This is a genomic window from Kitasatospora sp. NPDC086801 (assembly GCF_044745805.1).
Lineage (GTDB): Bacteria > Actinomycetota > Actinomycetes > Streptomycetales > Streptomycetaceae > Kitasatospora.
This window is the reverse complement of record NZ_JBIVAX010000001.1, coordinates 365,658-421,489: the sequence shown is the minus strand read 5'-3', so window position 1 is coordinate 421,489 and position 55,832 is coordinate 365,658. Positions and strand designations below refer to the sequence as shown.

At 74.5% G+C, this 55,832-nt stretch carries 52 protein-coding genes and 1 pseudogene (1 of these 53 only partly in view); 23 read left to right on the top strand and 30 right to left on the bottom strand.

Annotated features, from left to right (window positions below; genetic code table 11):
* A protein-coding gene (locus tag ACIPLC_RS02025) for an amino acid adenylation domain-containing protein (protein ID WP_400469956.1) crosses the window boundary here: on the top strand, window positions 1-3,358 show its end. 3,809 nt of this gene lie to the left of the window's left edge; 3,358 of the gene's 7,167 nt are visible here — the last part of the coding sequence; its start codon lies beyond the left edge, outside the window; it ends in the stop codon at window positions 3,356-3,358.
* Between the two features lie 74 nt (window positions 3,359-3,432).
* Here the strand turns inward: ACIPLC_RS02025 and ACIPLC_RS02020 are convergent, their stop codons facing one another.
* From ACIPLC_RS02020 to ACIPLC_RS01945, 16 genes are all read right to left on the bottom strand, one after another.
* A complete protein-coding gene (locus ACIPLC_RS02020) occupies window positions 3,433-4,113 on the bottom strand; it encodes a BTAD domain-containing putative transcriptional regulator (protein WP_400469953.1) in 681 nt (226 codons plus the stop codon).
* 214 nt (window positions 4,114-4,327) lie between these two features.
* Window positions 4,328-4,618, bottom strand: coding sequence for a response regulator transcription factor (locus tag ACIPLC_RS02015; protein WP_400469951.1), 291 nt, complete (start codon window positions 4,616-4,618; stop codon window positions 4,328-4,330).
* A 258-nt stretch (window positions 4,619-4,876) separates the two neighbouring features.
* Window positions 4,877-7,102, bottom strand: coding sequence for an MMPL family transporter (locus ACIPLC_RS02010; protein WP_400469948.1), 2,226 nt, complete (start codon window positions 7,100-7,102; stop codon window positions 4,877-4,879).
* 155 nt (window positions 7,103-7,257) lie between these two features.
* Window positions 7,258-7,833: a 4'-phosphopantetheinyl transferase family protein gene (locus tag ACIPLC_RS02005; protein WP_400469945.1), complete on the bottom strand. Its 576-nt coding sequence runs from the start codon at window positions 7,831-7,833 to the stop codon at window positions 7,258-7,260.
* Window positions 7,834-8,036: 203 nt separating this feature from the next.
* A complete protein-coding gene (locus tag ACIPLC_RS02000) occupies window positions 8,037-9,197 on the bottom strand; it encodes an acyl-CoA dehydrogenase family protein (protein ID WP_400469942.1) in 1,161 nt (386 codons plus the stop codon).
* Window positions 9,194-9,913, bottom strand: coding sequence for a hypothetical protein (locus ACIPLC_RS01995; protein ID WP_400469939.1), 720 nt, complete (start codon window positions 9,911-9,913; stop codon window positions 9,194-9,196). Before ACIPLC_RS01995 ends, ACIPLC_RS02000 begins: the two co-directional genes overlap by 4 nt.
* Window positions 9,910-10,809: a hypothetical protein gene (locus ACIPLC_RS01990; protein ID WP_400469936.1), complete on the bottom strand. Its 900-nt coding sequence runs from the start codon at window positions 10,807-10,809 to the stop codon at window positions 9,910-9,912. Before ACIPLC_RS01990 ends, ACIPLC_RS01995 begins: the two co-directional genes overlap by 4 nt.
* Before the next feature lie 2 nt (window positions 10,810-10,811).
* Window positions 10,812-11,096, bottom strand: a complete 285-nt coding sequence (locus tag ACIPLC_RS01985) for an acyl carrier protein (RefSeq protein WP_400469933.1) — start codon at window positions 11,094-11,096, stop codon at window positions 10,812-10,814.
* Window positions 11,097-11,143: 47 nt separating this feature from the next.
* Window positions 11,144-12,430, bottom strand: coding sequence for a diaminopimelate decarboxylase (lysA, locus tag ACIPLC_RS01980; protein ID WP_400469930.1), 1,287 nt, complete (start codon window positions 12,428-12,430; stop codon window positions 11,144-11,146).
* Window positions 12,431-12,432: 2 nt separating this feature from the next.
* Entirely contained in the window at window positions 12,433-13,845 is a 1,413-nt protein-coding gene (locus tag ACIPLC_RS01975) for a hypothetical protein (RefSeq protein ID WP_400469928.1), read from the bottom strand.
* 116 nt (window positions 13,846-13,961) lie between these two features.
* The gene (locus ACIPLC_RS01970; protein ID WP_400469926.1) at window positions 13,962-14,894 is read right to left on the bottom strand and encodes a 3-oxoacyl-[acyl-carrier-protein] synthase III C-terminal domain-containing protein; all 933 of its coding nucleotides are present in this window, start codon (window positions 14,892-14,894) and stop codon (window positions 13,962-13,964) included.
* Between the two features lie 69 nt (window positions 14,895-14,963).
* Window positions 14,964-16,538, bottom strand: a complete 1,575-nt coding sequence (locus tag ACIPLC_RS01965) for an ABC transporter permease (protein WP_400469923.1) — start codon at window positions 16,536-16,538, stop codon at window positions 14,964-14,966.
* Window positions 16,538-17,440, bottom strand: a complete 903-nt coding sequence (locus ACIPLC_RS01960) for an ABC transporter ATP-binding protein (protein ID WP_400469920.1) — start codon at window positions 17,438-17,440, stop codon at window positions 16,538-16,540. Before ACIPLC_RS01960 ends, ACIPLC_RS01965 begins: the two co-directional genes overlap by 1 nt.
* 108 nt (window positions 17,441-17,548) lie before the next feature.
* Entirely contained in the window at window positions 17,549-18,130 is a 582-nt protein-coding gene (locus tag ACIPLC_RS01955; protein ID WP_400469918.1) for a TrmH family RNA methyltransferase, read from the bottom strand.
* Entirely contained in the window at window positions 18,127-18,771 is a 645-nt protein-coding gene (locus ACIPLC_RS01950) for a class I SAM-dependent methyltransferase (protein ID WP_400469915.1), read from the bottom strand. The genes ACIPLC_RS01955 and ACIPLC_RS01950 overlap by 4 nt, the downstream gene beginning before the upstream one ends.
* A 154-nt stretch (window positions 18,772-18,925) precedes the next feature.
* Window positions 18,926-19,411: a carboxymuconolactone decarboxylase family protein gene (locus ACIPLC_RS01945; RefSeq protein WP_400469912.1), complete on the bottom strand. Its 486-nt coding sequence runs from the start codon at window positions 19,409-19,411 to the stop codon at window positions 18,926-18,928.
* Between the two features lie 237 nt (window positions 19,412-19,648).
* On the opposite strand from ACIPLC_RS01945, the gene ACIPLC_RS01940 reads away from it, so the two are divergent.
* Complete coding sequence (locus ACIPLC_RS01940) at window positions 19,649-19,846, top strand: hypothetical protein (protein WP_400469910.1); 198 nt, start codon at window positions 19,649-19,651, stop codon at window positions 19,844-19,846.
* An 85-nt stretch (window positions 19,847-19,931) separates the two neighbouring features.
* On the opposite strand, the gene ACIPLC_RS01935 is transcribed toward ACIPLC_RS01940, so the two are convergent.
* Window positions 19,932-22,481 carry a lysylphosphatidylglycerol synthase domain-containing protein gene (locus ACIPLC_RS01935; protein WP_400469907.1) on the bottom strand — a complete coding sequence of 850 codons (2,550 nt, stop codon included), beginning with the start codon at window positions 22,479-22,481 and terminating at the stop codon, window positions 19,932-19,934.
* Between the two features lie 191 nt (window positions 22,482-22,672).
* Between ACIPLC_RS01935 and ACIPLC_RS01930 the strand changes: the two genes are divergently transcribed.
* The 3 genes from ACIPLC_RS01930 (at window position 22,673) to ACIPLC_RS01920 (ending at window position 24,612) form a co-directional block, all read left to right on the top strand.
* The gene (locus ACIPLC_RS01930) at window positions 22,673-22,939 is read left to right on the top strand and encodes a UBP-type zinc finger domain-containing protein (RefSeq protein WP_400469905.1); all 267 of its coding nucleotides are present in this window, start codon (window positions 22,673-22,675) and stop codon (window positions 22,937-22,939) included.
* Window positions 22,940-23,110: 171 nt separating this feature from the next.
* A complete protein-coding gene (locus ACIPLC_RS01925; protein ID WP_400469902.1) occupies window positions 23,111-23,383 on the top strand; it encodes a hypothetical protein in 273 nt (90 codons plus the stop codon).
* Window positions 23,384-23,634: 251 nt separating this feature from the next.
* Window positions 23,635-24,612 (top strand): sigma-70 family RNA polymerase sigma factor, encoded by a 978-nt coding sequence (locus tag ACIPLC_RS01920; RefSeq protein WP_400469900.1) that lies wholly within the window; start codon window positions 23,635-23,637, stop codon window positions 24,610-24,612.
* On the opposite strand, the gene ACIPLC_RS01915 is transcribed toward ACIPLC_RS01920, so the two are convergent.
* Complete coding sequence (locus ACIPLC_RS01915) at window positions 24,520-24,846, bottom strand: STAS domain-containing protein (RefSeq protein WP_400469897.1); 327 nt, start codon at window positions 24,844-24,846, stop codon at window positions 24,520-24,522. The two genes, ACIPLC_RS01920 and ACIPLC_RS01915, sit on opposite strands and share 93 nt — an antisense overlap.
* A 178-nt stretch (window positions 24,847-25,024) precedes the next feature.
* Here ACIPLC_RS01915 and ACIPLC_RS01910 point away from each other — a divergent pair, with 178 nt between their 5' ends.
* From ACIPLC_RS01910 to ACIPLC_RS01900, 3 genes are all read left to right on the top strand, one after another.
* The gene (locus ACIPLC_RS01910; RefSeq protein ID WP_400469894.1) at window positions 25,025-25,462 is read left to right on the top strand and encodes an SRPBCC domain-containing protein; all 438 of its coding nucleotides are present in this window, start codon (window positions 25,025-25,027) and stop codon (window positions 25,460-25,462) included.
* 110 nt (window positions 25,463-25,572) lie between these two features.
* Complete coding sequence (locus ACIPLC_RS01905; RefSeq protein WP_400469891.1) at window positions 25,573-26,013, top strand: hypothetical protein; 441 nt, start codon at window positions 25,573-25,575, stop codon at window positions 26,011-26,013.
* A gap of 113 nt (window positions 26,014-26,126) precedes the next feature.
* On the top strand, window positions 26,127-26,618 hold the full coding sequence (locus ACIPLC_RS01900) for an NUDIX domain-containing protein (protein WP_400469888.1): 492 nt from the start codon (window positions 26,127-26,129) through the stop codon (window positions 26,616-26,618).
* A gap of 73 nt (window positions 26,619-26,691) precedes the next feature.
* Here the strand turns inward: ACIPLC_RS01900 and ACIPLC_RS01895 are convergent, their stop codons facing one another.
* From ACIPLC_RS01895 to ACIPLC_RS01885, 3 genes are all read right to left on the bottom strand, one after another.
* A complete protein-coding gene (locus ACIPLC_RS01895) occupies window positions 26,692-27,441 on the bottom strand; it encodes a Clp protease N-terminal domain-containing protein (protein WP_400469885.1) in 750 nt (249 codons plus the stop codon).
* Window positions 27,442-27,682: 241 nt separating this feature from the next.
* Window positions 27,683-28,423, bottom strand: coding sequence for a tyrosine-protein phosphatase (locus ACIPLC_RS01890; RefSeq protein WP_400469882.1), 741 nt, complete (start codon window positions 28,421-28,423; stop codon window positions 27,683-27,685).
* Window positions 28,424-28,576: 153 nt separating this feature from the next.
* On the bottom strand, window positions 28,577-29,284 hold the full coding sequence (locus ACIPLC_RS01885) for a VC0807 family protein (RefSeq protein ID WP_400469879.1): 708 nt from the start codon (window positions 29,282-29,284) through the stop codon (window positions 28,577-28,579).
* A 307-nt stretch (window positions 29,285-29,591) separates the two neighbouring features.
* On the opposite strand from ACIPLC_RS01885, the gene ACIPLC_RS01880 reads away from it, so the two are divergent.
* From ACIPLC_RS01880 to ACIPLC_RS01870, 3 genes are all read left to right on the top strand, one after another.
* A complete protein-coding gene (locus ACIPLC_RS01880) occupies window positions 29,592-30,464 on the top strand; it encodes an RNA polymerase sigma factor (RefSeq protein WP_400469876.1) in 873 nt (290 codons plus the stop codon).
* Window positions 30,461-31,558 (top strand): hypothetical protein, encoded by a 1,098-nt coding sequence (locus ACIPLC_RS01875; RefSeq protein ID WP_400469873.1) that lies wholly within the window; start codon window positions 30,461-30,463, stop codon window positions 31,556-31,558. Before ACIPLC_RS01880 ends, ACIPLC_RS01875 begins: the two co-directional genes overlap by 4 nt.
* Window positions 31,559-31,962: 404 nt before the next feature.
* The gene (locus tag ACIPLC_RS01870) at window positions 31,963-33,564 is read left to right on the top strand and encodes a protein kinase (protein ID WP_400469870.1); all 1,602 of its coding nucleotides are present in this window, start codon (window positions 31,963-31,965) and stop codon (window positions 33,562-33,564) included.
* Window positions 33,565-33,603: 39 nt separating this feature from the next.
* Here ACIPLC_RS01870 and ACIPLC_RS01865 read toward each other — a convergent pair whose 3' ends face one another.
* The 6 genes from ACIPLC_RS01865 to ACIPLC_RS01840 form a co-directional block, all read right to left on the bottom strand.
* The gene (locus ACIPLC_RS01865; RefSeq protein WP_400469867.1) at window positions 33,604-34,188 is read right to left on the bottom strand and encodes a helix-turn-helix transcriptional regulator; all 585 of its coding nucleotides are present in this window, start codon (window positions 34,186-34,188) and stop codon (window positions 33,604-33,606) included.
* Between the two features lie 37 nt (window positions 34,189-34,225).
* Window positions 34,226-34,636 (bottom strand): VOC family protein, encoded by a 411-nt coding sequence (locus ACIPLC_RS01860; protein ID WP_400469864.1) that lies wholly within the window; start codon window positions 34,634-34,636, stop codon window positions 34,226-34,228.
* 269 nt (window positions 34,637-34,905) lie between these two features.
* Window positions 34,906-35,439 (bottom strand): potassium channel family protein, encoded by a 534-nt coding sequence (locus ACIPLC_RS01855; RefSeq protein WP_400469861.1) that lies wholly within the window; start codon window positions 35,437-35,439, stop codon window positions 34,906-34,908.
* 117 nt (window positions 35,440-35,556) lie between these two features.
* Entirely contained in the window at window positions 35,557-36,927 is a 1,371-nt protein-coding gene (locus ACIPLC_RS01850; RefSeq protein ID WP_400469858.1) for a hypothetical protein, read from the bottom strand.
* Window positions 36,928-37,078: 151 nt separating this feature from the next.
* Window positions 37,079-37,372, bottom strand: a complete 294-nt coding sequence (gene tatA, locus ACIPLC_RS01845) for a Sec-independent protein translocase subunit TatA (protein ID WP_400469856.1) — start codon at window positions 37,370-37,372, stop codon at window positions 37,079-37,081.
* A gap of 336 nt (window positions 37,373-37,708) precedes the next feature.
* A complete protein-coding gene (locus ACIPLC_RS01840) occupies window positions 37,709-38,278 on the bottom strand; it encodes a methyltransferase family protein (RefSeq protein ID WP_400469853.1) in 570 nt (189 codons plus the stop codon).
* A 233-nt stretch (window positions 38,279-38,511) separates the two neighbouring features.
* Between ACIPLC_RS01840 and ACIPLC_RS01835 the strand changes: the two genes are divergently transcribed.
* On the top strand, window positions 38,512-38,790 hold the full coding sequence (locus ACIPLC_RS01835; RefSeq protein WP_400469850.1) for a type II toxin-antitoxin system RelE/ParE family toxin: 279 nt from the start codon (window positions 38,512-38,514) through the stop codon (window positions 38,788-38,790).
* Between the two features lie 19 nt (window positions 38,791-38,809).
* Here ACIPLC_RS01835 and ACIPLC_RS01830 read toward each other — a convergent pair.
* Window positions 38,810-39,013 (bottom strand): annotated as a pseudogene (locus tag ACIPLC_RS01830) (MFS transporter); the annotation flags it as partial.
* 109 nt (window positions 39,014-39,122) lie between these two features.
* On the opposite strand from ACIPLC_RS01830, the gene ACIPLC_RS01825 reads away from it, so the two are divergent.
* Complete coding sequence (locus ACIPLC_RS01825; RefSeq protein ID WP_400469847.1) at window positions 39,123-39,737, top strand: TetR/AcrR family transcriptional regulator; 615 nt, start codon at window positions 39,123-39,125, stop codon at window positions 39,735-39,737.
* Between the two features lie 52 nt (window positions 39,738-39,789).
* Here the strand turns inward: ACIPLC_RS01825 and ACIPLC_RS01820 are convergent, their stop codons facing one another.
* A complete protein-coding gene (locus tag ACIPLC_RS01820) occupies window positions 39,790-40,107 on the bottom strand; it encodes a cupin (RefSeq protein WP_400469843.1) in 318 nt (105 codons plus the stop codon).
* 143 nt (window positions 40,108-40,250) lie between these two features.
* Between ACIPLC_RS01820 and ACIPLC_RS01815 the strand changes: the two genes are divergently transcribed.
* Complete coding sequence (locus tag ACIPLC_RS01815; protein ID WP_363375057.1) at window positions 40,251-40,517, top strand: hypothetical protein; 267 nt, start codon at window positions 40,251-40,253, stop codon at window positions 40,515-40,517.
* Window positions 40,518-40,692: 175 nt separating this feature from the next.
* On the opposite strand, the gene ACIPLC_RS01810 is transcribed toward ACIPLC_RS01815, so the two are convergent.
* Window positions 40,693-41,850 (bottom strand): acyl-CoA dehydrogenase family protein, encoded by a 1,158-nt coding sequence (locus tag ACIPLC_RS01810; RefSeq protein WP_400469841.1) that lies wholly within the window; start codon window positions 41,848-41,850, stop codon window positions 40,693-40,695.
* 208 nt (window positions 41,851-42,058) lie between these two features.
* On the opposite strand from ACIPLC_RS01810, the gene ACIPLC_RS01805 reads away from it, so the two are divergent.
* The 9 genes from ACIPLC_RS01805 to ACIPLC_RS01765 all read left to right on the top strand — a co-directional run bounded on the left by ACIPLC_RS01805 (window position 42,059) and on the right by ACIPLC_RS01765 (window position 55,686).
* Entirely contained in the window at window positions 42,059-43,792 is a 1,734-nt protein-coding gene (locus ACIPLC_RS01805) for a TetR/AcrR family transcriptional regulator (RefSeq protein ID WP_400469838.1), read from the top strand.
* 190 nt (window positions 43,793-43,982) lie between these two features.
* Window positions 43,983-45,920: an ATP-binding protein gene (locus ACIPLC_RS01800; RefSeq protein WP_400469835.1), complete on the top strand. Its 1,938-nt coding sequence runs from the start codon at window positions 43,983-43,985 to the stop codon at window positions 45,918-45,920.
* Between the two features lie 61 nt (window positions 45,921-45,981).
* Window positions 45,982-48,339 (top strand): hypothetical protein, encoded by a 2,358-nt coding sequence (locus tag ACIPLC_RS01795; RefSeq protein ID WP_400469832.1) that lies wholly within the window; start codon window positions 45,982-45,984, stop codon window positions 48,337-48,339.
* Between the two features lie 132 nt (window positions 48,340-48,471).
* Window positions 48,472-49,125 (top strand): DedA family protein, encoded by a 654-nt coding sequence (locus ACIPLC_RS01790; protein ID WP_400469830.1) that lies wholly within the window; start codon window positions 48,472-48,474, stop codon window positions 49,123-49,125.
* Window positions 49,126-49,334: 209 nt separating this feature from the next.
* Window positions 49,335-51,122, top strand: a complete 1,788-nt coding sequence (locus ACIPLC_RS01785; protein WP_400469827.1) for a threonine/serine exporter family protein — start codon at window positions 49,335-49,337, stop codon at window positions 51,120-51,122.
* A gap of 78 nt (window positions 51,123-51,200) precedes the next feature.
* Window positions 51,201-52,268 (top strand): hypothetical protein, encoded by a 1,068-nt coding sequence (locus ACIPLC_RS01780; protein WP_400469825.1) that lies wholly within the window; start codon window positions 51,201-51,203, stop codon window positions 52,266-52,268.
* 238 nt (window positions 52,269-52,506) lie between these two features.
* Window positions 52,507-53,781, top strand: coding sequence for a C40 family peptidase (locus tag ACIPLC_RS01775; RefSeq protein ID WP_400469822.1), 1,275 nt, complete (start codon window positions 52,507-52,509; stop codon window positions 53,779-53,781).
* A 62-nt stretch (window positions 53,782-53,843) separates the two neighbouring features.
* On the top strand, window positions 53,844-54,365 hold the full coding sequence (locus tag ACIPLC_RS01770) for a GNAT family N-acetyltransferase (protein ID WP_400469819.1): 522 nt from the start codon (window positions 53,844-53,846) through the stop codon (window positions 54,363-54,365).
* Between the two features lie 40 nt (window positions 54,366-54,405).
* Window positions 54,406-55,686 (top strand): GNAT family N-acetyltransferase, encoded by a 1,281-nt coding sequence (locus ACIPLC_RS01765; protein ID WP_400469816.1) that lies wholly within the window; start codon window positions 54,406-54,408, stop codon window positions 55,684-55,686.
* Window positions 55,687-55,832: the final 146 nt, after the last annotated feature.

Genomic DNA, 55,832 nt, shown 5'->3' with positions numbered 1-55,832 from the left:
CAGCGCCGAACTCGCGCACTGGCGCGAGGCGCTGGCGGGCATCCCGGAGGAGCTGGACCTGCCCACCGACTTCCCCCGCCCGGCCAGGGCCGGGCACTGCGGCGCCGAGGTCGAGTGCACGGTGCCCGCCGAGACCCACGCCCGGCTCGCCGAACTCGCCCGGCGCGGCGGCGCCAGCCTGTTCATGGCCGTCCAGGCGGGCCTGGCCGCACTGCTCACCCGGCTGGGCGCGGGCACCGACATCCCGCTCGGCAGCCCGGTGGCCGGGCGCACCGACGACGCGGTCCGCGACCTGGTCGGCTTCTTCGTCAACACCGTGGTGCTGCGCACCGACACCTCGGGCGACCCGGCGTTCACCGCCCTGCTCGGGCGGGTCCGGGAGACCGACCTGACCGCCTACGGGCACGCCGAACTGCCCTTCGAGCACCTGGTGGAGGAGCTCAACCCGGTCCGCTCGATGGGCCGGCAGCCGCTCTTCCAGGTGATCCTGGCCTTCGAGAACAGTTCCGACCCGCTGCCCGCGATGCCAGGCCTGAGCGCCGAGGTGCTGCCGATCGGCAGCACGACGGCCAAGTTCGACCTGTCCTTCCAGGTGCTGGAGCGGACCGGCCCGGACGGCGCCCCGGCCGGGCTGGACATCCGTCTGGAGTACCGCGAGGACCTGTTCACCGGGGCGACGGCGGCCCGCCTCGCCCGGGCCCTGGCCACGCTGCTCGGCTCCGCCACCCGCACCCCCGACGCGCCGCTCAGCGCCCTCGACCTGCTCACCGCCGAGGAGCGCCGCGTCCTGCTGGAGGAGTGGGCCGGCCCGACCGCCCCGTTCACCCCGGTCACCCTGACCGCCCTGTTCGAGGGCCTGGCGGCCGCCGATCCGGACCACCCCGCGCTGATCGGGCCGGACGGCGTGCCGGCCGGCCCGGCGACGATGCGGCTGTCCTACGCGGCGCTCAACGAGCGGGCCAACCGGCTCGCCCACCTGCTGCTGGAACGCCGGGTCGGCCCCGGTGACGTGGTGGCGCTGGCGATGCCGCGCTCCGCGCCGCTGGTGGTCGCGCTGCTGGCGGTGCTCAAGACCGGCGCCGCCTACCTGCCGGTCGACCCGCAGTACCCGGCCGAGCGGATCGCCTACATGCTGGAGGACGCGGCGCCCGCCCAGGTGCTGACCGCCGAGGCGGTCGCCGACCGGATCCCCGGGCTGCCCGACGGCGTCGTCCCGCTGGTCCTGGACTCCCTGCGCACCCGGTCCGACCTGGCCGGCCGGCCCGACCACAACCCCGTCGACGCCGACCGCACCCGGCCGCTCGTCCCGCAGGACGTCGCCTACGTCATCTACACCTCGGGCTCCACCGGCCGCCCCAAGGGCGTCGCGGTGCCGCACCTGGGGGCGGCCAACCTGGCCGCCAACCACCGGGCGCGGATGGGCGCGGGGCCGGACACCCGGGTGCTCCAGTTCGCCTCGTTCAGCTTCGACGCCACCGTCTGGGAGCTCGCCGTCTCGCTGTACTCGGGCGGCACCCTGGTGGTCGCCACCGACGAGAGCCGGGTCTCCGGGGCGGTGCTGGGCGCGCTGCTCGCCGAACACCGGGTCAACCACGTCGTGCTGCCGCCCACCGTGGTGGCCGGCCTGCCCGAGGACGTGGTGCTGCCCGCCGACCTGCACCTGCTGGTCGGCGGCGAGGCCTGCCCGCCCGCGCTGGTCGACCGCTTCGCCCCGCTGGTCGAGTTCCGCAACGCCTACGGCCCGACCGAGACCTCGGTCTGCGCCACCTGGAGCGACCCGCTGAGCCCGGGCGGCGGCCGGCCGCCGATCGGCCGCCCGCTGGACAACCACCGGGTGTACGTCCTGGACGAGGCCCTCGCCCCGGCCCCGGTCGGCGTCACCGGCGAGCTGTACATCGCCGGCACCGGCCTGGCGCACGGCTACCTGGGCCGCCCGGTCACCACCGCCGAGCGCTTCGTCGCCGACCCGTACGGGCCGGCCGGCACCCGGATGTACCGCACCGGCGACCTGGTCCGCTGGCGGGCCGACGGCACGCTCGACTACGTCGGCCGGGTGGACCACCAGGTGAAGCTGCGCGGCTTCCGGATCGAGCTCGGCGAGGTCGAGGCCGCGCTGCTCCGCCACCCGGTGGTCGTGCAGGCCGCGGTGCTGGTCGCCCCCTCGCCCACCGGCGTGCCCCAGCTGACCGGGTACGTGGTGCCGCTGCCCGGCGTCGCCGCGGTCGACGTGCCGGTGTTGCGCGCGTTCGTCGCCGAGTCGCTGCCCGCGCACATGGTGCCCGCGACGCTGGTGACGCTGCCCGCGCTGCCGCTGACCGCGAACGGCAAGCTCGACACCCGCGCGCTGCCGGCGCCCGGTGCCGGGCCCGCAGCCCCGCAGGCCCCGGTGCAGCGCCCGGGCACGCCGGCCGAGGAGATCATCGCCGGGGTCTTCGGCGAGATCCTCGGCCTCGACCAGGTCGGCGCCGACGGGGACTTCTTCGAGCTCGGCGGCGACAGCCTGCGCTCGGTGCAGATCGTCAGCCGGGCCGCGAAGGCCGGGCTCACGCTCTCGCTGGCCGACGTCTTCACCCACAAGACGGTGGCGGCCCTCGCCGCCGCCGCGCGGCCCGCCGCCTCGCACCGGCTCCCCGCGACGGCGCTGGAGCCGCTGCTGCCGATCCGGCCGGGCGGCACCGCCGAGCCGCTGTTCTGCGTGCACGGCGGGGTCGGCTTCGGCCTGCCGTACGCGGAGCTGGCCCCGCACCTCGACCCGGACCGGCCGGTGTACGCGCTGCAGTCCGACGGCGTCGCCGCGCCCGAGGGGGAGTGGGAACGGCCGGAGGGCGTACGGGAGTTGGCGGCCACGTACCTGGCGAGGATCCGCCGGGTGCAGCCGCACGGCCCGTACCACCTGCTGGGCTGGTCCTTCGGCGGGCTGGTCGCGCACGAGATGGCGGTGCAGCTCCAGGCGGCGGGCGAGCGGGTGGCCTTCCTGGCGGCGCTGGACGTCTTCCCGGTGCTGCCGGGCGACCACGACCCCACCGACGAGGAGATCCGCGAGGCCTTCCTCACCCACCACGCCACCGGGGGCGGCATCGACGACGGGGAGCTGCGCCGGCTGATGGCGGTGATGCGCCACCACACGGACATCGTCCGGGAGTTCACCCCCGGCCGGTTCGACGGCTCGCTGCTGCTGTTCACCGCCGCCGACGAGGTGCAGGGCGCCCCCGCCGCCGAACTCGCCGACCGCTGGCGCGCGCACCTGACCGGCGCGCTCACGGTGCACGACGTCGCCTGCGGCCACGAGGAGATGCTCGGCCGGGAGGCGGCGGGCCGGATCGGCGCGGTGGCCGCCGCCGCACTGCGCCGGTCCTGAACGACCGGACGGCCGGGCCCGGGGTTCCGGGCCCGGCCGTCACGGGGCGGGACGAGCTGCCCTCGCCCCGCGGACTACAACGACGGATCCTGCATCAGGATCGCCTGATAGAGGTGGTGGAGACGACGACTCGGCTTGAGCCCCAGCTCGTCGTCGAGCCACTTCCGGGTGCGGTGGAAGATGTCGACGGCCTCCGACTGCCGGCCGCACCGGTACAGGGCGATCATCAACTGCTCGCTGAACCGCTCGCGTTCCGGGTACTGGGCGAGCAACTGCTTCAGCTCGGCCACCACCGCCCCCGCCTCGCCCGCTTGCAGCTGCGCCGAGATCAGGTCCTCCCGCGCGGTCTTGCGCTGCTCGTCCAGACGCAGCGCGACGGCCCGGCACCAGGGCCCGTCGCTCGTGTCGAGCAGGGCCGGTCCGCGCCACATCGCGAGCGACTCGCGGAGCGTGTCCATCGCTTCGTACGGCCGGTCACTGACCAGCCCCGCGCCTTTCTCCGCCGTCCGCAGGAACCGGTACGCGTCGACCGAGTCCTCCGAGACGTTGAGCATGTAGCCGTTGTCAACCGTGCGGATGAGTTCCTGGTCCGGCCCCTCCAGGCCGAGTTCCCCCAAGGATTTGCGCATGCGTTTGACATTGGCCTGCAGGGCGTTGCGCGCGTTCTTGAGCGGCGCTTCCCCCCACAGCTCGTCGATCAGTTCGTCGAACGCGACCACCTGGCCGGCGTTGAGCGCCAGCATGGTGAGCATCACGCGGTTCTTCTTCGCCCGTAGACCTACGGTGCGCTGACCGTCGCCGATCAATAGTGGGCCTAATATGGAGATGTACATCAAATTCCCCCGTCCCTAGCGGTGAACTCCAGCCGCAAGCCTTTCTCCTGTGGCCTCGCCCTGCCACCGTCAACAGCGGTCGACTTGTTTGGGGTGGCCTGACAAAGGGGAAAAGCCTGGGTATCATTCGCGCTGGTCAAGTATCGGACACGCCTGGGTCGTCCGGCCATGTACCTTCGTACATGAGTTGGTGGACCTGAGCCACCAACCCCACCTGAAGCCGCGAATCCACTCCCAGTTTCGCCAGGATGTTGGCGACGTGCGCCTTCACCGTGCGCTCCGTGACGTGCAGTCGGGCGGCGACGCCGCGGTTGGAGTGTCCGGCGCCGATCAGGTCGAAGACCTGCCGCTCCCGTCCGGACAGCGTCCCGACCCGGGTGAGCTCGTTGCGCCAGCGCGTCGAGGCGAGGCCGCCGTCACTGTGCATGGCCACCCCCCTGACCGCCCCCTGCTTCCCCGTGGTGCGTTCACCGGCAGGTGTGCCCCCCCGTCGCCGGGAAGGTCGCTCACGTGCTGACGAACGCGCATGCGATTCTACAACTCCCGTAACAAACCACCACGGGACAGTCGGCGTCAAACCCCTTGTCACGACTGGTTGCGGCCGGGTGCCTGCACGAAACGCACACGAAAAGGGCCGGGGAGGGGCTAAGCCCTTCCCCGGCCGTCGAGTTGGACGGCTCCCGTGTTACGGGAGGGTCGTGCGCGCCGCCGAGGCCGCCGCCGCGGCCGCCACGATGGCCGGCATCCGCGGGGTCCGGGTCGTGGTCTGGCGCGCGAGCCGCGAGGGCCAGAAGGTCTTCCAACCGAGCAGGGTGACCACGGCCGGCAGGACGACGATCCGGATCACCGTCGCGTCGAGCAGCACCGCGCAGGCCATGCCCACCCCCATCTGCTTCATCTCGATGAAGTTCAGCGAGGCCAGCAGGGCGAACACGCAGACCATCACCACCGCGGCGCTGGTCACCACGCCGGCCGTGCGGGTGATGCCCTGCTCGACCGCCTCCCTGACGGAGAGCCCGCCGCGCGCCGCCTCCCGGATCCGGCTGACCACGAAGACGTGGTAGTCCATCGACAGGCCGAGCAGGATCACGAAGAGCATCAGCGGCAGCCAGGCCACCACCCGGCCGGTGGACTCGAAGTGCAGCAGGTCCTCCGCCCAGGTGTGCTGGAAGATCAGCGCGAGCAGGCCGAAGGACGCCGCCGCGGACAGCAGGTTGAGCACCACGGTGATCAGCGCGAGCGTCACCGAGCGGAACGCGGCGGTCATCACCAGGAAGGTCAGCACCAGGGCCACCCCGAGCACCCAGGGCATCTTGTGCATGACGTTCGCCCGGTAGTCGACGTCGAACGCGACGTCGCTGCCGCCGACCGCGAACTCGGCGCCCGCGACCGTGCCGAGGGTCTGCGGGGCGAGGTCCTGGCGCAGCCGGGCCAGCGAGGCGCGGGCCTGCGGGGAGCCGCTGTCGAAGTGGGTGCCGATCGCGATGGTGGCGACCGTGCCGTCGGGGGAGGTGCGGACGACCGGCGCCGGGTTGTGCACGAAGAGGTCGTCCTGCGCGGCGCGTTCGACCAGCGATTCCACCGCGGTGCCCAGCTCCGCCGTCCGGTCGGCCGGGACCTTCACCGCGACGGTGTGGGTGTCGGCCTGGCTCGGGAAGGAGTTGGTCAGCCGCGCGTTGGCCTGCATCGCCGGGATCGACCGGGGCAGGTCGTCGATCCCGGTGGCCTTGAGCTTCAGGCCCAGGGCGGGCAGCGCGAGGACGAGCAGCGCGCCGACCGAGAGCACCAGCGCGATCACCGGGTGGCGCAGCGAGGGCTTGAGCATGGTCGACCACAGCCGCGGCTTGACCCCGCCCTTCTGGGTGAGCCGCCACACCAGCGGGACCCGCGGCGCGTCCAGGTAGCGGCCGAACCGGGACAGCATGGCCGGCAGGACGGTCAGCGAGGAGGTGATCGCGATGGCGACCACCAGCACCGCGCCGGTGGCCATCGACTCGAAGGCGATGTGCCCGGCGAGGTAGAGCGCCCCCATCGAGATCATGACGACCACGCCGGACACCAGCACCGAGTGCCCGGAGGTGGCGGCCGCGATCTCGATGGCGTCGATGTTGTTGGCGCCCAACGCCCGTTCCTCGCGCTGGCGTTTGAGGTAGAACAGCGAGTAGTCGACCCCGATGGCCATGCCCATCAGCACGATGACGTGGGTCACCGGCCCCGGGTCGGGCAGCAGTTGGGACGCCACCGCCCACAGGCCGAGCCCGGCGAGCACCGAGGACAGGCCGAGGACGACCGGGACGCTCGCGGCGACGATCGCGCCGAAGACGAAGACCATCACGAGCAGCGTCACCGGCAGGCTCAGCACGGTCGCCTTGCCGAGGTCCTTGCTCAGCATCTCGTTGAGCCCGGCCTTGATCGAGCCGGCGCCGACCAGTTCCATCCGCAGCTCGGCGTGTGACGCGTGGGTCCTCGCCACGGTGTCGATGAGCGGCTGCACCCGGTCGGCGGAGGTCTCCGGATCGCCGTCGAGGGTCACCGGGACGAGCAGGGCCGAGCCGTCCGGTGCGGGCACCGGCGCGTCGATCGAGCTGATGCCGGGCAGGGCCTTCAGGTCACGGGTGGCGTCCGAGGCCGCGGACTGCGCCTGGACGGGGTCCAGCCGGCCGCCGTCCCACGGGGTGATGAGGACGTTCTCCACCGCGCGCTCTTGGAGGCCGCCGCTGCGGGCGATCGCGGCCGCCCGGCCGGACTGGCCGATGGCGAGGTCGGAGGTGGTGGCCTGCCGGGTGCCCGTGACGCCGCCGACCACGAGGGCCGCCACGACGAACGCCACCCAGAGCGCGATCGCCCACCAGGGGTGGACGGCGCTCCACCGAGCGGCCCTGGTGATCACGTTCCTGCCTTCCACGATCACGTTCCCCTCCTCAAAAGAAATGCCCGGATCAAGACACGGGCCTGACTTATGAGTCCGGCCCGGTGCGGTGCGGCGTTCGCCTGCGTCTCTGAATCTAGTGACGCTTCGACGCATGATCACGGGTACAACTTCGACGTTTGGAGGGGGAGTTTCTTCTACTTGACAGCCGACCCGAGAGGGTTGTCGCCGGATTCCCCGGGCGGAATTTGATACCACATCCGGCGGGACACGTTAAAGGGCCCGTCGCCGATCAGTGCGACGGACCCCGCGTAATCCTCGGGAAGCGGCAGGTCGGTGACTCTCCACGGCCCCGGCAACGGCCCGGAGCGTGCGTGCACGGTGGCTTCCGGTCCGTCGTGGGCGACCGGGATCCCCATGCCCTGGGTGAGTCTGCCGCCCGAGGCCTTCACGCACGCCTCCTTCCTGGTCCACAGCCGGGTGAAGGCGTCGGGCCCGTCACGGGCCACCAGCTCCCGTTCGTCCGGGGGGAAGAAGCGACCGGCCAGTCGGGTGGTGTCCAGGTCGGCGCGGGCCAGCTCGACATCCACGCCGACCGGCCGCGATGCCAGTGCGAGCAGGGCGATCTCGCCCGAGTGGGACAGGCTGAAGTGCAGGCCCGGCGCGCCCTCGACGGCCGGCTTCCCCCACGGGCCGCGGCTGAAGCGCAGCCCGGCCGGGGGGCGGCCGAGGTGCTCGCCGAGGACGATCCGGGTGGCGGCGTGCGCGAGCACGAAGCGGCGCCGCAGCCCGGGCAGCCGTCCGCTCCGGGCGCGGGCCCGCTCCTGCTCGTCGAGCAGTTCCTCCAGGTGCGGCGGGTACCCGTCCGGGGCGCCCCGGACGGCCTCGCCGCCCGGCTGGTCCGGGTGCTCGCCACCGGTCAGCGGAATCTGCCAGATCTCGACCGTGTCCCGACCGACCGGTTGTTCTGTCCCGTTCAGAACCGGCCCACCTTTCCGGTGTGCAGCCCCTGGAACAGATTCAGCTTCTGGATGTTCCGTGTCCCCTCCATGAACTCCACGCCCCGTGCGTCCCGGGCGAGTTTGTCGAGGAGCGGGTGGTCCAGCCGGGCACCGGGCCCGAAGAAACCCAGCGCGTGCATCGTGACGTCCTCGGCGAGTTCGCAGGCGCGCGCCTTCGCCGCCGAGGAGAGGTGCCCGGCGGCCGGCTTGCGGTCCACCGCGAGGGCCGCCCGGTAGGTCAACCGGCGGGCCGCGTCGATCCGCTGGCCGAGCGACTCGAACAGCTCGCGCTCCGCGCCGCGCAGCTCCCTGCGGTTCTCGGCGACGTAGTCGTGGGCGGCCCGGGCGATGCCGAGGGCGATCGCGGCCACGCTCGGGCGGAGCTGGTTGAAGACCGAGACGATGCTCCACATCCCCCGCCTGGTCGGCGGCAGGTGGGCGCCGAGCACCCGTTCGGCCGGCACGTGCACCCCGTCGAGGGTGATCCTGGTCAGCTGGACGCCGCGCAGGCCGAGGGTGGGCAGTGGCTCCGCCCGGAATCCGGGGTCGGCGGTGTCCACCAGGACGGCCAGCACGCCGAGCCGCTCGGTGCCCGCGACCCGCGCGAACACCGTGCCCAGGTCGGCCCGGGCGGCGTTGCCGACATAGCGCTTCTCGCCGTCCAGGACGTACGAGCCGTCGCCCACCGGGGTCAGCGTGGTGGTCATCTCGCCGATGGCCGAGCCGCGGTCGGGCTCGGTGAGGGCGAAGCAGGTCCAGCGGGGGCCTTCGGCGAGCCGGCCGTACACCCAGTCCTTCTGCGCCTGGCTGCCGAGCACGCTCAGCAGCACCCCGCACATCGAGGCGCCGGGCGCGCCCAGCATCATCCCGGCGTCGCCGCGCGCCAGTTCCTCGCTCACCAGGACCCGCTCCAGGGTGGCCAGGCCGTGCGCAGGGCCGGCGCCGGCCTCGGCGGACGCCCGGTCCCACTCCGGCGGCACCTGGTGGCCGGCCAGGAACCGCACGGCGGGCAGGTCCAGGAAGCGGTGGACGGCGTCCGGGTCCCGGTCGATGTCGAGCGCGCCCGCCCGCAGGTCTTCGGCCCACCGCCGCACGTACCGGTGCGTGGTTTCCAGCGGGCCGGGCAGGCTGATCACACGTTCCCCTTCCGGGAGTCGACGTTCTGTGCCGTGTCCTCGGCCGGTCGCGGCCAGCCGCAGTACACGTCGGCGAGGAGCTCGGAGGCGTACGCCGCCCGGCCCGGCCCCTCGGCGGTGAAACCGTACGCCCCGAGCAGTCGCAGCAGCGCCCGGTCGGCCTGGGTGATCTGGGCCTGGAGCCGGGCGAGGGCCGGGCCGTCCAGGGGCCGGCCGGGGGTCAGCGGGGAGTCGTCAGGCCCCTCGGCGAGGTCGTCGAGGACGCCCTCGATCTCCAGGTGGTCGATCAGCACGTCGGCGAGCGCGCCCTTGACCAGCTGTTGCAGCAGCAGCGAGGAACCCTCGACCTGGCGGGTCGCGAGGTAGGCAAGGCAGGCCTCCCGCAGCCGCTCGGACGCGCCGAGCCGCAGCCAGGCGAGGCCGGTGCCCCAGTCGTGGGCGTCGGGGCCGGCGGGGGCCCGGGTGGCGTCGACAGGGCCCAGGACGGCCAGGCCGGGTACCGGATCCGGGCCCCCGTCCCCGTCCTCGTCGTCACCCGACTCGGCGAATTCGCCGAGGAGTTCGCGCGGGACCACGGCGTGCCCGCGCGGGCCGCGCGGCGCCACCCCGGGGGACAGCGCGCGGGAGAGCAGGGTCAGTGCGGGGACGAGGCCGTCGTTGCGCGCGCTCGTCCGCGCCTCCCGCCAGTGCTCGCGCACCTCGGCCGGAACCGTCATCGGACCCCCAACTCCCCCGTGTCGAGCGTGCAGTAGGCCAGGAAGCCGCGTTCCCGGTCGTAGTCGGCCACCATCGCCGGGCGGTTCCGGTCGGCGGCGGTGAGCAGGGCGGTCCAGCTGCCGGTGGCGGGCTGTCCGGCCGCCACCTCGGTCAACGGACCGCCGTGTGTCGGAAGTTCAGCACAGCCGTCGGACAGGCCGGAGCCGGCGACCAGCGCGGCCGAGGTGTCCCAGTCGGCGAACAGCCCCGGCTCCGGGAGGCCCTGGGCCGCGCCGCCCAGCGGCGCGTCGTCGCCGTCCCAGTGGATCAGCAGCGCGACCGCGGCGTCCGCGTGGACGGCGCTCTGCCCGGTCGCGGGGAGCGGGAACGGCTGGGTGCCCTGGTCCACGACCACCAGCAGCAGCCGCGACCAGCCGCACCGCCGGGCGTACTCCACGGCGACCCGCAGCGCGCTGAACGGCGCCAGGACGCCCTGGTCGGACAGCGCGAAGGAGAGCGGCTCGCCCGGCAGCCGCCGCTTCACGCAGGAGGCGACCAGCTCGGCGTGGTCGAAGTCCGGTGCGGCGTAGGCGACCACCACCACCTCGGGGCACTCCTCGGCGGTCAGCGGCCCCAGCGCGTCGAGCGCGCCGTGGGCCAGCTCCACCGAGGTGCGCCGCCCCGAGGCGGCGAACTGCTCGCGGTCGAAGTCCGCCCCGTAGAGCGCCCCGAGCTCGCGGTAGAAGTCCTCCCGCGCGGCCTCCGGCCGGTACGGCGCGCCCGGCCCCGGCGGGGTGTGGGCGCCGGCCCGGACCAGCCGCGGCAGGACCGCCGCCGGGGCCGGGCCGGGCGTGCCGTGCGGGCCGTCCGCGCCGGTCGGGGCCGGACGCCGCACGGGCGCAGTCGCGCGGAACATGCTTAGGCGCTCGCTTCCGCGGCGACGAAGCCGGCCAGCGAGCCCACGGTCTCGAAGTGGGTCATGTCCAGCTCGTCGGCGTCGAACTGCACGTCGAGGATCTCCTCGATGGTGATGAGCAGTTCGAGCGCGCTGCTGGAGTCCAGGCCCAGCTCGTCGAAGAGGCGGACGCCCGGGTCGGCGCCGGAGACGTCCTTGTTGAGGACCTCCGACAGGCCCTTGCGGACGGCGTCGACGTACTTCACGTCGGCCACGGTGCCGGTCTCGGTGGTGGCGGTGTCGCTCATGGTGTTCTCCTCGGGCTGGTCCCGGCCGTCGGTCGGCCGGTCGGTGGTCAGTTCTGGTCGTCGCCGGCGGCGCGGTAGAGCCGCTGGCGGCCGAGCATGGCCTCGACGTCGTCGCGCTCCCGGATCAGGTGCGCCCGCCCGTCCAGGACGAGCACCTCCGCCGGGTAGCCGTGGCTGAGGAAGTGCACCGGCGAGGCCGTCGGCCCGTACGCGCCGGAGCGCTGCACCCCGATCAGCTCGCCGGCCCGCAGCGCCGGCATCGGCACCTTCTTGCCGATGACGTCGTTCGGCGTGCAGAGCGGGCCGGTGATGTGCCAGGGCTCGGTGGCCGGCTCGTCCAGCCGCTCCAGCGCGGCCATCGGGAAGTTGCGCTTCACGTACGAGCCGATGCCGACGGCCGCCATGTGGTGGTTGGTGCCGCCGTCGGTGACCGCGAAGTTCTCGCCCATCGAGGTCTTGGTGTAGCGCACCCGGGTCACGTAGGTGCCGGACGCGGCGACCAGGAAACGGCCCAGCTCCATGATCATGCGGGTGTCCGGGTGCCGGGCGCGGAAGTCCGCGATCAGCGGGTTGAGCCCGGCGGTCAGCTCGGCGACGTCGAGGTCCTTCTCGTTGTCGAAGTAGGCGATGCCGAGGCCGCCGCCGACGTCGACCGTCTCCAGCGGGAAGCCCAGCTCGGTGGAGAGGCGCTCGGCCAGCTCCAGGATCCGCCGGGTGTTCTCGACGACGGACTCCTCGATCAGGATGCGGGTGCCCAGGTACACCTGGACGCCCATCAGCCGGATGTGGGGGTAGCGGGCGGCGAGGTCCTTGCCCTCGGCCAGCAGCAGCTCCTCGTCGGTGCCGAACTGGCGCGGCTTGCCGCCCATGGTCAGGCCGGAGCCCTTCACCGAGAAGCTCGGGTTGACCCGCAGCGCGACCCGGGCGGTGATCCCGCGCTCGCGGGCCACCTCGTCGATCAGGTCCAGCTCGCCGATCGACTCGCAGACGATCGCGTGGATGTCCTCGTCCAGGCAGGCCGCCACCTCGCCGCGGCTCTTGCCCGGGCCGAGGAAGATGATGTCGTGCGGCTCGACCCCGGCCCGGCGGGCGGTGACCAGCTCCGTCAGCGAGGACACCTCGGCGCGGGAGCCCAGGCTGTGCAGCAGCGCGCAGACGGAGATGTTGGGGTTGGCCTTGAGCGAGTAGAAGACCTCCAGCGCCGGGTGCAGCGCCTCGCGCAGCCCCTGGAAGCGGGTGGTGATCTCCTCGCCGTCGTACAGGTACAGCGGGGTGCCGAACTCCTCGGCGAGCTCGGTGATCCCGATGCCCTGCACCTCGAATGCGACGCTCACGGTCAGCTCCGTTCCGGGTAGGCCGCGAGGCGGCGGGTGATGTCGGTGTCGAGCGCCTCGATCTCCTCGTCGGAGGCGCCGACGAGCACGCCGTACAGCCGGCCCTCGAAGCCGTCCGCGTCGGTGCCGGCGGAGGCGCCCGCGGCGGCGTTCACCGTGGCGTAGTTGTTCACGAACAGGCCGCGCGGGCGCGGGCCCCGCTCGGTCAGCAGCAGCCCGTCCAGCACCTCGGCCAGTTCGGCGAAGGGCAGCGGGCGGGTCAGGCGCAGCGGGAAGTGCCGGGCGACGGCGACCTCGTCGGCCCCGGCCAGGCCGCCCTCGTGCACCACGTTCTGGTACGTGGACATGTTGTTGCGGGCGTTGATCTCGATGACCGGGTACAGGCCCTCGTCCGGGTCGACCATCGCGTCGACGCCGACCACGCCGTAGTAGCCGTCGGCGGCGAGCCGCTCGCCGAGCCGCAGTGCCGTCGCGGTGATCTCGGCGACCTGACCGTCGGTCAGCCGGGCCGGGATCCGGTGGCCCTTGTGGACGCCGCCCTCGGTGAGCAACTCCTTGACGAAGTCGAAGTGCGTGGAGCCGTCCCGGCCGACCGTGAACTGGTAGTTGAGGTCGCAGCGCTTGGCGACCCACTCCTCGATCACCAGGGCGGTGCGCGGCGCCCCGCCCGCGGCCTTGGCGGCGCGCTCGGCCTGCTGGACCGCCATCCGGTGCAGCCGGCCCAGCCGGGCCTCGGAGTCCAGCACGACGATGCCCTTGCCGGACACGCCGAACGCGTCCTTCAGCACCACCTTGCGGCCCGCCGCCAGCAGTTCACCGGCCGAGGCCACCGCCTCGGCCAGCTCCTCCAGCGTCTCGCAGGCCCAGCCGCGGGCCTGGCGGATGCCCAGCTCGTCGGAGAGCCGGCGGCTGTACACCTTGCTGTTGACCCGCTTGCAGACCGCGGCGCTCGGGGCGCCCAGCCGCAGCCCGGTGCGCCCGGCCAGCTCCTCCTCGACGGTGGAGATCCCGTGCGCGGTCAGCCGGGCGCCCTCGGCGGCGACGGCGGACAGCGCGCGCAGCAGCTCCGGGTCGGCGAGGGCGTCCTCGCTGACGGTGCGCTGCGGGTCCTGGCCGGCCACCACGTGCACGGTGGGCAGCGCCAGGCCGAGGCCCTCCAGGTAGCCGCGGTAGCCCTCGTCCAGGGCGGTCTTCAGCACGACGTGGTCGTCCTTGCCGCCGAGCAGCAGCGCGAACTCGTCCATGCGGTTCACCACCGCGCTGCCCGCGTGCGAGGCGACCCGGGGCAGCGCGGGCTCGCCGAGCGCCCAGTGGTTCTCCACCTCGAAGTTGCCCAGGAACACCAGCGGGGTGTCCGCGGACCCGGTCACGGCGCGCTTGAGGCGCGCGCTGAAGCCGGAGGACGGTAGATGCATGTCGACCTCGTCATTTCTCGTGTGCGCTCGGGCGCGGTGCGGCGGGTGCGCGGGTGCTGCGGGTGCTGCGGGTGCTGCGGTACGTGGGTGCGGCGGGGTGTCCGGGCGGCCGGCCGTCAGTGCTCCAGGACCATCGCGGCGAAGGTCGCCCCGAGCCCCACGCTGGTCATCAGATAGCGGTCGCCGGGGCGCAGCCGCCCCAGCTCGGTGGCCTTCTGCAGGTTGATGAAGGGGTCGGCGCAGAAGCAGTGCCCGGTCTCGCCGACCAGGTCGAGGAAGACCTTGTCGAGCGGGAGTCCGAGCGCCTTGCAGACGCCGATCCACGACAGCCGGTTGACGTTGTGCGGCAGCACCAGCGCCAGCTCGTCGAGGCCGCAGCCGGTCTCCTCCAGGGCGGCGCCGATCACCTCGCACAGGCCGGGCCCGTACAGGTCCTGGAACTCCTTGGCGGCGGCGTCGCCCATGATGAACTCGTCGCCGAACTGGGTGTGGGTGCGCGTCGCGTAGCCGAGCATCCGGTCGGGCCCGGTGCGGTCCGCGCTCACCAGGAAGGCCACGGTGCCCTCGCCCATCACGGTGACGTCCGGGATGGACTGCGTCTGGGTGGTGCACGCCTTCTCCCCGGCCAGGACCAGGGCGAGCGCGTTCGGGTCGGGGTCGGCGGCCAGCAGGGTGCCCGCCAGGTCCAGCGCCAGCAGCCCGGAGGCGCAGGCGTGGTGCGAGACGACGAAGCCGGCGGCGTGCTCCAGGCCGAGCTCGACCTGGAGCGGCCGGAGCGAGGTCGTCGGGTACGGCAGCGGCGACGGCATGGTGCGGGCCTGCAGGACGTACTTGACGCGCTGTTCCTGTCCGCGCAGCTCCACCAGCTTGGTCGCGGCGCGCAGCAGCAGCTCCGTCTCGGTGGCCGCGGGGTCACGGCACACCTCGGAGAGCCCGTAGAAGCGCTGGTAGCGCCGGAGCTGCACATCCGTCAGCTGGAGCTCCTGTTGGAAGCGCGCGATCGGGATGGTGTCGGGAAGACAGCTGGAGACTGCCGTGATCGACGTCATGCCAACTACAGTCGCCTGGGGCGCTGACGCTTAGCTGACGCTGCGCTGACCACCGCCGTGCGGTGGCGGTCAGCGGGCGGCCTCGCGGATCGCGTCCAGGGCGAGCGCGCCGAGTGCCAGGGCGGCGGCGACGGCGGCCACGGCCGCCGGGGCCGGGGCGCGCTCCCCGGAGACGCCGAGGAAGTCCAGCCCGGAGACGTGGTTGATCATCCCGTACCAGAGCATCGGGTAGAGCGACTGGAACAGCCGCGGCCCGCCCGTGACGGCCCCACAGAGCAGCGCCAGGGCGGGTATCAGCAGCGCCCCCGCCAGGGCGCCCGCGGCGGCCCGGGGCTGCCCGGCGGCGAGCAGCCGGCCGGCGGGCACGGCTGCCACGGCCAGGGCCGGGACGACCCCGGCGAGCAGGGCGGCCAGCCCCCGGCGCAGTGGCGAGGGGCAGGCGCCGAGCAGGTCGCCGATGCTGCCGCCGCCCGCCCGGTGGCCCATCCGGGACCACAGCAGCACCGGCCAGAGCATCGCGAACGGCAGCACCGGGTGGCTCGGGCCGTCCGGTGTGACCCCTGCCGCCATGACGGCGAGGGCCGCCGCCCCGGCCCACCACAGCCGTTGGCCCTGCACCAGGATCCGCAGCTCGCCCGCGAGGGCGGCGAGCACCGCGCCGCCCTGGCGTGCCGGGGCCGCCGATGCCGGGGTCAGCCGGGCCGGGTCGAGGGCGAAGGCGGCCGCCCCGGACTCGGGCGCCGGGCCCTCGGTCCGCCCGGTTGCGGACGCCCCCGCGGCCGGGCGCGGCCCGTCCCCGTCGAAGCGCCGGAACCAGAGCGCCCCGAGCAGCGCCAGCCCCATCGCGACGGCGGTCAGCAGCAGCGCCCCGACGGCCTGCGCGCCCGCCTCGCCGGGGCCGAGGCCGGGCCAGTCGAAGGTGCCCAGCACCCGGTTGTCCGCGGTGAGCCCGACCCCGAACTCCACCCCGTCCGCCGGCTGCCCGCCGGCCGTGATCGCCTCCCGGATCGACGCGGTGATCCGGCGCATGCCCAGCAGGTCGGGCCCGTCGCCCGCCTGCGCGCCGAGCACGGCGATCAGCCAGACCCCGAACCACACCATCGCCCCGAGCCCGCCGCGCAGCCCGGGCAGGGTGTCGAAGAGCACCGCGCACCCGGCGACCGCGGCCAGCAGCGGCAGCGTGATCAGCACGTACGGCAGCAGCAGCCGCAGCACGTCCACGTGCCCGGAGTCGCCCTTGACCAACTGCACGCCGAGGGCCGTCCCGGCCAGGGCCAGCAGCATCGAGCCGAACAGCAGCAGGTTGCTGCCGAACTTGCCCGCCAGGTAGCCGACCCTGGTCAGCGGGGTGGCGGCGAGCAGCGAGCCCACGCCGGTCCGTTCGTCCCGCTCGATCGCCCCCCGGGCGATGCCGAAGCCGGCCAGCGACAGCCAGACCGCGCCGCCGAGCGCCGTCACCGTCCCCACGTAGCCGCTGGTGTAGCGGCCGTGCAGGTCGGTGACCTGGAACACCTCCCAGCGGGAGTCGCCGACCGGCGCGGCCAGCAGTCCGAGTGCGAGCGTGCCGAGCAGCACCGCCAGGTACCCGGGCCGTCGGCGGCGCTCCCGGAAGTCGGCGAGCGCGAGCGCCCGGACGCCGGTCATCACGCCGCCACCCGCTCGGGCCCGGCCTGGGCGGCGGTGAGCAGCAGGTACGCGTCGTCCAGCCGGGGCGGGACGGGCTCGGCCTCCGGAGTGGGAGGGTGCGCGGACAGCACCCGGACCCGGACGCCCTGCGGGGTGCGGGTGGTGCCGCCGAGCAGGAACCGCGAGCGCAGCGGCGCGAGTTGGTCGGCGGCCACGGTCAGCTCCCAGACCGAGCCCGCCGCGCCCCGCAGCAGGTCCTCCGGGGTGCCGTGGTGCAGCAGCCGGCCGTGCCCCATCACGGCGATCCGGTCGGCGGTGGCGGCCACGTCGGAGACGATGTGGGTGGACAGCACGACGATCCGTTCGGCGCCGAGCCCGGTCAGCAGGCCGCCGAAGCGCAGCCGCTCCTCCGGGTCCAGCCCGACGGTCGGCTCGTCGACGATCAGCAGTGCCGGGTCGTTCAGCAGCGCCTGCGCGATGCCGACCCGTTGGCGCATCCCGCCGGACATCGCCCCCAGCCGCTGCCCGGCCGCGCCGGACAGGTTGACCAGTTCGAGCAGTTCGTCGATCCGGGCCTTCGCGTGGCGCCGCCGCAGGCCCTTGGCGGCGGCCAGGTAGGCGAGGAACTCGCGGGCGGTGAGCTGCGGGTAGCCGCCGAAGTCCTGCGGCAGGTAGCCGACCGTGCGGCGCAGCGGGCCGGGCCGGCGGGCGGTGTCCGCGCCGTCCCAGAGCACCCGCCCCGAGGTGGGCCGGGTGACCGTGGCGAGGATGCGCATCAGGCTGGACTTCCCGGCGCCGTTGGCACCGAGCAGGCCGAGCACGCCGGGCCGCAGCGTCAGCGAGAACGAGTCCACGGCGCGCTTGCCGCCGCGGTACCGCTTGGTCAGGTCGAGGATCTGGAGTTCTGTCACGTCCGCCATGCTTCCGGTGCGGGCGGCCGGGCACATCTGCCGTTCGGCAGAGATGGCGGGCGGAAACGACCGGGAGGGGTGGGCCTTTCGGCACACCCCTCCCGATCGGATCAGGTCCTACTCGTCGTCGGCCCCGCCGAGGTCGCCGCCGAGGTCGCTGCCGTCCGGGGCGCCGCTGATCGCGTACCCCTGGCGGCGCGCCTCGTAGCAGGCCACCGTCGCGGCCGCCGACACGTTCAGCGAGCCTACCCGGCCCAGCTGCGGCACGAACACCACCTGGTCGCAGAGCGCCAGCGCCTCGGGGGTGATCCCGCGGTCCTCGTGCCCCAGCACGAAGGCCACCGCCGGGGTCAGTTCGGCGGCGAACATCGGCACCGCCTCGTCCGCCAGCTCCAGGCCGACCACCTTGAAGCCGTCCGCCTTCGCCGCCGCGACCGCCTCCGCGACCGTCGGGAAGTGCTCCACCTTCAGGTACTTGTCGGTGCCCATCGCGGCCTTCTGCGCGCCCGAGGAGCGCACCGACGGGGTGTCCCCGGCCAGGTACAGCTTCTCGGCGCCCATCGCGGCCCCGGTCCGCACCACCGAGCCGACGTTGAACGGCGACTGCAGGTTCTCCAGGATCATCGCGAGCCGGAACTCGTTGCTGCGCCGCCACGAGCGGTGCAGACGCTTCAGTTCGGTCCCGCGCAACTGCTTCACGACGACGTTCCCCGTCCACTCTCCGTGCCCTCGCCCGGCTCCGGGCGGGGTCGTGCTTCCAGAATCCGGAACCCGTTGACCGACGCGACCCGGGTGGTCGGGTAGCCCTGGTCGTTCAGCCACTTCTGCAGCGAGTCCGAGCCCAGGTGCTTCTGCACCACCAGGAACGCCGAGCCGTCCGGGGTCAGCCGGCCGAGCCAGTGCGTGAGCAGCCGGCGCAGCGCGGCCTTGCCGATCCGGATCGGCGGGTTGGAGTAGATGGTGGCGAACCGCACGTCCTGCGGGACGTCCTCGGGCAGCGCGGCCTGGACGTTGCCCAGCCGCAGCGCCTCGGCGTTCAGCCGCACCAGCTCCAGCGCGCGCTCGTTCACGTCCACCGCCCAGACCGGCAGCCGCTTGCGCCGGCTCGCCCAGGTCAGCGCGATCGGGCCGTAGCCGCAGCCGATGTCCAGGATCGGGCCGCGCACCCTCGGCGGCGGGGCGTGCTCCAGCAGGATCCGGGTGCCCGGGTCGAGCCGGCTGCGCGAGAACACCCCGGTGTCGGTGGTCAGTTCGAGGGTGAGGTCCGGCAGGGAGACCGTGATCGGCCGGCGCTCGCTGGCGACCTCGGGTGCACCGGTGAAGTAGTGCGAGCCGGACATGATTTCCCCGTCGTTCGTAAGGGCCTCGGGGCCACCGGGTGGGTGTGGGTAAGCCCTTGGTACGGCACCGATCGTACCCCCGGTGGCCTGCGGTGCGTTCCGTGCCGGCCGGCGGCCCGGGCGCTGCGGACGCCGCCGCGGACGCCCGCCGGCGCTACCGGGTGCCCGGGGCCTTGCGGGTGGCCACGTTGATCCGGTTCCAGGCGTTGATGGTGAAGCACACCGAGATCAGCTGGGCCAGCTCCGCCTCCCCGAAGTGCGCGGCGGCCCGCGCGTACACCGCGTCCGAGACCCCGCCGCCGATCCCGGCGACCTCCTCGGCCAGTGCCAGGGCCGCCCGCTCGCGCTCCGAGTAGACCCCGGCCGGGGCCTCCCGCCACACCGGCAGCAGGTAGATCCGCTCGTCGCTCTCGCCGGCCTTGCGGGCGTCCCTGACGTGCATGTCCAGGCAGTACGCGCAGTTGTTCAGCTGCGAGGTGCGCATCTGCACCAGCTCCACCAGCGCCGGGTCCAGGCCGTCGCGGGCGGCGGCGTTCAGGGCGATCATCGCGCGGAACACCTTGGGGGCGGTGCGGGCGAAGTCGATGCGGGCGGGGGAGGCGGTGGTCTCGGGCGTCTCGTTCGTCTCGTTCGTCGTCATGGCTACGACCCTAGGTACGGAATGCACCCGCACCATGGGTCATTCGATCACTGGTTCCACGGGTCAATCGTCCCCGCCCCGACCGGCCCGACGTCACCCGGGGCCGCCCCGGCGCGATCGCGCCCGGCCGCCCGGCGGCGGATACTGCGAGTACCGCCCCCGCGCCCGCGGGCAGTACCGCCCCCGCGCCCGTGGGAGCCTCCGAAACAGCGCCTCCGAACAGTGAGGACGGACGTCATGCCGCAGAATCACGAGGACTACCTGATCGACGAGGCCGCCGGGGCCGTCGAACCCGACGACGAGGCACCCGAGGGCGACGAGTACGACGAGGTGGCCGAACGCCGGGCCGTCGGCGCCGACCCGGCCACCGACGTCGCCGACGCCGCCGAGCAGAGCCGCGTCGTCCAGCTCGACGAGGACGAGTACCGCGAGTAGGCGCCCCCGGGCCAAGCCCGGCCCAGCCCGGCCCAGCCCGGCCCAGCCCGGCCCAGCCCGGCCCAGCCCGGTCCGGTCCGGGGCGCTACAGCGCCCGGCGGCGCTGCAACCAGGTCATCGCCGCCCAGCCCGGCAGCACCGGCAGGATCAGCGTCAGCAGGCGGTACGTCGCCACCGCCGCCAGCGCGCCGCCCTCCTCCATCGACGCGGTCTGCTGCAACAGCGCGATCAGCGCCCCGTCCACCGCGCCGGCCCCGCCCGGGGTCGGCGCCACGTTGCCCGCCGCGTTGCCCACCAGGAACACCACCGCCACCGAGGCGAAGGACGGCTCCCGGCCGATCGCCCGGGTGCAGCAGTACAGGCAGCCGATCAGGCAGATCGACACCAGCAACTGCCCGGTCAGCCCCACCGCCAGCCGGGCCGGGCTGCGCAGCAGGTCCAGCAGCCGCGGCAGCACCTCGGTGGTCAGCGGCCGCAGCCGCGCCGCCAGCCAGCGCCGGGCCGGCGGCACCGCCGACACCACCGCCAGCAGCGCCGCCGCCCCCGCCAGCCCGCCCACCACGGCGGGCAGCGCGTCCAGCTCCGAACCGCCCGGTTGCAGGTCCAGCAGGTAGACGAAGGCGCCCAACTGGAGCAGGTGCAGTACCAGGCCGATCAACTGCCCCACCCCGACGCTGGACAGCGCCTGCGCGGTCGGGATCCCGGCCCGTTGCAGCAGCCGGGTGTTCAACGCGATCCCGCCCACGCCCCCGGGCGACACCAGCTTCACGAACGCCCCGGCCAGCTGCGCCAGCACCGCGTTGCGGAAGTCCAGCCGCTCCGGCACGAACCCGACGAACCCCATCGCCGCCGTCACGTGGCTCAGCGCCGCCGCCAGCAGCGCCAGCGCCAGCCAGGCCGGATCGGCGTCGGCCACCGCCGCGATCGGATTGTCCTCGGCCGCGAACAGCTGCGGGATCAGCAGCCACCCGGCCACCACCCCGCCCACCACCGCCAGCAGGGTCCGCGGCCGCAACCGCTCCAACCGCACCGGCCGCACCTCCGCCTGCGGCCTGGTCCGCAGCACCTCCGCCCGGATCTCCTCCAGCAGCCCGCCCCCACCGGCGGCGGCGCCGTCGTGCCCGGGGTCCGCCGGGCCGCCCGGCCGGGCCGCGGCGGCCGTACCGGCAGCGTGCTTGAGCGCGTGGCGGGTGGTGCGGGCGAGGGCGATGGGCTGGAGGAGGGGGAGGGCGGCCTCGACGGTGTCGGGGCCGAGGACGGTGACGGCGGTGTGCACGGAGCGGGCGGCGCCGGCCCGCAGGGCGAGGGTGGTGAGCAACTGGGCGATGTCGCAGCGCAGCACGAGTTCGCTGGCCGCGATGTCGCCGTCGGCGAAGTCGACCAGGTGCACCGCGCCCGTCGCGTCCACCAGCAGGGAGGACGGGACGAGCGCCCGGTGGGCGATCTCCCGGCGCTGGAGGCGGGCGAGTTGCCGCCAGGCGTCGGCCAGCAGGTCGTCGGTGATCTCCTCGTCGGCGAGCCGGTCGAGGGTGCGTCCGGGGAGGTGTTCGTAGGCGATGAGGGCGGTGTCCTGGCCGAGGCCGGCGGTGGCGGCGATGCGGCGGGTGCGGACGCCGGTGGCGAGGGCCGCGTAGGTGACGAGCGCCTCGTGTTCGAGGCCGGCGCGGGGGGAGCGCAGGGCGCGCGGGTGCGGGGCGGTGCGGAGCCGGAGGCGGCGCCAGGCGCGTTGGACGGCGGCGGCGGTGACGGCCTGCCGGTCGAGGAGCTGGACGTCGAGGTCGGGCCGGTCGTCGGCTTGCCGGACCAGGTAGCGGTCGGGCCCGGCGGGGTGGGCCTCGGCCGGGCGCAGGCCGCTCTCGCGCAGGGCCCGGAGGATCTCGCCGGGCCTGGGCAGGGGGTCGGGGGTGCCGACGGCGTAGAGGGTGCCGTGGGCACCGGTCCAGCCGATGAGCAGGCCGAGCAGCAGGGCGGTGGGGGTGGCGTACCCGCCGGCGAGTCCGGCGAGGCCGGAGAGGGTGAGGACGGCCCAGGGGGCCCGGTGTTCGCGGTTGCCGGAGGCGGTCATGAAGGCGAGGACGGGCGCGAGGTAGCCGTAGACGGGCTCGGTGTGGCCGAGGGCGCCGCCCGGCAGGGCCTGGGTGAGGGCGGCGAGCAGGGAGACCGGGGCGACGCCGTCGGCCCACAGGTCGAGGAGCAGGGTGGCGCCGTAGGCGAGGACGGCGGCGAGCAGGCCGTCGGAGACCTGTTGGAGGGCGCGTCGCCGGTCGGGGCCGAGGAGGCGGCGGGCGGCGAGGACGACCGGCAGCAGCAGCACGGCGGCGGTGGTGAGGCCGCCGGCGAGGCCGGCGAGCGGCCGGGGCACCAGTTCGGCGGCCTCGGCGACGTCGGCGGCGATGCCGCCGGTGGTGGCCCGGGCGTAGTCGGCGAGCAGCAGGGTGAGGGCGATGGCGATGAGCCCGGTGAGCAGCCGGATCAGGGCGACGGGCTGCCGGATCCGGCCGGTCTCGGACACCGCCCGGGCCGGGCCCCGGTCGGCTCCGGGGCGTGCCGGTACGCCGGTGTCCGCCGGTGCGGGCGTGCCGGCGGTTTCGCCACTGCCGGTGTCGCCGTTCGTTCTCCCCGTCACGATCGCCACGGGTGGCATGCTCCCATGCCTCCTGTGACGGTGGAGCCGGAGCCCGGAAGCCGGACCGGATCGGGGGAGCGGACCCTGGGCCGCGTCGCCGAACTCCCGTCGTCCGCCCGGAGGGCGGCGCCGGGAAGGCCGACCGGGGGCGCGGCGTGTCTTGAGGCCGGGTCCGGCCCGGCCGTCACTACCCTGCGGGCATGAGTGCCTGCGAAGACCTCGCCGCGGCCCCCCAGGACATCCAGCCCCTCCCGCCGGCCGGCGGCTGCGCCGACTGCCTGGCCCAGGGGCGCCGGGACTGGGTGCACCTGCGGATCTGCCTGGACTGCGGCCACATCGGCTGCTGCGACTTCTCGCCGCAGCGGCACGCCACCGCGCACTTCCACAACACCTCGCATCCGGTGATCCGCTCGTACGAGCGGGGCGAGGACTGGCGCTGGTGCTTCGTCCACGAGGTCATGGGCTGAGGCGTGGTGCGGGGCGCGCCCCGCGGATCGGGCCGGGCCCGGGGCGGCTGCGGGCCGTTCCCTGTGGCACCGGGGCGCAACCCGGATAAAATCCGGACATAAAGCCCATGCGGCCCCCGGCCCCTCCGGTCGACATCCGTCCGGCCGGTGACCGCCGAAGGGAGGCCGACGATGACCAAGCGAACACCGAGCAGCACCGCCAAGCTCCGTCGGGGCACCCAGGAACTGCTGGAGCGCCGCGGCATGGCGACCGCGCCCACCCGGTTGGTGCCGACGCTGCGCGCCGACGCCATGGCCTCCGCCATCGCCGGGTACGCCGCGCCCGACGCCTTCCGGCACGGCGGACGCGACCGGGCGGCCTCGGCGGGGCACGCCGCCCCGGCGATGCACGCCGAGCTCAAGGGCCACCGGCACCGGGGTGCGGAGAAGCACTCCGCCCACTGAGCGGATCCGGGGCCGGGGGCGGGCGCCACGTTCCGGCGCCCGCCCCCGACGCGTGCTCCCGACGCCCGCCCCCGATGCGTGCCCTCGACGCGTGCTCCCGACGCGTGCTCAGCGGGGTGTTCGACGGGGCGGCCGCGAGGCGACTCCGGGCCGGTTCGCGGTCGGCGCGGGGGCGCGCCGAGGCGGTTGTCAGTGGGCTGGAGTACCTTCGTGCCGTTCACCAGCACGGGGCGGGACGACGGGGGCGCACCATGGCCGACCTGATCACGGAGGAGCCGGTCGAGCTCCAGTTGGAGCGGTACCGGACGGAGCTGACCGGCTACTGCTACCGGATGCTCGGCTCGGTCTTCGAGGCCGAGGACGCGGTGCAGGAGGCGATGGTCCGCGCCTGGCGCGGCCACCGCGGCTTCGAGGGCCGCGCCGCACTGCGCTCCTGGCTGTACCGGATCGCCACCAACGTCTGCCTGGACGCGCTGAACGGCCGCAACAACCGGGCCCGCCCGATGGACCTGGCCGGCCCGGTGACGGTGGCCACCGCGAGCGACGCCCAGCTGCCCGAGGTGGCGTGGATCGGCCCCGCGCCGGACGGCCGGGTGCTGCCCGAGACGGGTGACCCGGCCGAGGTGGCCGCCCAGCGCGAGTCGGTGAAGCTGGCCTTCGTCGCCGTGCTGCAGCGCCTCGCGCCCCGGCAGCGGGCCGTGCTGATCCTGCGCGAGGTGCTCGGCTGGAAGGCCGCCGAGGTGGCCGAACTGCTCGGCGTCACGGTGGCCTCGGTGAACAGCGCGCTTCAGCGGGCACGCGCGGTGCTCGCCACGGACGGCGCGGCCGCCCGTCCGGCCCCCGCCCTGGACGGCGACCACCGCGCGCTGCTGGACCGCTACGTCCGCGCCTTCGAGGCGTACGACATGGACGGCCTCGCCGCGCTGCTGCACGAGGACGTCACGCTCAACATGCCGCCGTACGCGATGTGGCTGCGGGGGCAGGGCGAGATCCGGGCCTGGATGCTCGGCCCGGGCCACGGCTGCCGCGGCTCCCGGCTGATCCCGGTGACGGCCAACGGCGGTCCGGCCTTCGCCCAGTACCGGCCGAGCCCGGCGGGCGGGCACGAGCCGTGGGCGCTGATCGTGCTGGAGGTGTCAGCGGGCCGGATCACCGGGTTCACCAACTTCCTGGACACCGACGTGCTCTTCCCGCTGTTCGGCCTCCCGCCCCGGCTGGACGCCGAGTAGCCGCCCGAGGTCGAGGGGGTCCGCGGCCCCCGGCAGCAGGGCCGCGAGCCCGCTGAACGCGAGCAGCTCCCGCAGCGGGCCGCTCGCGTTCAGCAGCACCACGCCCACCCCGTGCCGCGCGGCGGCGAGCCGCAGCCGGGCGAGGGCGTCGACGACGGCCAGGTCGGGCGCGGTCAGCGTGCCCAGGTCGCAGGTCAGCACGGGGGCGGCCGGGGGTTTCGGCGTGGTGTCCATACTGCTTGGACCGGCCCGGCGGCCCGGGCTCATCGGCTCCGGCCGAACTCCCCGGAACTCCCCGGCAACTTCTCGAAAGAATCTCCGCGTGGAGCGATGAGTTTCGGTAGCGGCCTCGGTCTACTCCTGTGAAAGCGCCACCTTGGCGCCGCGATCACGAAGCACGAAGGACGACACCATGACCGAGAACCTGGGCGAGCTGACCATCACCCGCGAGCTGCCGGCCACCCCGGACGCCGTCTTCCGCGCCTACGTCGAGCCCGAGCAGTTCGTCCGTTTCTGGGGCCCGGTCGGCACCCACGTCGAGCTGGACACCGTGACCATCGAGCCGCGGGTGGGCGGGCGCTACGACAGCACCATGATCATCGACGCGACCGGCGACGCCTACCCGATGCGCGCCACGGTCACCGAGATCCGCCCGGGCGAGCTGATCGCCCTGGTCGAGGAGAGCGCGGGCATGCACTCCACGCTGACCTTCAAGGACCTCGGCGACGGCCGCACCGAGGTGGTCCTGCACCAGACCGAGGTGCCGGCGATGTACTGCGGTCCGGAGGCCCAGGCGGGCCTCAACTCCAGCTTCGACCGCCTGGTCGAGCACCTCGCCGCCCAGCGCTGAGCCCCTCCCCGCCCATCGGCCTGCTCGCCGACCTGCCTACCGACCAAGCCCGCTGACCTGCCCACCGATGCCGGGGCGGACCCCCGTCCGTCCCGTCGAAGGAGTAAGCCGTGTCCACCCCCGTCCTCAACGGCCGCACCATCGGCCTCGCCCACTACTCCACCCGCGCCGTCCTGGAGAGCACGCTCACCGGGCTCGGGCTGACCTTCCACCAGCAGCTCGCCCTCAACGGCATCGGCGGCGAACCCGGCGGCTCGATCGAACGCGGCGTCCTGATCGGCCGGTTGGCGGACGCGCTGAAGGTGGCCGAGGCGGTGGCCGCCGCCACGGTCGACGAGGTCCTGGCCGTCGGCTGGGCGGACGAGTCCGGCGCACCGGCCGTGCTCGCCCTCACCGAGGAGGGGCGCGTGCTGCACGCCCGGATCTCCGAGAGCGTGCGCGACATCGTCGAGCGCGTCTACGGCGGCCTGCCCGCCGACGAACTGGCCGTCGCCGCACGGGTACTGACGGCCGTCACGGAGCGCGCCAACGCGATCCTGGCCGGCGCCTGACCGTCGCCCGAGCACCGCCTGACCGCTGCCCGACCACCGCCGGGGCTGACGCCCCCGGGTGGGTCGGTGGCAGAGTGGGCGGTGCAGAACCACCGTGCCCCAGGAGGATCCCAGTGACGGCCGAGCCCTTGAAGTCCCGTGAGGAATGGTTGGCGTCCCTGCCCAGGATCTACGCGGCGGCGGGCTGCCTGCTGCGGGACGAGTCCGGCCGGATCCTGATCGTGAAGGCCGGGTACCGCGAGCACTGGCAGTTCCCGGGCGGCACGATCGACCTCGGCGAGGGCCCGGTGGAGTGCGCCTCGCGGGAGTTGCTGGAGGAGACCGGCATCGTCAAGGCGACCGGGAGCCTGCTGGCCATCTCCTGGACCCACCCCTCGGCCGAACTCGACCACCCCGCACAGCACTTGATGTTCGACTTCGGCACCGTCCCGGACGGCACCCCCGTGACCGTCCCGGCCGGCGAACTGGACCGGTACCAGTGGGCCACCGTCGAGGAGGCGCTGGAACTCCTCGGCCCGGCCCGTTCGGCCCGGCTGCGGGCGGCGCTGGAGGCGGCCGCCGACGGCCGGGTGCGGATCGTCACCACGCCCATCTCCGGCTTCTAGGGCGCGACCGGGCCCGGCGCCAGCTCAACCGACCGGCCCCGGGCGGGAGTTCCGCCCGGGGCCGGGCCCCGCCTCACGGCTGCTCGGCGTTCCGGGCGTCGATGATGGCCTTGATGGCCTCGGAGGTGAAGGTCTCCGCCTCGGACTTCTGGACGCCGAGTCCGGCGAGTACGCCCGCGCCGTTCTCCAGCTCCAGCAGGGCGAGCAGGATGTGCTCGGTGCCGACGTAGTTGTGCCCGAGCTTCAGCGCCTCGCGGAAGGTCAGTTCCAGCACCTTCTTGCCCTGCGCGCCGTACGGGATCAGCGCGGGCACCTGCTCGGCGGCGGCCGGCAGGGCGGCGGCGGTCGCCTCCCGGAGGGCCTCCGGGGTGACGCCCTGGGCGGCGAGCGCCTTGACCCCGATGCCCTGCGGTTCGGCGAGCAGGCCGAGCAGGAGGTGTTCGGCGGTGATCTCGGCGTTGCCGGCCTTCCTGGCCTCCTCCTGGGAGGCCATCACCACGTTCCGGGCCCGGTCGGTGAACCGGGCGAAGCCCTGGCTGGGGTCGAGGTCGGTGGGCGTGCCCGGGTCCTTGGGGACGAACCGCTTCTGGGCGGCCTGCTTGCTGACGCCCATGCTGCGGCCGATGTCGGTCCAGGACGCGCCGGAGCGGCGGGCCTGGTCGACGAAGTGGCCGATCAGGTGGTCGGCGAGGTCGCCGAGGTGGTCGGCGGCGATGACCGCGTCGGACAACTGGTCGAGCGCGTCGGGGTGGACCTTCTTGATCGCGGCGATCAGGTCGTCGAGGCGCAGCGGAGTGGTGTTGGGAACGACGGGATTCTCCATGCGTCAACCGTAGGTTGTCGCATCTGCATCGTCAACCATTGGTTGACGCTACGCGCGAGTAGTCTTCGGTGGCCCCTGCGGAACGGAGGCGTCCGATGGGCGGGCTGTGGATCCTGACCCCGCCTGAGACCGGGGCGCCTCGCGAACTCAAGCTCCAGGTAGCCGAGTTGTAGGAACCGGCCTGGCCCGGTGAGCCCGGCGAGCCCGGCGGTTCGGGAAGTCCGCGAAAGCCCGGTGGCCGCTACGCGGCGGGCAGCAGCCGGGCCCGGACGGCGGCGACCTCGGCGGGGGTGGCCCCGGCGGCGAGCAGGTAGCCGACCGGGTCGAGGCCCTCCAGTGCGTCCTCCAGGGCGGCCTCGGCGGTGGTGCCGGCCTCGGCGAGCACCGCGTCGATCCGGTGGTACTGGTCCGGCAGGCCCAGCATCCCGTACAGCGGGCGGACGTTGGGGCCGCTGAGCAGGTAGTCCTCGACGATCGCGGCCCGCTCGACGCCGGCCAGGGCGAGCAGCAGCAGGGCCGCCAGGCCGGTGCGGTCACGGCCGGCGCCGCAGTGCACGACCAGGCCGCCGGGGCGGGCGCCGGCGATGGCGGCGATCAGCGCGGCGGCGGCGTGCGGGCAGTGGTCCAGGTAGGGGCGGAGCGCGAGCGGGGTGCCGTCCAGCCGGCCGTGGGCCTCCCACCAGGCGGGGCCGGCGAGTTCGTCCAGCGGGACGCGGATCAGTTCGACGCCCTCGGGGAGCGGGAGGAGCGGCTTGTACTCCTCGGTGTTGCGCAGGTCGACCACGGTGCGGACGCCGTGGTCTAGGAGGGCGTCCCAGCCCTCGGCGGTGAGGCGGTCCAGGTTGTCCGCCCGGACTATCGCCCCGTGGGCGGTCGGTCGGCCGGAGGCGGTGGGCAGTCCGCCCAGGTCGCGGACGTTCAGGCAGCCGTCCCAGACGAGGGTGCGCTCCTCGGTGGTGGTCAGCGCGCGCGTCCGGCTCATGGGGGCCCCGTTTCCTTGACCGGGGGTCCCGTTACCCCCTCGTTATGAAGGACTCCCGGGAGATCCGGATGGTTCCGTACCGTTCGGATCGCCGACATCCGGCGTTCGGACCGGTGCGGGCACCGGTCCGGGGTGGGGATGCCCTTCCGGAGGTCAGGCGGCGGTCGGGGTCTCGGTCTCGGCGGCGACCAGCTTCTCCATCGGATCGGCCGCGATCTGGCCCAGCAGCGAGCCGGCCGCGATCGCGCCGATCAGGAACACGGTGGACAGCCAGGCCATGGTCGCCACCGGCAGGGTGAAGGCGCCGACCACCCGGGCTACGCACTCGGCCAGCAGCACGGTGCCCCAGACGCCCGCGAACACCCGCTCGTGGCGGTGGAAGGCCCGGGAGCCGGCCGCCCGGCCCTCGGCCAGTCGCTGCCAGGCGGCGGTGCGGTCGCGCTTGCCCTTGGTGATGAAGGGCATCAGCACCGGGGTCAGCACCGACCGGCCGACCAGCGCCGAGAACAGGACCGCCAGCGCCAGGGTGCCGCTCAGTCCGCCGTCCTTGGCGATCATCAGCCGGGCGTCACCGGTGACGAAGGTGAGTGCCAGGCCGGCCAGGTTCACGGTCAGCATCAGCGCGGCCCACAGGTTGAGCCTGCGCTCGCGCAGCAGGCCGAAGACGGTCCGGGCGGCCGGGATGGCGCTGCTCCACGCCAGCGCGGCGAACTCGCTCTGGCCGCAGACCGAGTGCAGCAGGTAGTAGCCGGCCAGCGGGGCGGCGACGTCGATGGCGAGCGGGCGGAGCCCGGAGGCGGACGGGTTGCCGGTCTCGGTGGTGGTGGCGGCGGTGGCGGTGGTGGTGACGGTCTGGTTCACGGTGGGTTCCTCCCCGCTGGTGGCCGCGGGCCGCTGCCCGCGTCGTGCCTCCAGTCTTTCCGTCGGACCCTCCGTCAGAGCAGTGCCGTCCGTTGCCGGATCCGCATGACAGCTGTCATGGCGCGGGCCGTGACAACCGCTCTGACCTGCTGATTCTCCCGGGCTGCGGGGTCACGGGCCGGGCGGGGGGCGTCACGGCTCGCGGCCCGGGGTGTGCGGGCAGCGGTCGGCGGGACCGCGGGCCCGGCGGTTGCGGCCCTTCGCCCGCGCCCCGAGACGTTCGCCCGGATGGCGCATGATGTGGCGGGTGCAGAGTGCAGAGCGCCCCGGAGCGGGCACCGGCAGCCCCGTCGGCCGGTCCGGACCAGTACCTCCCGCCGGCCCGCCAGCGGGCCGGGCCCCCGCTCCCGCTGATCTGACCGAGGCCGTCCGGGCCGCCCAGGCCGGGGACGAGGAGGCGTTCCGGCTGCTGTTCCGGACCGTCCAGCCGGGCCTGCTGCGCTACCTGCGGGTCCTGGTCGGCGGCCGCCCCGAGGACGCCCAGGACGCCGAGGACATCGCCTCCGAGACCTGGCTCCAGATCGCCCGCGACCTGGGCGGCTTCTCCGGTGACGGGGACGGCTTCCGGGGCTGGGCCGCCACCGTCGCGCGCCACCGCGCGCTCGACCACCTGCGCGCCCGGCGCCGCCGCCCGGTCGCCGACCTGCCGTTCGAGTACCTGGCCGGGCTGGCCGCCGGGGACGACACCGCCGCCGCCGCGCTGGCCGCGGTCGGCACCGCCGACGCGCTGGCGCTGATCTCCCGGCTGCCGCGCGACCAGGCCGAGGCCGTCCTGCTGCGGGTGGTCATGGAGCTGGATGCCGAGAGCGCGGCCCGGGTGCTCGGCAAGCGGGCCGGCAGCGTCCGGATGGCCGCCCACCGGGGGCTGCGGAAGCTGGCCAAGCTACTGGAGCAGTCCTTCGCGGCCGGGGTCGGGATCCCCGCCGCGCGCGAGGCCGAACCGGCCGTGCGGCGGCCCGGCCGGACCCGTGCCGAGGAACCCGCCGAGGAACCCGTGGGGAAGGCCGCCGGGAAGCCCACGGGGAAACCCGCGGGGAGGCCTGCGGGGAAATCTGCGGGAAAAAGTTCTCCGCAAGGTGTGACAGAACGCCGGGCCGCGACGCTGAAGGACATGAGATGAGCACCAACCGATCCCGTCGGATCGACCGTGACGCTGCCGAGCATCTGCTCGGCGGTGCCGTGGGCGGCCCGCCGGCCGGGCAGGACGCCTCGCTCACCGGACCGGACGGCGGTCCCGGGCCGCTCACCCGGATCCTCGCCGCGGCCGCCGCCCCGGCGACGGCCGACGAACTGGCCGGGGAGCAGGCCGCCTTGGCCGCGTTCCGGGAGGCCCGTCTCACGCCCGACCCCGTAGTGACCACATCCGTCCGGAGACGATCAATGGCGACCGCCGCGCTGGCCAGGGCCTTCAGCACGAAGGCCACTGCCGCCGTGCTCGGCGCCACCGCGCTGTGCGGGGTCGCGGTCGCCGCCGGCACCGGCACCCTGCCGTCCCCGCTGGGCGGAGGGTCCGGCGCGCCCGAGCACACGCTCGCCGTCGCGGGTGGGCCCTCCGGCAGCGCGCCCGGCACCGCGTCCGCCGATTCGTCGGCCGGTTCGTCCGCCGCCTCGCCCGGCAGCGCCGCGCCGGGCACCCCGTCCGCCCGTCCGTCCGGCGGCGGCTCCGCCTCGGGCGGCCCGCAGGCGGTCGGACCGTCCACCGCCCCGAAGTCCGGCACGCCCTCCGCCGATACCGGCGACGCCGACGGGCACGGTCCTCGGCCGCTCGCGCCCGTACTGGCCGCCCTCTGCCACGGGTTCGCCGACCGGACGGGCCGGGGCGAGCGCTCGCCGGCCACCGAGCCGCAGTTCGGCCCGCTGGTCGCGGCGGCCGGTGGGGCGGAGAAGGTGGCGGACTACTGCGCGGAGGCCCTCGGGAACGAGGGCGCCGACCACCCGGGCGCCACCGCGCAGCCCCGCGACCCCGGCCGGACCAGTCCGGGCCCCGGCGCGGGCAAGGGGAACACCGAGGACGGCCAGGGCAACGGGCAGGACAGGAACAAGGGCAAGGACAACGGCCAGGACAGGGGCAACGGCCAGGGCAACGGCGGCAACGGGGCCAAACCCAGCAGGTCCGGCGTGACCGTCCCGACGCCGCCGTCCGTGCCGCCCCTGCCCGACGTCCGCCCGAGCAGGACCGACCGTTCCGACGACAGCCCGTCGGGCCGGAGGTAACCCAGGAACTCCGGGTGGGCGGCGAGCGACTCCCCCCGGGCTCGCCGCCCACCCGGACCGCACCACCGCAGGACCCGCACCACCCGCAGTACCGCTCGTCAGTACCACCCGAAGACCCCGGGTGGCCGGTTGGCTCCCCGTGCCCGCCGGCCGCCCGGCCGGCCCCGGCCGGACCGGCAGGCGCACCCCCCCGGACGCGCCGCCGGCCCGGCCGCTCCGGAACGTGCGGCCCGCCCTCCCGCAGTCAGGGCGGGTCGCACCCCCGCGCCGGCGGCCGGGGGACCGCTGCCCGGTCCCCCGACCGCCTCCCCGCCCCCGGCGGTGCGGTCCGGCGGTGCGGCTATCGTGCACAGGTGCACGAGGCGGCCCGGAACACCGGGCACGGCACGTGAGGGGAGTTCCAGGTGATCGGACGGGCGCTGAACGGGCGTTACGAACTCGTCGAGATACTCGGCGTCGGCGGCATGGCCACCGTCTGGCGCGGGCTGGACCACGTGCTGGGCCGCCAGGTGGCCGTCAAGGTCCTCAACGGGGGACTCGCCGACGACCCCCGCTTCGCCGAGCGGTTCAGCCGCGAGGCGCAGCACGCGGCCATGCTGGTGCACCCGAGGATCGTCATGGTCTTCGACTCGGGCGTCGACCAGGGCACGCCGTTCATCGTCATGGAGCTCGTCCACGGCCGTTCGCTCGCCGCCGTGCTGGCGCAGCAGCCGGGCCTGCCGGTGGAGCGCGCCGTCGGCATCGCGGCGGCGGTCTGCGAGGCGCTGGCGGTCGCGCACGCGGCCGGGCTGGTCCACCGGGACATCAAGCCCGGCAACATCATGATCACCGACGACGGCGGGGTGAAGGTCGTCGACTTCGGCATCGCCCGGGCCGGTTCGTCCAGCAACCTGACCCAGACGGCGAGCGTGCTCGGTACGGCCGCCTACCTGTCGCCCGAGCAGGCCACCGCCTCGCCCCTGGACGGCCGCACCGACCTCTACGCGGTCGGCTGCGTGCTCACCGAAATGCTCACCGGCGAGACCCCGTTCACCGCCGAGACCCCGGTGGCGATCGCCTTCAAGCACGTCAGCGAGCAGCCCGCGCTGCCGTCCTTCCGCCGCCCCGGCCTGCCGCCCGCGCTGGACGCGGCCGTGCTGCGCCTGCTCGCCAAGAACCCCGCCGACCGGCCGGCGGACGCGGTCGCGGCGCGGGCCGAACTCCTCTCCACCATCCCCGGGTTGGCGGTCGGCGACCCGACGGCGGAACTCCTCGCCACCGCCGCCGCCACCCAACTGCTGCCGCCCGTACGGCCGGTGAGCCCCAACCAGCAGCACACCGCGCTGCTCCCGCCGCAGCCCCCGGCCGCCACTTCGCTGATGGCGCGCGTCCCACAGGCCCCGCCGGCTACCTCGCTGATGGCGTCCGTGCCGCAGGCCCCGCCCGCGCCCGCCGGCCGCAACCGCCGCCGCAGGCCCCTCGTGCTCGGCGCGCTGGGCGTGGCCGCACTCGCCGGCGTCACCGCCCTGGCCGTCACCGCCTTCGACGAGCCCGCCGGCACCGCCGCCGCACCCGCCCCCGGCAAGCCGCCGGCGGCCACCGCCCCCGGCACCCCGGCCCCCGCGCCCACCCCCTCGGCGACTCCGACCCCGACCCCGCCCCCGACCACCGCGGCCCCCACCACCCCGGCCGGTCTCCCCACGGCCCCCGGCCCGGCCAATCCCCGCAACCAGGCGCCGGCCCTCCAGCTCAACGCCTTCCGCCAGGCGGTCGTCCAGGCCCAGGTCGGCGGCAAGGAGCACGACCGCCAGGTGGAGCTGCTGCGCATCCTCGACGCCGCCTCCGCCCGCCTCAACGAGGGCTCCGCGGACGACGCGGCCCAGGAGCTCAAGGACGCCCAGAAGGTGATCCGCGACCTGGCCAAGAAACACGCCATCGACGGCCCCACCAACGCCAACTGGAACGCCCGCGTCAGTGCCCTGTTGATCACCCTGCACGCCACGGCCGCCGACAACCAGGACTGGTGACCCGGGGGGACGGGCTCCGCCAGCCGGCGGAACGGCGGTTCAGCGCGCGGGTGCGGGCTGCTCGGCCGCCCGGGCGGACCCGTCCGGGTCGGTGAAGGATCCGGCGGTGCCGCCGATCACGAGCCGGGGCGATCCGCTGCCGTCGGGGGAGACCCCGGCGTCCTCGGCGAGGGCCCGGAGCTTGTCCAGCGCGAGCTTGACCGGGCGCGGCCCGGTGGCCGGGGCTTCTCGAATCCCGACCGGTCCGGTGGCCCGCCGTGCGCGGCGCCGGTAGTCGTCGGGCGGCATGCCGACCAGCTCGGTGAAGCGGGTGCGGAAGGCGTCCGGCGAGGTGCAGCCGACCGCGTGGCGGACCTCGGTGACGCCGAGGCCGCCGCAGCGCAGGAACGCGGCCGCGCGTTCGACGCGGCGGGCCGTCAGGTACCCGTACGGCGAGTCGCCGTAGGCCAGCCGGAACTCGTGGCTGAGCCGCCAGGCCGCCATGCCGGCGTCGCGGGCGAGCGCCAGGACGTTCAGCGGCCGCGCGTACTCGCGGTCGATCCGGTCCCGGACGCGGCGCAGCCGCGCGAGGTCGATCAGGCGTTGCGCGGCCGCGCGGGCGCGGGCCCACGAGGGGTGGCACACGGGAGGGCTCCTTTCCGCCGGTCCGGCCTCGGCTGCCTCAGCGCAGCTCTTGGACGCGGATCAGGTTGCCGGCGGGGTCGCGGAAGGCGCAGTCGCGGATGCCGTACGGCTGTTCGGTCGGCTCCTGGACGACCTCGGCGCCGCCGGACCGGACCTCGCGGAAGGTGCCGTCGAGGTCCCGGGTGGCCAGCAGGATCCAGCCGTAGGTGCCCTTGGCCATCATCTCGGCGATGGTGCGGCGCTCGTCCTCGGTGACCCCGGGGTCGACGGCGGGCGGGGCCAGCAGGATGGACGTGTCGGGCCGCCCGGCGGGGCCGACGGTGATCCAGCGCATCCTGCCCTGTCCGACGTCGCCGCGGACCTCGAAGCCGAGGACGTCGCGGTAGAAGACCAGGGAGGCGTCCGGGTCGTCGTGCGGGAGGACGCTGGTGTGAATGGTGATGTCCATGGCGCCGATGCTAGGTGCGGCCGCGCGGACGTGCTTCTCGAAACCTGACCGCTCCGGCCGCAGGCCGGCGGCGGGTTCGGCGGCGGGTTCGGCCCGGTCTGACGGTCCGCCACGGTCGACCGGGACGGCTACCCGGAGGGCCAGGACTTCGTCGTCCTCGCCTGCGCCGAGGGCAACCGCTTCCGCTTCCGCTTCCGCTTCCGCTTCCGCTTCCGCGTCATCGACACCGGCCGGTCCTGAGCGCGGCCGTCCACACCCTGTGGACAACCTCACGGCTTCCGGTGGACACGGGTCTCGACGTTCGCCCGGATCGCCCGCGACAGCGTCCCCGCCGCCGTGGCGAGGAAGACGAAGGTGTACCCGATCTGAAGGATCACCACGAGGCGCGGGGCCTGGCCGACCGGGGCGATGTCGCCGTAGCCGACGGTGGCCAGGGTGACGATGGTGAAGTACAGGGCGTCGAGCCGGGTGACCAGCCCTTTGAACTCGCCCGGCTGGGAGGCCAGGACGTAGTAGGTCGCGGAGAAGATGGTCATCGCGAGGAAGATCAGGAAGGCCAGCCAGACCACCGGGCGCTTCGCGTCGCCCCGCAGCACGGCGGTGGTCTTCGTCAGCAGCAGGCCGCTCAGGCCGACCAGCGCGGCGGTGAACACGAGCCAGCTGAGGACGGGGCGGTGGTAGCCGAGGACGCGCAGGGGAAGGGCCCAGTACACGACGATCAGCGTGGTGCAGGCGCCCAGCAGCCAGAGGGCGGCTCGCGGGTCGGCGCGGCCGTGCGGTGGTGGTGGCTGGTGTTCGGACATCCCGTCCAGCCTGCGGTTGCGCCGGGCGGGCCGCCGTCCGGGCTGGGCCGTCCGGGCGTGCCAGCGGCAGGTGCCCCGGCCCCGGGGCGGTCACCCCCCGGTTCCGCTGGTCGCCCCTCAGGCGGAGGCCGGGGCTTCCCCTTCCGGGCGGCCCGGTTCGTCCAGCAGTTCCAGCACCGCCAGGACGCCGACCAGCGCGAGCGCCAGGCAGAGCGTCACCAGCACCGTCGGATAGCTCCACAGCACGAACGCCAGCGCCGCGACCGCGACCGCCGCCCAGCCCAGCCAGGCCTTCCAGCGGTGGACGAACCGCCCGACCGGCCCGAGCCGCAGCCCGGCCCGTTCGGCGGTGCTCCGGGCCGCGCCGAGCCCCGCGCGCCAGCCGCCGCGCACGGTGCGGGCCCAGCGCCCGCCACCGCTGATCCAGGCGCCGAGCGCGACGATCAGGCCGAGCGCGATCACCACCCGGACGGCGGAGCGCAGGTAGCGCACCAGCGTGTCGTACACCGCCTGGGCGGCGGCCTGGTCCACCCCGGCGGGGAGCCGGTCCAGGTAGACGGCTCGGAACACGCTCAGCCCGATGCCCAGCAGCAGCGCCCCGCCGGCCATCCCCAGCGCCGCCGTGACCGCCGCCCGGCGCCGCCGGCCCGCGAGCAGCACCCCGCCGACCGCGCAGGCCAGCGCGAGCACCGGCACCCAGAAGCCGGCCAGGTCCAGCAGCCGGAGGCCGGTGCGCACCTTGGGGATGGCGTCGGACTGCACCAGCGTGTACGAGGTGTGGATCTCCGGGATCCTCGCGGCCAGCGGGAGCCCGTTGTCGACCAGCGCGGTCTTCACCCGGGCGATCACCGGGGCGAGGTCGAGCGCCACGGTGTCGTTCCTGATCTCGACGGCGCCGCCGCCCTGCCCGGTCAGCATCCGGTCGATCGCGGCGTGCGCCTGCCGGTTGACGTCCGTCCAGAGGGTGGCGAAGGCGTCGCTGTCCACCACCCGCTGGACCTGGGTGCGGACGAAGCCGGTGAGCCCGTTGTCGAGGGCCTGGCCGATGCCGTTCAGCAGCGCGCCGAGCTTGGGCCTGTCGTCGGGGGCGACGTTGTCGAGCAGCGAGTCGACCGGGATCCGCGCCGTGATCTCGTCGGTGACCCGGTCGGTGACGGCCGCCTTGACCGCCGGGTCCCCGGCCAGCGGCGCCATGGTCGCGACGTACCGGTCGGTGTCGCCGATCTCCGACTTCGCCCACACCGCGACGGCGCTCAGCGGGGTCAGCACGCAGGCCAGCAGGATCAGCAGGACGGCGAAGAGGGACCGCACCCGGTGGCGGGTCGGGCGGGTCTCCAACTGCTGGGCGAGCCGCGCCTCGTGGGCCTCGGCGGCGCTCAGGCGGGCCCGCAGGTCGGCCAGCTCGTCGGGCGATCTGGCGGGGGGTCCGTCGGGCGGTCCGTCCGGCGGTCTGGCGCCCGGCTCGTCGCCCGGTTCGTCGGTGGGCATGCCGCGACTCCGTTCCTCCGGTGGGTACACACCAGGAGATAACGGATCAGATCGGACGGCCAGTCGGGAGGGCCGTGAGCAGCCCGGACACGGCGGAAGCCCCCGGCGCCGTCATCGGACGGTACCGGGGGCTTCCGGAGGAACGCGGGACTCAGGCGGTCGTCTCGGGCCGCTTCGTCTCGGTGGCCTTGGTCACGTTGGTCGGCGTGACGGCCGGCGGGGTGGTGGCCGGCTGCGGGGTCGCGGTGCTCTGCGCGGTGCCGGCGCTCTGCGCGGCGTCCGCCGGGGCGTCGTCCTCGCGCAGCGCCTTCGTCTCCGCCTTCAGGATGCGCATCGACTTGCCGAGGCCGCGGGCCATCTCCGGCAGCTTCTTCGATCCGAACAGCAGGACTACGATCGCCAGCACCACCAGGAGGTGCCAGGGCTCAAGACCGTTCCGCAGCATCCCTGGCCACCGGTCCCTTCTTGTCTAGGTCCAAAGGTGGGCTAGCGCCCGTGCTGGCCAGTATGCCTGGCGGTGGCGGTGAACGGATACACCGGCCGGGAAACGCTGGCCGAAAACCAGGTGCCGTTCGAGCGGAACGCGAGCGCCCGCGGCGGCGGCCGGAGCCGGCCCGGTCCGGCTCGCGCCCCCGATGGCCAGCCCGCACGGCATCGCGGCGAGCCGCGCCCGCCCCTCGGGGCCCTCGCCCCGCCGCCGGGTGCCGCAGCTCACAACCGCCCGAGCGGTGCGGCGGTTCGGTGCCCGAGCGGTGCGGCGGTTCGGTGCCCGAGCGGCGGCTCAGTACACGAAGGGCACGAGCCGCTTCGACACCTGCCGGTACTCCGCGTACTCCGGGCCGAAGGCGGCCAGCAGCAGCCGCTCCTCGGCGGTGATCCGCCAGCCGTACGCGCCCAGCAGCAGCGCCAGCACCAGCAGGGCCGCCGGCCAGCTGCCCAGGCCGAGCGCGTAGCCCGTCCAGACCAGCAGGCTGCCGGCGTAGCCGGGGTGGCGGATCTGCCGGTACGGGCCGCTGCGGACGACGTGCTGGGTGTCCACGGTGCGCAGGGTGCGGGTGTAGTAGCGGCCCAGGGTGCGCATGCCCCAGGCCCGCAGCGCCAGCCCGGCGGCGATCAGCGCGATCCCGAACCAGCGGGCCCTGGCGGGCAGTTCGCCGATCCCGGCGCGGCCGAACAGCACCACGACCAGCACCGCGGCGGCGTAGCAGGCGAGCAGCAGCCGGGTCGAGCCGCGGTCGCGGCCGTCCGCGCGCCAGGTGCCGGCGGCGGAGTCCGCGCGGCGGCGCAGCATCAGCTCGTAGCCGACCCAGCAGAGCAGGCCGAGGAGGGAGAGCAGGGTCGTCAGGGACATGCGGCGGCTCCCGGCGGATCGGAGGTGCGGGCCACGTACCCCTTCACGGTCCTCCGCCGGGCCCGCCGGTGCACGCACCCGGGGGTGGATGCGGCGGGCTCCACCTCCGGGTGGACCGTCCGGCCCGCCCGTCGGGCCCGATGAGCAACAGTCGCCGAGACCGAGGGCCTCGAAGGCTCCGTGTCGCTGGAGGAAATGGCCGCCATGCTCCGCGAACACCACGGCTGAGCGCGATGGGGTACGTCACGCGGTTCAGCCCTGGCGCGCAACGGGATCTCCTCAAGGTGCCCAGGCCGGACGCCGTCCGCATCCTGCACCGCCTCGCCGAGCTGCAGAAGGTGCTGGACGTCGGCGACACCTCGGGCTTCGGCATCGAGCCGCTCCAGGGGCACCGAGCCCGGTGGCGGCTGAGGGTGGGGGACCACCGGGTGCTGTACACCGTCGAGGACGGGGTGCTGATCGTCTGGGTCATGGCGGTCGGCAACCGTCGTGAGGTCCACCGGCACCGGTAGGGGCCGGCGGGAGCGGCGGAGAGCCCATGGTGATGAGCAGCCCGGCGAGCAGGAACGAGTACATGTCCATGATCCACAGCTGCTGGGTGCCGCTGGGCGCCAGCGTGGTGGGGGCGGCGAAGAAGAGCACGCCCATGTCCATGGCGAGGACGAGGGTCGGGAGCAGGAGAACGGCCAGGCCGATCCATTCGCGACGGCCTGCGCGGCCGGTGGTTGCGGTCATGGGCAAGACGGCACGGTCGTGCCGGACGAACGTCTAGTACATATGTGTAAATCAATCGTGCGAGACATACGTGCAAGACATTCGTGCAGCCCTTCCGTAGGATCGAGGCATGGGAAATCGCGAAGACCTGATGGCGGGCGCCAAGCGCTGCCTGTACGAGAAGGGGTACGGGCGCACCACCGCCCGTGACGTCGCGACCGCCTCGGGCGTCAGCCTGGCCGCGATCGGCTACCACTTCGGTTCGAAGGACGCGTTGCTCAACGCGGCGATGGTCGAGGCGATCGGGGAGATGGGCGCGGCCCTGGGCGCGGTGGTGGACGCCGCGAACCAGGCGTCGGACGACCCGGAGGAGCGCTTCGCCGCGGTCTGGGACGGCCTCAAGGCCGTCTTCACCGCGCACCGCGGGCTCTGGGCGGCCCAGTTCGAGGCGCTCGCCCAGGCCGCGCACGCGCCGGAACTGGCGCACGCGTTCGCGGAGGCGCAGAAGGAGGGCCGGCTCGGCCTCGCCGCGCTGTTCCAGGGGCTGCCCGAAGTGCCGGACACCGAAGAGGAGATCGTCCGCGGTTCCTTCTACCAGACCCTGCTGGCGGGGTACGCCGCCCAGTGGCTGGCCGCCCCCGAACTGGCGCCGAACGGACGGGACTTCCTGCGCGGGCTGCGGCTGGTCAGCGGAAGCGTGCTCAGCCCCGCGCCGACGTCACCGCCCGCTGCGGCCGAGCGCTGACTGTGGTCCGTAGTCCGTAGTCCGCTGCCGCCCTCGCCGCGCCTCGCTAGGACTAGGCGGTGACCACCGTCAGCAGCACCACCGAGTCCACGTGGGCCAGCAGCCCGTGCCGCTCCTGGGGCACCGGCTCCAGCTGCCCGACCGGCAGCTCCTGGTGCCGGCCGGCGATGGTCAGCGAGACCCGGCCGCGCAGCACCTGGAGGCTGCCGGCGGTCGGCGGGGTGTGCTCGTCCAGCGAGGTGCCCGCGGTCAGCGCGATCACGGTCTGTCGCAGGACGCCGTCGTGGAGCACCAGGTGGGCGCTGCGCCCGTGCGGGCTCTCGGCCGCCCGGGCGACGTGCTCCACGGCGAGCTGTTCGAGATCGGGCATCGCGCGTCCTCCTGCCCCGGCGTGCCGGGCCGACCCCGGGCGCCCGGACCGGCCCCGTGTGCCCAGGTTCGCGGACGCGGTCGGCTCGCGCACCCGGAGCCGTTCGACGTGCAGCCCCCGGCGAGTGCACGCATCGTGGAGGCATGGCGATCAACGAGACAATCTCCGGCGGGTTCCAGGTCAACCGCTCGCTGCTGGCCGGCGGCGCACTGCTCACCGGCATCGGAGCCGTGCTCGGCGTGGCCGGGGCGGCGATGGTGTGCGCGGCGCTGGCCACGGCCGGCCGCAGCTGGGTGCGCAGCCTGGAGACCGCGCCGGCCGCGTTCGCCCAGCGGGCGCTGCGCGAGGCGAAGGTGGCGTCCAGCGCGGGCTGGGAGGCCTGGCGCGCGGAGCACGGTTCGCCCAACTGAGCGCACCCACCCAACTGAGCGCACCGGCCCGCCCGAGCGCACCCACCCAACTGAGCGCACCGGCCCGCCCGGGCGCATCGGCCCGAGCGAGCCGCACCGGCCCGGCCGGGCGTGCCCGCCCGCTCGGGTGCGGCGGGCCGCCATGGGGGTGCGGCCCGCCGCGGCTGTGGACCGCCTACAGGCCGAGCGACTTGGCGATGATGCTGCGCATGACCTCGCTGGTGCCGCCGTAGATCCGGAACACCCGGTTGTCGGTGTAGAGCCGGGCGATCGGGTACTCCAGGATGTAGCCGTAACCACCGTGCAGCTGAAGGCACTTGTCGATGACGGTGGAGGCCGATTCGGTGCAGAACAGCTTCGTGGCGGCCGCGTCGGCGACGCTCAGCTCCCCGTGCTGGTACAGCTCCAGGGCGCGGTCCACCATCGACTGCTGCGCCACCACCTGGGCCTCGCAGTCGGCCAGGGTGAACTTGGTGTTCTGGAACTCGGCCACCGCCTTGCCGAACACCTTGCGGTCCTTGACGTACTGGAGCGCGAACCGCACCGCCGCGGCGGCCGACGCGTACGCGCTGACGGCGATCGCCAGCCGCTCCTGCACCAGGTTGTGGGTCAGGTAGGAGAATGCCCTGCCCTCCTCGCCGAGCAGGTTCTCCACCGGCACCTTGACGTCGCTGAAGGCCAGTTCGGCGGTGTCCGAGGTGCGCAGGCCGATCTTCTGCAGCTTGCGGCCGACCGTGTAGCCGGGGGACGTGGTGTCCACGCAGAGGATGGACAGGCCGGCCCGGCGGTTGTCCGGGTCGTACGGGGCGGTGCGGCAGACCACCAGGACGAGGTCGGCCAGCACGCCGCCGGTGATGAAGGTCTTGGCGCCGTTCAGGACGTAGTGGGTGCCGTCCTCGGAGAGCCGCGCGGTGGTGGCGATGCCCGCGAGGTCGGAGCCGGCGCCCGGCTCGGTCATCGCGATGGCGGTCATGATGTCGCCGGAGACGAAGCCGGGCAGCCAGCGCCGCTTCTGCTCCTCGGTGGCGTACTCCAGCAGGTAGGGCAGGACGAGCGCGGTGTGCACGCCCGAGGAGCCGAAGCTCACGCCCGCCCGGGCGGTCTCCTCGGTGATCACCGTCTGGTACTTGAAGCCGCTCTCGCCCGCGCCGCCGTACTCCTCCGGCACCTCGATGCCGAAGACGCCGAGCGCGCCGAGCTGCCGGTAGAAGTCGCGCGGCGGGTGGCCGTCGGCCTCCCAGCTCTCGTAGACCGGGACGACCTCGTTGGCGATGAAGTCCCGGATGGTCTCCCGGAAGGCCTCGTGGTCCTCGTTGAACACGGTGCGGCGCACGGCGGCGCTCCCTTCGGTGGTGACCGGCTGCGGGCGCCGGCTGGGGCTGAACGTGCCAGGTGATGGCCTCACAAGTTAATCCCGGGTAGCTTCGGCTGTCCAGGGTCGACGACTCCGGAAAAGGCCGGTGATCACTGGCGGCCGACGCCCTCAAGTGAATCCTTGCTAGCCTTCGGTCGGCAGTCCGGAGCAAGGGAGGGGGCTCGCCATGGTGGTCCGACGACCTCCTGGGCGGCGCGCCCAGATCCTCGCCGTGGCGGCCGACCGGTTCCACCGCAGCGGCTACCACCAGGTCTCCATGACCGAGGTCGCCGCCGGGGTCGGCATCACCGCGCCCGCCCTCTACCGGCACTTCCGCGGCAAGCCCGAACTGCTCGACCGCGCCGTTCGGCTGGGGCTGGACGCACTGGCCTGCGGGCTGCGCGGGGCCCGCACCACCGGTGACCTCGGCGCCGCGCTGGCCGCCGTCGCGGTCGGGCACCGCCCGCTCGGCACCCTGGTGCAGCGCGACGCCCGGCTGCTGCCGCCGGCCCGGCGGGCGGCGCTGCGCCGTGAACTGCGCGCGGACGTCGCGCTGATGGCCGCCGTGCTGCGCGTCGAGCGGCCGGAACTCCCGCCGCCGGACGCCGAGTTGCTCTGCTGGTCGGCGCTCTCGGCCTGTACCGGGCTCTCCTACCAGTCGGCCGCGCCGCAGCCCCGCCGCGCCGAGGCGGTGCTGCGCGAACTCGTCGCCGCCGTCCTCACGGCCCCCCTGAGCAGCGCCGCCGCCGATCCCACTGCCGATCCCGCTGCCGGGCCCGTCGCCCCCGCGCCGCCGGAGCCCAGGCCGCCGGCGCGCCGCGAGGAACTGCTCGCGGCGGCCGTCCGGCTCTTCCACCAGCGCGGCTTCGACAACGTCAGCACCGACCAACTCGGCGCCGCCGTCGGCATCTCCGGCCCCAGCGTCTACCGGCACTTCGACAGCAAGGCCCAGTTGCTCGCCGCCTCGCTGGTGCGCAGCCGCGAACGGCTCTGGCACGAGGTGGACGGTGCGTTCGCGGCCGCCGCCGGGCCGGAGGCGGCGCTGGCGGCCGGCCTGGGCGCGTACGTCGGCTTCGCACTGCGCAACGGCGACTACCTGGGCGCGATGCTCAGCGAGACGGAGCGGCTGGCCCCACCGGACCGCCGGGTCGCGGTGGACTTCCGGCACGATTTCCTGCGCACCTGGGTCGGCCTGCTGCGGCAGGTCCGGCCCGAGTGCGACGCGGTCGAGGCCCGGATCCGGGTCCACGCCCTGTTCGCACTGGTCAACGACGGGGTGCGGAACCGCCCGCACAGCGCCCGCCCGGACCTCGGGGACTGCCTGCTGCGCCTCGGCCGGGTAGTTCTCGGACTGCCCGGAACGGACGGCGGCCGGGGGGCCCCCCCCCCGGGGCGGGGGGGGCCCCCCGGCCCGGAGGGTGTGGCTGCGCCCGGGGCGGGGGGTCTAGCCGACGGCGCCCGGGAAGAAGGCCCGGGCGTCGAGGTTGCCGTTGCCCTGCAGAGCGCCGATGTTGCCGCCGTTGCCGGTCGCGGCGAGGCCGTTGTTCTGGTTGCTCGCGCCCGAGCCGGTGGCCGTCTGCTGGGTGACGACCACGTTGCCGTGGACGTTGCCGATGACGTTGGCGGAGCCGGTGTTGTTCACGACGCTGCTGTTGGAGTGGTCGATGGCACCGGCGCCGTTGTCGGCGTGGGCGCTGGCGGCGCCGAAGCCGACGAGGAGGAACGCCCCGAGGGCGGTGACGGCGGCGGCTGCGCGGATACGGGACACGATGGTCTCCCTGAGCTGGGGGTGCGAAATGTGGCGCGATCCGGAGTGGCCGCTCCGTGGCGCCGTTGCCTGACGTCGCACGTTCAGCATTCACCAACGGTGTGGACGAACTCCACCAAACGGGTGGCAATTCCCCCGATGGTGTCATGGTGACGCCGTATCCGGAGATGGCCCGGCGGCTGCGGCGAGGTCTCCGCCTCCATCAACACTGCTGGTGGGAAGGGAGGTTGAGGTGCAAGGCGGCGAAGTCGGACAACCCGTCGCTGTCAACACGGAGTTGACCGGGTTTTCTCGGAGAGAAAGAAATGGTCGCCGGATAGTCGCACTGGCACACTGGGGACCCATGTCTGAAGGTGCCCCGCCCGAGCCCGCCCCCGCCGAGGATCTGCGTACGACCGAGGTCGATCTCGGCGGACTGGTGAACGTCCTCGCCACCCATCTCTACTCCACCCCGCTGGTCGCCCTGCGCGAACTCGTCCAGAACGCCCACGACTCGCACACCCGCCGGCTCCTGGAGGACCCGGACGGCGACCACCGCCCGCTGATCCGGGTCCGCGGCGACGCCGCCCGGCGGGTCGTCGCCATCGAGGACACCGGCGCCGGCCTCACCGAGCCGGAGATCCACGCCTACCTCGCCACCGTCGGCACCGGCTACACCCGGATGCTGCGCGACCTCACCGGCAACCAGGAGCTGATCGGAGCCTTCGGCCTCGGCTTCCTCTCCGCCTTCTCGGTGGCCGACGAGGTCGCCGTCACCACCACCTCGCACCGCGAACCGCACCTCGGCCACCGCTACCGCAGCCGGGGCGGCGAGCAGTATCAGGTCGACCCGGTGCCCGCCCGGCCCCGCCCCGGCACGGTCGTCGAACTGACCCTCAAGGCCGAACACGCCCACCTCGCCGACGAGGACGCGCTGCGCGAGGTGCTCGGCCGGTACTGCGTGCTGCTGCCGATCCCGGTCCACGTCGGCGACGACGAGCAGCCCGTCAACGACGTCGAGGTGCCCTGGCGCCACAGCGTGCCGGGTGACCAGCACGCCGCCCGGATGCGCTTCGCCACCGCCTTCGGCCGCCGCTTCGAGCCGCTCACCGCCTTCCCCGTCCACCCGGTCGAGGGCGGCGCCGGGGGAGGGGCCGCAGGCGGCACCGACGCGATCGGCCTGCTCTGGGTCCAGGACGGCGGCACTTACGGCAGCACCGACAACCGCGACCTCGCCGTCTACCTGCGCGGCATGCTGCTCGCCGAGGACGCCCGCGACCTGCTGCCCAGCTGGGCCGGGTTCATCGGCGGCGTGGTCGAGTCCAGTCGGCTCACCCCCACCGCCAGCCGCGAGGACCTCCAGCGCGACGACCACTACCGCGTGCTCCAGCGCACCCTCACCGACGCCATCGTCGACGGCCTGTACGAGACCGCCCGGCTGCGGCCCGCCGCCTGGCGCCGCATCCTCACCCGGCACGGCCAGGACCTGCTCGGCGCCGCGCTCTGCGACGAGCGGCTGTTCACCCTGCTCGCCGACGACGTCCCCGTCCCCACCTCCCAGGGCGACCTCACCGCCGGAGCGCTGCGGGCCGCGGGCGGGGGCGCGGTGCACGTCGCGCTCGGCAGCGGCGGCGGCTTCGAGGAGATGCTGTACCGGGCGATGCGGGTGCCGATCGCCCGCGGCGACCGCTACGCCGTCCTGCCCTTCCTGCGCCGCTACGCCCAGCTGCGCGGCTGCCGCCTGGTCGAGCTGGGCAGCGAGCACGGCGACCGCGAGCTGTTCCGCGACCCGGAGCGCCCGCTGCCGGCCGGCGAGGCGGCCTGGCTGGCCGGCGCCCTCGCCGACGAGGGCGAGCAACTCGTCCCGGCCCGGTTCGACCCGCCCGGCCTGCCGCTGGTCCTGGTGCCGGACCGCGAGGCCGAGCTGAAGGCCCGGATCGAGGACGACCAGGCCGACGCCCGGATCCCGTCCGCGGCGCTGCGGCTGGCCCGGGCGTTCACCGCCCGCACCGACGGCGAGGTCAGGGCCCGCCTCTACCTCAACCTGTCCTGCCCGGCCGTGCTGGACCTGCTCGCCGCCTACCGCACCGGGCACACCGGCAGCGCCACGGCGGCCGGGCTGCTCCGCTCGCTCAAGGTGATCATGGCCGCCGCCTCGGCGGGCTCGCCGGGTTCGTCCGGCGGCGACCTCACCGCCGCGCTGTCCGGGGTCGGCACCGCGGTCTCGGCGCTGACCGCCGCCGTCCCGGCCGGCCTGCCGGACGTCCCGGACACCCTCGGCGCCCTCGCCGACGAGGCGTGACGGACGGATTGTCAGTGGTCCGCGGTAGACATCACATCAGCACCACGCAGGGGGACACCACATGAGTACCGACATCTGGGCCTGGGTCCACGACGCCCACCGCCAGCTCGCCGAGGCCGGCCACCGGCGGCTGGCCGACGCCATCTACGAGCTGCCCGGCCACGCCAACGAGGGCCGCAACGACCAGGTGGACGCCGTCTACCCGGAGGCGCTGGCCGCCTCCCGGGCGCTCGGCCTGCCCTGGGTCGAGGTCTACCTGCGGCACTGGCGGATGCAGAACCTGCTGAACAAGCGCCACCAGGGCGAGCAGGCCCTGCCCGAGGCGGTCGACCTGCTGGAGTTCGCCCACCGCGAGGAGACGGCGGGCTGCCCGCAGTCCGTCTGCGTGGTGCAGGACTTCGCGATCTGCCACGCGCGGGTCGACGGCCCCGGCTACGTGCCGGAGCGGCTGGCGGTGCTCGGCGAGACGCTGGAGCGGATCGAGCCCGGCCGCGCCTGCTTCGACTGCCTCTCCCGCGAGTACTCCGACGCGCTGGAGGACGACGGCCGCCACACCGAGGCGCTCGCCCACCTGGACACCGCCGCCGCCCGGATCCAGGCGGCCGGCGAGCGGCTCTCGCTGCACTTCCACCACGCCCGGGCCGGCACCCTGCACCGGCTCGGCCGGCACGACGAGGTGCTCGCGCTGCTCGACACCGCCGAGCAGGCCGAGCGCTCCCGCGACCACGAGATCGACGAGAGCGACCGGCTCTGGGGCGGCCTGCTGCGGGCCCGCGCGCTGGCCTCGCTCGGTCGCACGGAGGAGGCGCTGGCGCTGCTGCCCGACCGGGAGGCCGCCGAGCGCCACGCCGACCTGCGGGACGGCTGGACGCATACGGTCGAGCTGCTGGTCGCGGCCGGCGCCTGGGAGAACGACGCCGAGCTGGGCGCCGCCGTGGCCGGCTGGGTCGGCTACCTGGACGGCACCGGCTCGCACCGCCCGTGCGTGGACCTGCTGCTGGCGGCGGGTCGGCTCGCCCTCGCCCGCGGCGCCCGGACGGTGGCGCTGACCCTCGCCGCGACCGGGGAGCGCAAGCTCGCCCAGCTGCGCCGCACCGACGGCGTGGCCGCGGAGGTCGCCGCGCTGCGGGCGGCCGCCGAAGCGCTGCCGGAGCCCGAGCTGCCCGTCCCGCCGGGCGGGCTGGCGGCGCACCTGGCCGAGGTCGGGGTGCCCTACGAGACCGCCGCCGACCTGCTCTCCGTCGCCCTGGGCCGGTACCGGGGTGAGGAGGCCGGCGCCACCGAACTGGCCGTCAACCTGGCCGCGGTGCTCGGCGGCCTCGGCCACGCCCGGGCCGCCGCCGACCTGCTCTGGCACCGGCTCGACACCGCCCCGACCGACGAGGTGCTGATCGGCATGCTCGGCTCCGCCCTGATCGACGCGGGGGACGGCGAGGGCGTCCGCCGCCTCGCCGACCGGCTGGCCGACGCCAGCCCGGCCGACGGGCACTGGATACGCGCCCGCTGGGCCGCCGCCGAGGGCCGCTGGGCCGAGGTGCTGGAGCAGTGCGAGGCGATCCTGGCCCTGGACGGCAGCCGGATCAACACCCGTCGGCTGGCCGCCGGCGCCGCCACCGAGCTGGGCGACCACGCCACCGCGCAGCGGCTGTACCAGGAGATCCTGGAGCACGCGCTGCCCGCCGAGGCCGCCCCGGAGGAGGAGCGCCACCGCACCGTCCAGGAGCCCGACCTCTGGCACCTGGTCACCGCGGCCACCGCCAACCGGGACTGGGCCGCGGTCCGCTCCGCGGGCGCGCTGCTCGGCATCGAGTTCGACGAGCCCGAGGGGCCGGTGGACGAGGAGTGGCAGCTGATCACCGTGCGTGCCACCCGCACCAACGGCGCCACCGCCGACCTGCCCGCCGTCCGCACCGGTCCGGCCACCGCCCGGATCCTGCCGGTGCTCGGCGACGACCTGACGCTCAACCACGGTGACGTGGTGGTCTTCGCCCCGGCGCTGCTGGAGCCGCCGCCGGCCGAGGACGCCCCCGAGGAGGAGCGGCGCGGCTGGCACCCGGTGTTCGGGCTGCTCACCCTGCTCGACCCGGCGGGGTACACCACGTACTGGATCGACGGCGGCTGGCCCGGCGACGAGCCGTGGGCGGAGCTGCGCGAGAGCCTCCAGCGGGCCGGCTACGCGGTCTGGGCGTACAGCGGGGAGCAGTACGGCATCACCGACCCGGCCGACGAGGACGGCGTGCTGCCCGGCGTCTACGCCGCCGTCGGGGTGCCGCCGACCGCCTCCGCCGCCGAGGCCGACGCGCTGCTGCACCGGCTCACCGGCGGCTGGCCGCACCCGCTCGCCTGGCTCGACCTGGCCAAGGCGGCGGGCGCGGACGCCGCCCGGCACGAGGAGATCGTCGAGCGCTACGGCCTCTGAGCCGGTCCGGGTGCGCGCGCCACGGGGGCGGGGCGCGCGTGCCCGGGGCGGGAACCATCGCGGGATCCGTCGAGTCTTGGTCAATGCTTTACCCTTTCATTGCCAAGACTCGACCTCCAGGAGTGTCCGCCCGTGACCAGCCTCGCCCTCGGCCCGTCCTGGCTCGATCCGACCAGCCTGATCTCCGCCTTCGGCCTGCTCGGCATCCTGGCCATCGTCTTCGCCGAGTCCGGCCTGCTGATCGGCTTCTTCCTGCCGGGGGACTCGCTGCTGTTCACCACCGGCCTGCTGGTGGCCGGCGGCACCTACCTGCACCAGCCGCTGTGGCTGGTCTGCGCGCTGATCGTGGCCGCCGCGGTGGCGGGGGACCAGGTCGGCTACCTGTTCGGCCGCAAGGTCGGGCCGAGCCTGTTCCGCCGCGCCGACTCCCGGCTCTTCAAGCAGGAGAACGTGGAGAAGGCCGCCGCCTTCTTCGACCGGCACGGGCCCAAGGCGATCGTGCTGGCCCGCTTCGTGCCGATCGTGCGCACCTTCACCCCGATCGTCGCCGGGGTGAGCAGGATGAACTACCGCACCTTCGTGGTCTTCAACCTCGTCGGCGGCGTGCTGTGGGGCGCCGGCGTCACCGTCCTCGGCTACTTCCTGGGGCAGATCCCGTTCGTCCGGGACAACATCGAGGTGATCCTGGTCGGCATCGTGCTGGTCTCGGTGGTCCCGGTGGCGGTAGAACTGCTGCGGGCCCGCCGTTCCGGCGCGGCGTCCGCCGACCGCCACCACGCCGGGTAGGCGTCCGCCGGCCCCGCCGGGGTACGCCGCGTACATGTGCGTCCGACAGTTCGATCAGGCAAGGTGTAACCCGAGATCGAACGGTGGCCGACGGCCACCAGGGGCGGCGAGGAGCGGAAGTGCCTAAGCGGGGCCGACCGGGCGCAGGCAAGCGGGCGAGGGGAGGCCGGGCGGTCCGTCAGACCCGGCGGACGCCGCCGGTACGGCCGGTGAACCCCGCCGAGGCGCCGCCCACCGAGGGCCTGCTGGGTCATCCGGCCCCGACCGTCGAGCCCGCCACCGTCGTCCCCTTCGTCCCGCCGATCACGGAGACCAGGGGCCTGCTGTCCCCGGAGCCGGAACGGGAGCCGCCCCCCGAGTCCGGGCCGCCCCCCGAGCCCGGGCCGCCCGCCGAGTCCGGGCCGCACCCCGCGCTCGGGCCACACCCCGGGCAGGCACCCGGCCCCGAGGACGCGCGCCCCGCCCGCCGCCGCTCGGTCGCCGAGGACACCCTCACCCCGGAGGAGTGGCGGGCCGCCGGCTACACCCCGCCGATGGGCATCCCGGTCCCGGAGCTGACCGCCGGCGCCCCCGGCGAGGCGCCCTGGCCGGACCGGATGCGCACCCTGCTGCGCATGCCGATGTCCGAGCGCCCCGCCTTCGAGCGGACCGCCCGCGAACTGCACCCCTCCGCGGCCGCGACCCGCAACGTCCCCCGCATCCTCGACCTGACGCTGCGCATCGGCGAGCTGCTGCTCGCCAGCGGCGAAGCCGCCGAGGACGTCGAGGCGGCGATGCTCGGCATCGCGCACGCCTACCGGCTGGACCACTGCGAGCCGCAGGTGACCTTCACCCTGATCGGCATCTCGCACCAGCCCTCGCTGGTCGAGCCGCCGATCACCGCCGACCGGGTGGTGCGCCGCCGCACCTCCGACTACACCCGGCTGAACGCGGTCTACGAGCTGGTCGCGGACATCACCGCGGAGAAGGTCACGGTCAACGACGCCTACCGCCGGCTCGCCCTGATCCGCCGCAACCGGCACCCCTACCCGGGCTGGATGCTCGCGCTGACCACCGGCCTGCTGGCCGGCGCGGCCACCTTCCTGGTCGGCGGGCGGATCGACGACAAGGCCTGGCTGGTCTTCGCCAGCGCCTTCGTCGCGGCCGTCCTCGGCGACCGGCTGGCCTCCACGCTGGCCCGGCGCCGGCTGCCGGAGTTCTACCAGTTCGTGGCGGCCGCGATGCCGGCCGCCGCCTCCGGGATCATCCTGTCCTTCAACGACTGGGGCCTGCGCGGCTCGGTGGTGATCACCGGTGGCCTGTTCGCGCTGCTGCCCGGCCGGGCGCTGGTCGCCGCCGTCCAGGACGGTCTGACCGGCTTCTACATCACCGCCGCGGCCCGCCTGCTGGAAGTGATCTACCTGGTCGCGGGCATCGTGATCGGGGTGATGCTGATCCTCTACCTGGGGGTCGGCTTCGAGGCGAAGCTGCGGCCGGACGAGAGCCTGGCGGGCATCACCTACCCGCCGGTCCAGATGGTCGCCGCGATGCTGCTGACCCTGGCCTTCGCCACGCTGTTGCAGACCGACCGCCGCTCGCTCGCGCTGGTCACCCTGAACAGCGGCATCGGCTGGGCCAGCTACGGCGTGCTGGCGTACAACGCGGGCATCTCCCCGATCGTGGCGACCGGGGTGGCGGCCGGTCTGGTCGGTCTGTTCGGCCAGCTGATGGCGCGCTACCGCAACGGCTCCGCGCTGCCGTACGTGACCGCCGCGATCGGCCCGCTGATGCCCGGTTCGGCGCTCTACCTCGGGATGCTCTCGTTCGCCCAGGGGCACGCCAGCGCGGGCCTGGTGTCCGTGTCCCGGGCGGCGGCGATCGCGATGGCGCTGGCGATCGGGGTGAACCTCGGCGGTGAGATCGCCCGGCTGTTCATGAAGCTGCCGGTCGGCGGCGAGCGCCCGTCGCTGTACCCGGTCGTACCGCGCCGGGCGGCCAAACGCACCCGCGGGTTCTGACCGCGCGTTGGACCGGTGTTGGGCTCCGGGCCATGTCACGGCAGGCCGGACGCAGGACCAGGAACGAAGGTAAGACGCATGACCACACTGCTGGACGGCTACCGCGAGCACATCGTCGCCGCGCACAAGCAGCCGCTGTTCCTGCTGCTGGTCGGCTTCATCACCTCCTTCGTGTTCATCCGGTTCAGCGTCCGGATGATCCGGGCCGAGGTGCGGTGGTGGTTCGGCAACGTCACCCCCGGCGGCCTGCACATCCATCACATGGTGTTCGGCCTGGGCTTCCTGCTGGTCGGCGGCGTCGGGGTGTTCGCCACGTACGGCGGGCACCCGTGGATCGACTGGTTCGGACTGGTCTTCGGCATCGGCTGCGGCCTGGTGCTGGACGAGTTCGCGCTGATCCTGCACCTGGACGACGTGTACTGGAGCGAGCAGGGCCGCAAGTCGGTGGACGCGGTGATCTTCGGGATCCTGTTCACCGCCCTGCTGCTGGTCGGGTACGTGCCGCTCGGCGTGGTGCCCAGCCAGGAGACCAGGTGGGGCCTGATCACGGTGATCTCGGTGAACGCCCTGGCCTCGGTGATCACCCTGATCAAGGGCAAGATGTGGACCGGCCTGCTCGGCATCATGGTCCCCGGCCTGTCCTGGATCGGGGCGATCCGGCTGGCCCGCCCGAGCAGCCCGTGGGCCCGCTGGCGGTACGCCACGCGCCCACGCCGCCGGGCACGTGCGCTCCGGCGTGAGCGCCTGCTGCACCGGCGTGCGGACCGGGCCCGCACCTGGCTTTTCGACCTGATCGCCGGCGCCCCCGACAAGGTGCCCGCGAACCACCCCGCCGCCCACCGGGTGGCCGAGCGGATGTCCGCCCGGGCCACCGCCCACCTCGACGCGCACGCCGCCCGGTCGCTGGCCCGGCGTCAGGCCCGGCTGGCCGACCGCCGCTCGGCGGCCGCCGCCGGTGCGGCGGCACCGGCGGCGGAGGGCGGTGCGGGCGGCAGCGGTGCGGGCCCGTCCCGCGGGGCTCAGCAGCGCCGTCGTGCGGTCCGGGCGGGGCGCAATCGGACGTACGCGGTTCGTCCGACCGGGGTGGAGCGCCGGCCCGGGCGACACCCCCACCTCAGGACGCACACCCGCCGGATCCACCGGTAGTTCGTACACCCTTCGTGCCTGGCTGAAGATGACTCGCGGTCAGATCATCTGATGGTCACCCGCCCGGCGGAGTGCGTCCGAGGTGTGAAAAGCGCCGGAGTTGAGAACATGATCGACGAGTGACCGTTCTGTCATGTGATGGGATGATTCGTCGGACCTGCTCCGCCCGGCCGCCCCCGCCCGAGCGCCGTGGACCGTCCGCCGCCGTCCCCTCCGGCCCCGTGAGAAGGGATGTCTCGTGGCGCGCAGGCTCCTGCCGACCCTCCTGTTGTCCCTCACCGCCCTGCTCGGGCTGCTCCCCGCAGCCCAGGCCACCCCGGCGGACCCCGAACCGGCCGCCGGCCCCGCCCGGGCCGAGGATCCGTACCCGACCACCGAGGAGATCGACCGGTCCCGCTCCGAGGCCGACCGCACCGCCGCCTCCGTCACCGCCATCGAAGCCGGCCTCGCCGCCGCCCGGACCGAGCTCGACCAGGCCGGCCGCAGCGCCGAACAGGCCGTCGAGGCCTACAACGGCGCCCAGCTCGCCCTCGTCCGGGCCCGCTCCGAGGAGACCGCCGCCGCCCAGCGCGCCACCGCCGCCGAGGCCGACCGCACCGTGGCCGCCGAGGACGCCGCCCAGCTCGCCGCCGAAACGTACCGTCAGGGCGCGGGCGCCGAACTCTCCGCCCTCAACGCCCTGCTCGGCGCCCACGGCCCGCGCGAAGCAGGCGACCGCGCCGCCGTGGTCGGCGTCGCCAGCGAGCGCACCCGGCAGATCCTCGACGCCGCCACCTCCACCGCCGCCGCCGCGACCCGCGCCTCCGCCGCCGCCCGCACCGCCACCGAGACCGCCGAGAAGGCCGCCACCGAGGTCGGCGCCGCCAAGGCCAGGGCCGAGGCCCGGCTCGCGGCCCAGCAGGACGCGGTCGCCGCCGCCGGCCGCCGCCGCGAACAACTGCTCACCGAGCTGGCCGCCGCCCGGCACACCACCGTCGACCTGGAACGCCGGCGCCGCGAGGCCCTGGAGTCGATCGCCGCCCGCGAGGCCGAGGCCGCCGCCCGCGCCGCCGCCGAGAAGGCCGCCGCCGAAGCGGCCGCCGCGGCCGAGGCCGCCGCCAAGACCACCCTGGCCGCACCTCCCGCCGCCGCAGCCGGCCCGTGGTCCGCCGAGGGCGCCGCCGCCGCCATCGCCTTCGCCCGCTCCAAGATCGGCCTGCCCTACATCTGGGGCGGCGAGGGCCCGGCCGGCTACGACTGCTCCGGGCTCACCATGATGGCCTGGCGCGAGGGCGGCAAACAGCTCAACCACTTCGCCGCCGACCAGTACGCCCAGAGCACCCCGGTCAGCTACCCCCAGCTGCGCCCCGGCGACCTCGTCTTCTGGACGGACACCGGCCGCGCCGCCGACATCCACCACGTCGGCCTCTACATCGGCGACGACCAGATGATCGAGGCCCCCCGCGTCGGCATGCCGGTCAAACAGGCCAGCCTCTGGATCATGGGCACCCCCGACTTCTACGCCCGCCCCTGACCTGCGCCGGTGTCGGTGGCCGGCGCTAGCGTGGCCGCTTCGATCACTCGGGAGGAGACGCGATGAGGCTGCGGGATGTCGAGGCGGGGGACGTCGAGGCGTACGTCCGGATGCGGTGCGACGCGGTGATGATGGCCGAACTGGGCGGGCCGTTGCCCCGGGAGCGGGTGGAGGAGCGGCTGCGCAAGGACGTCGTGGAGGTCGCCGAGGACCGCGCGTGGATGAAGATGATCGTCCCGGACGGCGCCGGGCCGGAGGCGGTGGCCGGCGGGATCGCGCTCTGGTCGCACGAGGAGGACGGCGCCGCCGTGGCCGAGGTCGGCTGGATGGTGCTGCCCGAGTTCCAGGGGCGGGGCCTCGCCAAGGCGGCCGTCCGGGAGTTGCTGGACGCCGCCGCCCGGGACGGCCGGTGGGGCCCGGTGCACGCCTTCCCGGCGACGACCAACGGCCCGTCCAACGGGATCTGCCGGGCACTCGGCTTCCGGCTGCTCGGCGAGCGGGACGTCGACTTCGCGGACCGCGTCCTGCGCTGCAACCACTGGGTGGTGACGCCGGGGGAGCACCTCGGATCGGGCACGGAATAAATGGGATGCCACCCGAAAGCGGCGGCCGTACGGTGGCCGCATGGGCAACACAACCGATGGCGGGGCCGGCGACATCGTGAACGGCCTCCGGATCCGCGCGATCACCGAAGGCGAGGTGGCCGCGTGGGATCGGGCCCTCTCCCTGGGCTTCCTGCGCTCGCACGTCGGCAGCGCCGCCGACTTCCGCCGACGGCAGTGGGAGCCGGGCCGGATGCTGGGGGGCTTCGACGGGGACCGCTGCATCGCCACCTTCCGCAGCTTCGACGTCGAGCTGACCGTCCCGGGCGGGGCCGTCGTCCGGGCCGACGCCGTCAGCGCCGTGACGGTCAGCGCCACCCACCGCCGCCGCGGCCTGCTCGGCGCGTTGATGCGCCGTGATCTCGCGGCCGCCGCCGAGCGGGGTTCGGCGGTCGCCATCCTGATCGCCGCCGAGTACAACATCTACGGCCGTTACGGCTTCGGCCCGGCCACCCGCGGCCACGGCTGGAACGTCGACCTGCACCGCACCCGCGGCCTGCGCGACGGCCTGCCCACCGTGCCCGGCGGGCGGATCGACTTCGTGACCATGGCGCAGGCGCGCGAGCTGGGCTCCGACCTGCACGATCGCTGGCGGCGCACCCAGCCGGGCGCGATCGCCCGCGACGAGCTGTGGTGGAAGCGGACCACCGGCGAACTCCAGGTGCCGGGCTTCGAGTTCAAGGAGCCGTTCGTGGCCGTCCACCGGGACGCCGACGGCGTGGTCACCGGCCTGGTGGTCTACCGGATCGACGACAAGTGGGACGGCAGCTACCCGGACTGCGTCCTGACCGTGGCCGACTTCCTGGCCCTCGACCGGGCGGCCGCCGCCGAGCTGTGGCGCTTCGTCCTCTCCGTCGACTGGGTGCGCAAGGTCGTCGTGGAGAACATCGGCCCGGACGACCCGCTGCCGCTGCTGCTCCAGGACCCGCGCGCCGCCACCCCGTACGCGGACAACTCCGACTTCACCTGGCTGCGGGTGCTGGACGTGGCGGCCGCGTTCGACGCCCGGACGTACGGCGCGCCCGGCCGGGTGGTGCTGGAGGTCGAGGACCGGCTCGGCTACGCCTCCGGCCGCTGGGCGATCGAGGTGGCCGAGGACGGCACCGGCCGCTGCACCCGGACCACGGACGAGGCCGACCTCGCCCTGGACGCCTCCGAGTTGGGTTCGCTCTACCTGGGCGGTGAGACGGCGCCCCGGCTGCTCGCGGCCGGCCTGCTCACCGAACTGCGCCCGGGCGCGGCGGTCGCCGCCGACCTGCTGCTGCGCACGCCTCTGCAGCCCTGGACCAGGGACATCTTCTGAGTTCGTGGTGAGTCCGTCGTTCAACCCCGCCGGGGGGGGGGGGGGGGGGGGGGGGGGGGGGCGCGCCCCCGCGGGGGGGGGGGCCCCCCCCCCCCCCGGGGCCCCGCCCCCCCCCCCCCCCCCCCGCGCCCCCCCCCCCCCCCCCC

Excerpts from the sequence above, each read along its gene's own strand:
- ACIPLC_RS02015 (WP_400469951.1), bottom strand. The coding sequence starts at position 4,618 with ATGCACAGTGACGGCGGCCTCGCCTCGACGCGCTGGCGCAACGAGCTC.
- ACIPLC_RS01995 (WP_400469939.1), bottom strand. The coding sequence starts at position 9,913 with ATGACGGTTCCGGCCGAGGTGCGCGAGCACTGGCGGGAGGCGCGGACG.
- ACIPLC_RS01990 (WP_400469936.1), bottom strand. The coding sequence starts at position 10,809 with ATGTTCCGCGCGACTGCGCCCGTGCGGCGTCCGGCCCCGACCGGCGCG.
- ACIPLC_RS01985 (WP_400469933.1), bottom strand. The coding sequence starts at position 11,096 with ATGAGCGACACCGCCACCACCGAGACCGGCACCGTGGCCGACGTGAAG.
- ACIPLC_RS01975 (WP_400469928.1), bottom strand. The coding sequence starts at position 13,845 with ATGCATCTACCGTCCTCCGGCTTCAGCGCGCGCCTCAAGCGCGCCGTG.
- ACIPLC_RS01970 (WP_400469926.1), bottom strand. The coding sequence starts at position 14,894 with ATGACGTCGATCACGGCAGTCTCCAGCTGTCTTCCCGACACCATCCCG.
- ACIPLC_RS01965 (WP_400469923.1), bottom strand. The coding sequence starts at position 16,538 with ATGACCGGCGTCCGGGCGCTCGCGCTCGCCGACTTCCGGGAGCGCCGC.
- ACIPLC_RS01960 (WP_400469920.1), bottom strand. The coding sequence starts at position 17,440 with ATGGCGGACGTGACAGAACTCCAGATCCTCGACCTGACCAAGCGGTAC.
- ACIPLC_RS01950 (WP_400469915.1), bottom strand. The coding sequence starts at position 18,771 with ATGTCCGGCTCGCACTACTTCACCGGTGCACCCGAGGTCGCCAGCGAG.
- ACIPLC_RS01945 (WP_400469912.1), bottom strand. The coding sequence starts at position 19,411 with ATGACGACGAACGAGACGAACGAGACGCCCGAGACCACCGCCTCCCCC.
- ACIPLC_RS01940 (WP_400469910.1), top strand. The coding sequence starts at position 19,649 with ATGCCGCAGAATCACGAGGACTACCTGATCGACGAGGCCGCCGGGGCC.
- ACIPLC_RS01930 (WP_400469905.1), top strand. The coding sequence starts at position 22,673 with ATGAGTGCCTGCGAAGACCTCGCCGCGGCCCCCCAGGACATCCAGCCC.
- ACIPLC_RS01925 (WP_400469902.1), top strand. The coding sequence starts at position 23,111 with ATGACCAAGCGAACACCGAGCAGCACCGCCAAGCTCCGTCGGGGCACC.
- ACIPLC_RS01920 (WP_400469900.1), top strand. The coding sequence starts at position 23,635 with ATGGCCGACCTGATCACGGAGGAGCCGGTCGAGCTCCAGTTGGAGCGG.
- ACIPLC_RS01915 (WP_400469897.1), bottom strand. The coding sequence starts at position 24,846 with ATGGACACCACGCCGAAACCCCCGGCCGCCCCCGTGCTGACCTGCGAC.
- ACIPLC_RS01910 (WP_400469894.1), top strand. The coding sequence starts at position 25,025 with ATGACCGAGAACCTGGGCGAGCTGACCATCACCCGCGAGCTGCCGGCC.
- ACIPLC_RS01895 (WP_400469885.1), bottom strand. The coding sequence starts at position 27,441 with ATGGAGAATCCCGTCGTTCCCAACACCACTCCGCTGCGCCTCGACGAC.
- ACIPLC_RS01890 (WP_400469882.1), bottom strand. The coding sequence starts at position 28,423 with ATGAGCCGGACGCGCGCGCTGACCACCACCGAGGAGCGCACCCTCGTC.
- ACIPLC_RS01875 (WP_400469873.1), top strand. The coding sequence starts at position 30,461 with ATGAGCACCAACCGATCCCGTCGGATCGACCGTGACGCTGCCGAGCAT.
- ACIPLC_RS01860 (WP_400469864.1), bottom strand. The coding sequence starts at position 34,636 with ATGGACATCACCATTCACACCAGCGTCCTCCCGCACGACGACCCGGAC.
- ACIPLC_RS01855 (WP_400469861.1), bottom strand. The coding sequence starts at position 35,439 with ATGTCCGAACACCAGCCACCACCACCGCACGGCCGCGCCGACCCGCGA.
- ACIPLC_RS01850 (WP_400469858.1), bottom strand. The coding sequence starts at position 36,927 with ATGCCCACCGACGAACCGGGCGACGAGCCGGGCGCCAGACCGCCGGAC.
- tatA (WP_400469856.1), bottom strand. The coding sequence starts at position 37,372 with ATGCTGCGGAACGGTCTTGAGCCCTGGCACCTCCTGGTGGTGCTGGCG.
- ACIPLC_RS01840 (WP_400469853.1), bottom strand. The coding sequence starts at position 38,278 with ATGTCCCTGACGACCCTGCTCTCCCTCCTCGGCCTGCTCTGCTGGGTC.
- ACIPLC_RS01835 (WP_400469850.1), top strand. The coding sequence starts at position 38,512 with ATGGGGTACGTCACGCGGTTCAGCCCTGGCGCGCAACGGGATCTCCTC.
- ACIPLC_RS01825 (WP_400469847.1), top strand. The coding sequence starts at position 39,123 with ATGGGAAATCGCGAAGACCTGATGGCGGGCGCCAAGCGCTGCCTGTAC.
- ACIPLC_RS01820 (WP_400469843.1), bottom strand. The coding sequence starts at position 40,107 with ATGCCCGATCTCGAACAGCTCGCCGTGGAGCACGTCGCCCGGGCGGCC.
- ACIPLC_RS01815 (WP_363375057.1), top strand. The coding sequence starts at position 40,251 with ATGGCGATCAACGAGACAATCTCCGGCGGGTTCCAGGTCAACCGCTCG.
- ACIPLC_RS01805 (WP_400469838.1), top strand. The coding sequence starts at position 42,059 with ATGGTGGTCCGACGACCTCCTGGGCGGCGCGCCCAGATCCTCGCCGTG.
- ACIPLC_RS01800 (WP_400469835.1), top strand. The coding sequence starts at position 43,983 with ATGTCTGAAGGTGCCCCGCCCGAGCCCGCCCCCGCCGAGGATCTGCGT.
- ACIPLC_RS01795 (WP_400469832.1), top strand. The coding sequence starts at position 45,982 with ATGAGTACCGACATCTGGGCCTGGGTCCACGACGCCCACCGCCAGCTC.
- ACIPLC_RS01780 (WP_400469825.1), top strand. The coding sequence starts at position 51,201 with ATGACCACACTGCTGGACGGCTACCGCGAGCACATCGTCGCCGCGCAC.
- ACIPLC_RS01770 (WP_400469819.1), top strand. The coding sequence starts at position 53,844 with ATGAGGCTGCGGGATGTCGAGGCGGGGGACGTCGAGGCGTACGTCCGG.
- ACIPLC_RS01765 (WP_400469816.1), top strand. The coding sequence starts at position 54,406 with ATGGGCAACACAACCGATGGCGGGGCCGGCGACATCGTGAACGGCCTC.